We start from the raw sequence: 54869 nt of genomic DNA, 5'->3' as shown, positions 1-54869 counted from the left end.
GGGTTCTCGATCGTGGAGACACCCTCATCCCAGCCCTCTCCCGCAAGCGGCGAGGGAGAACTAAGCAAGCAAAAAGCGCGACAGCCTTTCGGCCATCGCGCTTTCTGCACACATCGGGCTGGGCGAAAAGCTTACGCCGCGTCGGCGTCGGTCTCGGCGGCCACGGGCTCCGGCTTGCGGTGGCGCTCCAACGGGAAGGCTTCGCTCTCGTAGAGTGAGCGGATGCCGTTCTGGTCGAAACGCGCTTCCTCGACCTGGAGATAGGCGCCGTTCAGCGAATCCGTCGGCAATTGCTCCATCGCGAACTGCACGGCTTCGGCCGCGGTGCCGAAGCGGCGATAGGTGAACCCTGCGCGCTTCTTCTTGCGGATCGCAGCTGGGAAGAGTTCGGCGGAAGTGTTGAAGTTGAACGGACGCAGTGGACGCATGGTCAAAGACCTCGTGATCTTCTCTGGGGCTTTAAGCGCGTGGGGTCTGGGAGGGCAGGGGCCGCAACCGAGCGAGCCCGCCGCACATGCCATTTTCGTCCCCTAATATAGGCCGATTTGACAAAAATGCGACCCCCGCGATGGGAGATGATGAATCCGCGCATGGCAGCCCCGCGGATGAAATTAGTCTATTATTTCCAATGACTTGTATGGCTTAAAACTTGCCAAGAAGCAGCAGGACGACCAGCACCACCAGGACGACGCCGCCGATCCCCATGCCGGAATGGCCCAGGCCATAACCGTAACCGCCCACGCGGCCGGACAGGCCGCCGAGCAGATAGATGATCACCAGGATGATCAGGACGGTCCCGAGTGACATGGCATCCTCCCTGGCGGCCGCCAGATGCGATGATCGGACGCACCGCCAGACAAGAAAAGCACATCGCGCGGCCGGGTTCCATGTTGGAACCCGGCCGCGCGCAGCGTTATTTCGGCTCCAGCTTCAGCGCTGCCGAGTTGATGCAGTAGCGCAGCCCGGTCGGCCCGGGGCCGTCGGGGAAGACGTGGCCGAGATGGCCGCTGCATTTGGAGCAGAGCACCTCCGTGCGGATCATGCCGTGGCTGACGTCGCGCTCCTCGTCGACATGGCTCTCGACCGCGGGCTGGGTGAAGCTCGGCCAGCCGCAGCCGGAATCGAACTTGGCGTCGGATTCGAACAGCATATTGCCGCAGCCGGCGCAGACATAGGTGCCGGCGCGGTGGTCGTGCTCGTACTCGCCCGAGAAGGGACGCTCCGTCGCCTTCTCGCGCAGCACCGCGTACTGCATCGGCGACAATTCGCGCCGCCACTGCTCTTCGCTCTTGATGACCTTGTCGTCCGTGGTTTTCATTTTGGTGTCGGGCATGGGTCTCCCGTTTGTTTCGGTGATCTCGCGATCAGTTGGTGGCCTTGCTGGCACTCACCAGCGTCGGCTTTTCAATGTAGTTATCGGCGAACAGCTTTTTCAGGTTCTCGACCTTGGGCAGGTCGTTATAGGCGATGTAGGGCTGGTTCGGGTGCAGCGTCAGATAGTCCTGGTGGTAGGCCTCCGCCGGGTAGAACGCCTCCAACGCGCCGACCTTGGTCACGATCGGCTTGCTGAAGACCTTGGCGCCGTTGAGCTGGGCGATATAGGCCTCCGCCACCTTCTTCTGCTCGTCCGAGGTGGTGAAGACGGCCGAGCGATATTGCGTGCCGGTGTCGGGGCCCTGGCGGTTGAGCTGGGTCGGGTCGTGCGCCACCGAGAAGTAGATCTGGAGGATCTTGCCGTAGGAGATCTTCTTCGGATCGTACTTGATCTCGACCGCCTCGGCATGGCCGGTCCGGCCGGTCGAGACCGTCTGGTAGTCGGCGGTCGCCTTGGTGCCCCCGGCATAGCCGGAGACCGCGTTGACGACGCCCGCGGTGTGCTGGAACACGCCCTGCACGCCCCAGAAGCAGCCGCCGGCGATCACGGCGGTCTGGATCCCGCTCGCAGGTGCCGCATCCATGGCAGGGGCGGGGATCACGACCGCATCCTCCGCAGCCCGGGACGGCGTGGCAAAGGCAAGCGCAAAGGTGAGCGAAAGGGTGGTGGTTGCGGCGAGCAGGGAGGCGAGGGCAGGTCGGCGCATGGCGGATCCTCTTTCGGAAGGTCTGACAGTCTAGGGCGGTCGGGGCCGGACGAACAGTTGCCCGGCGGCGTTTTCGCACTATCCGAGGTACGGACGCGGCCGCCGATTGTTACGGCCGGACGGACACGAGTCCGTGAAATGAGCCGTGCGGGATAGCGCCGACGGCTTGGCGAGACCGGGAACTCCAAGCTAGATGAACCGCGCGCCGACTACCGCGCTGCCGCCTATTCGCTGACGAAGTTGAAGCTGGTCGACAAGGGCTTCTCCAACATCGAGCCCGGCGCCGGCTTCGTGGTGGTCTACACCGCCAAGCATGGCGAGACCGCGATGGACGGCGACGGCAGCGCCAACAGCCCGTTCGCCACCGCGCTCGCCCGCGAAATCAGGCAGCCCCGCGTCGAGATCCGGAAACTGTTCGACATCATCCGCGACGACGTCTGGGCCGCGACGAAGCACGGGCAGCAGCCGTTCACGTATGGCTCGCCGCCGGGCCGCGAGGATTTTTATTTCGTCGCGGGGAAGTGCCGCGCGTCGGTTCACACCATCGAATTGAACCAGTCGAGCACGGTGGACTGTCCGTTCAACACGGCGCTGTTGCCATAGAGGCTCGCCAGGAACGTGACGCGATGGCTTGCGCCGTCAACCGGAACAGCGTCCGCGAAATGTCCGCCGGCGGCGATCGCCGGCTTGACCAGGCGCGGATGCAGCGCCTCGTCGGCCAATCCGTAATAGAACCGGATCGGGGAATCATAATCCCAGAAGGTCGCGCTGTTGTTGCCGAGCTGGCGCAGCAGTCTGCTGTTGGTGTTCTTGGTGAAGCGATCGAAGAACCCGTCCGTCAACAAATCGCCAGCCGGCGGAACGCTCTTGGCGGTCTCGCCCTCCAGGCTGTAGTCGACCCAATATTTTTCCGCGAACGCCTGATATTGCGGTTTGATGGCCGTGGTGAACAGATCGCTCAATCCATAATACCGGCGGTAGCTTCCCAACAGGACGATCAGGCAGGGCGTGATCCAGGCCGGAGGCATTGGATAGGACGGCTCCGTAGAGGGAATATAGGATGCCGGGTTGACCCAGTAATGGAAGCTCTCGGTGAGATTGTTGAACGGGCTCTGGGCCGCGGTTGCGGTCACCTTCATGCCACGGCGTTGCATCTCCTGCTTGAGCCATTGCGTGTTCAGCGCGCCTTGCGACCAGCCGTTCAGGAACAGCGCCGATTGCCGCAGGCCGAGCGCTTTCAGTTCGAGCAGACCGGCATCGAGAACGTCGAGGCAGCACTGCACCGTGGCGCCTTTCACCGCGTAGGCTTCGCCGCGACCGTTGCGATACGGACCCTTGCCGATATAGTCGGCGGCGATGACGGCATAGCCGTTGCCGGCGAAGCGCTGGATGTTGAACAGCGTTTCCAGCGAGTCGACATTGTCGCGGAGCTGGTAGCCTTCGTCGCCGAGCCGCAGCAGGTTCGAAGGAACCTGATCGAACGACAGGATCGTGCCGTGTTGCCAGGACAAGACCGGCAGCGCGCCGCTTCTGCCGACAGGGATTGCGACGAGCGCGCTGACCTTCACGCGCTCTCCTGTCTCAGGCACATGCGTAGAGGTCACGATGCGCCGCAGCTCGACGTCGTAGCGCGCGGCATGCTTCTCGGAAAAGTCCTTGGGCAGGATGTCGCGTTCGTTGAACACGGCATAGGATTTCGCCGCCAGCTCGTTGAGGCGTTCCTTCGAAACCCGCACCGGCTTGCCCGGCTGCGATTGCGCCGCACGACGCGGAGCGGATAGCACTATCCCTGGCGCTGCGACGGATGCCGCGAGCGTGCCGGCCGCGATGCTTGCCGATTTCAGAAACGAGCGACGGCTCGCGCTGGAGATATCATCGGGCGCGTCGCGGGTATCGGTTCTTCGTTCAGCCATGCGCGTCCCCCTGCCGACTGCGCAGTGATACATCGCAAAGCCTAGCGCTTGGTGAATTGTCTGCCCGGTCCGGGCTAGGGCATCACACCACGATACTCAGCCGCTTCGCCGCCCGCGTAATCCCGGTATACAGCCACCGTGCTCTGGATTCCTGAAACGCAAAGCTCTCGTCGAACAGCACGACGTCGTCCCATTGCGAGCCCTGCGATTTGTGCACGGTGAGCACGTAGCCGTAGTCGAACTCGTCATAGGGCTTGCGCTGCTCCCAGCCGATCTGCTCGACGCCACCTTCGAAGCAATCGGCGCGCACCGAGACCTTGGTCACCTTGTGGCCGAAATCCTCGTCCGGCGACAGCCGCATTGACAGGATGCGTGATTTCGAGCGCGAGGTGTTGCGCGACTTCACGCGCCACAGGCCGCCGTTGAACAGGCCTTTCTTGCGATTGTTGCGCAGGCACACCAGCTTGTCGCCGGCGACCGGGAAGACGTCCTCGATGTTCTGGCGCTGGCGCACCCGCATGTTGTAGGCGCGCCTGGTGTTGTTGCGGCCGACCAGGACCTGGTCGGCGCCCATGACGCGATCGGGATCGAGTTCCTTGCGCGAGACCACCTCGCTCTCGCCGTAGCGGCCGATGTCGAGCTCGCGTCCCTCGCGCACGTCCATCGACATCCGCACGATCGGATCGTCCTGGGCCTGGCGGTGCACCTCGGTCAGCATCGCATCCGGCTCGGTGTTGGTGAAGAAGCCGCCGCCCTGGATCGGCGGCAGCTGCGCGGGATCGCCCAGCACCAGCAGCGGACAGTCGAACGACATCAGGTCGCGCCCCAATTCGGCGTCGACCATCGAGCATTCGTCGATCACGATCAGCTTGGCCTTGGAGGCCGGCGCGTCGTCCCACAGCTCGAAGCTCGGCTGCTCCTCGCCGGATTCGCGGGCGCGGTAGATCAGCGAGTGGATGGTGGAGGCGTCGTCGCAGCCCTTGTTGCGCATGACGAGGGCGGCCTTGCCGGTGAAGGCGGCGAACTTCACCTCGCCGTCGACGCCGTCGGCGATGTGCCGGGCCAGCGTCGTCTTGCCGGTCCCGGCGAAGCCGAACAGGCGGAACACCGGCGGCGTGCCGTTACGGCCCGGCTTGGCCTTGAGCCAGTCGCCAACGGCCTTGAGCGCGGCATCTTGATGCGGGGTGAAGGTGGCCATGTCTGTCTTGAGAAGGGATCCGGCGATTCGCCGCTTCTCGGAAACTAACCATTGCGGCCGGCCGTTCAAGCGGCGGACAGGCCGTCCTGCCGGTCCTCGGCTATTTGTCGATCCGGTCGTGCAGCTGCCAGAATCGCAGTGTGCGCTCGGCCGTCGCGGGGGACAGCTTGGCGAAATCCGTGCCCGCGAGCTTCAGGGTGGCCTCGTCGATGCGGTACTTGGCCGGACGATTGCAGAGGATTTTTTCGACCGTGGGCCAGCCGAGGCCTGCCGATTTGCAGGGAATCAGCACGAGATCGGCACGCGGCCCTTCCAGAACCTTCGCCATCAGCTCAGTCGGTGCGCTGTTGTTGAGAAGCCCGAGCGCGGCGGCAACCTCGTCGAATCTCTTGGTTTCCGCGAACCGGGCGATGGCGGCATCATTGAGTTCGTTGAGGCCCTTCATCCGCTTGACGGCCGCTTCAGCCAGGCTGAAATCCCGCTTCGGCTCCGGCGGCGCCGCCTTGCAGGTGATCGCGGCGAGGATGCGCTTGATCTCGGCCTGGAGCTCCGGCGGAGCGATGGTCGCAAGGCGCGCGCGCACGGCCTCGGTCGCGCGCTGCAGCAGGTCGCGAAGATACTTGAGGGGAAGATCGATGCGCAGGCCGAGCGATTCGGCGAGCGCTTCGTCGGCTTCCGCGTGCGCGATCATGCCGCCATAGCCTTCCTCGGAAAAGCGGGCCGTCGTGTTGTCGGCAAGGCGGCGGATGACCTTGCGCTCGCCGCGCTCGACCAGGACGTCCGTGACGACCTCCGGCAGGTCGGCGCGGCCGGAAATGGCGAACAGGTGATCCTGCCCCTTGGCTTTCGCGATCTCGACCAGCGTCGGGGTGCTCAGGCGATTGGACTCGGTCAGCACCTTGCCCGCGACGGCGATCTCGTCGTCCCAGGCGAGGCGTTCGAGCACGCCGGCGGGTGCATAATCCAGCGGTGCCAGACGATCGCCAAGCTCGGCCCTGACGCGACTTTCCACCCGCGTCGCCAGATGCGAGAGCACATGATCGAAGACCTCGACCTGATCGTCGCTGAGGCGCTGCCCCTGGTCGAGAAACAGGTCCGTGACCCGTCGCAAGGTCTCGATCCGCTTGGCCGAGGAGCCGTTACGGACGGCATCTTCGAGCTCGTCGATGATGGAATTCGTCTGCTGCTGCATCATGCTCTTCTGGCCACCGCAGTAGGACTTGGGACAGCTTGCGTCGCGAGCATGATCGGCCCTGTGGTTTAAGCAGGGGATAACGCAGTGGTATAATGAAACTGCCGAATGGAACTTTCGCTATTAGAATTCGGCGTGTCTGACGTCGTCCGCTCGCCGCGCCCGGCGAGCGGTGTGCCAGGAGCGGAGCTTACTGCCAGCCCGGAACGCCGCGCATGTCGGGCAGCTGATGGGCGATGCCCTTGTGGCAGTCGATGCAGGTCTTTTCCTTGGTGAACAGGAAGCGCTGGTGGGCGACCGAGGCGCGCGGCGACTGCTTGGTGATGTCCATGGAATCGGCGCTGTGGCAATTGCGGCATTCCAGGGAATCGTTGGACTTGAAGCGCGCCCACTCATGCGCGGCGAGTTCGAGGCGGTGGTCCTGGAATTTCTCCCGCGTGTTGATCGTGCCGAAAATCTTGCCCCAGACTTCCTTGGAAGCCTGCATCTTGCGGGCGATCTTGTCGGTCCAGTTGTGCGGCACGTGGCAGTCCGGGCAGGTCGCGCGCACGCCGGAGCGGTTGCTGAAATGGATCGTCGACTTCAGCTCGGCGAAGACGTTGTCCTTCATCTCGTGGCAGCCGGTGCAGAACTTCTCGGTGTTGGTGATTTCCAGCGCGGTGTTGAAACCGCCCCAGAAGATCACGCCGGCAACGAAACCAGCGAGGACCAGGGTGCCGAGCGCGAACACCGAGCTCGGCCGGGTCAGCACCCGCCAGAGCTCCAGCGCAAAGACCCAGCTTCGCGCGATGACGCCGCGCTTGGTTTTCAACTCCGGATTGGGCCCGTCAGCGGTCGTCGTCATCGCCGTCCACCGGGGCTCGAGCGCGACAGCAGCGTGTCGATGTCGGTGAAGTCGTTGCTCACGGGCGGCGTGGTGACGTTCTGCGGCACATGGCATTCCGTGCAGAAGAACCGCCGCGGCGAGACCGAGGCCAGGAACTGGCCGTCACGGTCCATGAAATGCGTGATCGAGACCATCGGCGCCTTTGATTCCGCGATGCGTGCCCGCGCGTGGCAGGACAGGCACTTGTTGCCGTTGAGGTCGACCTGGTAGCCGTCGATCGAATGCGGGATCACCGGAGGCTGCTCCGGATAGTTGCGCACCTCCCGTTCCGACGTGTTGCGCATCGGCGTCATCGGCGGCGCCGGGCCTTCGTCGTTGAGCGGGGTCGGGCCGCGCAGGCCGGAGGTCAACGTCTGCGCGGTCAGCGAGCTGACGCCCGCGGCGATCACGACCGCGAGCAGGGCGATTGCTGTTCGTTTCATCATGACAGGTTCACCCGCTCGATACGGACGGCGCACTTCTTGTAGTCGGTTTGCAGCGAGATCGGATCGGTGGCGTCCAGCGTCACCTTGTTGATCAGCTTGGATTCGTCGAACCACGGCACGAACACCAGCCCACGCGGCGGCCGGTCGCGGCCGCGGGTCTCGACACGGGCGCGGATGAAGCCGCGGCGGGACACCACCTTCACCTCGTCGCCACGCCGGATCTTCGCGTCCTGCGCGTCATCCGGATGCATGAAGCAGACGGCCTCGGGGAACGCCTTGTAGAGCTCGGGTACGCGGCGCGTCATGGTGCCGGAGTGCCAGTGCTCCAGCACGCGGCCGGTCGAGAGCCAGAACGGATATTCGCCGTCGGGCGATTCCGCCGGCGGCTCGTAGGGCAGCGCGAAGATGCGCGCCTTGCCGTCGGGATGACCGTAGAATTGCACGCCGGTGCCGGACTTGACGTAGGGGTCGCTGCCCTCGCGGAAGCGCCACCTGGTTTCCTGGCCGTTGACGACGGGCCAGCGCAGGCCGCGCTCCCGGTGATAGGTGTCGAACGGCGCGAGGTCGTGGCCGTGGCCGCGGCCGAACGCGGCGTATTCCTCGAACAGTCCCTTGTGGACGTAGAAGCCGAACGCCTTGGACTCGTCGTTGAGATAGCCCGCCTCGATGTCGGAGACCGGGAACTTGTCGACCTGGCCGTTCTTGTAGAGCACGTCGAACAGCGTCTTGCCGCGAACGTCCGGCTTCTTGGCGATCAGCTCCTCGGGCCAGACCTCCTCGATCTTGAAGCGCTTGGAGAACTCCATGAGCTGCCAGAGATCGGATTTCGACTCGCCGGGGGCCGCCACGAGCTGATGCCAGAACTGCGTGCGCCGCTCGGCATTGCCGTAGGCGCCTTCCTTCTCCACCCACATCGCGGTCGGCAGGATCAGGTCGGCGGCAAGCGCGGTGACCGACGGATAGGCGTCCGAGACCACGATGAAATTGTCGGGATTGCGGAAGCCCGGATAAGTCTCCTCGTTGGCGTTGGGACCGGCCTGGAGGTTGTTGTTGACCTGCACCCAATAGGCGTTGATCAGGCCGTCCTTCAGCATCCGGCTCTGCAACACGGCGTGCGCGCCGGGCTTGTCGGGAATGGTACCCTCGGGGAGCAGCCAGAGGTGCTCGGCCTTGGTGCGGTGCTCCTTGTTGGTCACGACCATGTCGGCCGGCAGCCGGTGCGAGAAGGTGCCGACCTCGCGCGCGGTGCCGCAGGCCGAGGGCTGGCCGGTCAGCGAGAACGGGCTGTTGCCGGGCGAGGAGATCTTTCCGGTCAGGAGGTGGATGTTGTAGATGAGGTTGTTGCACCAGACGCCGCGGGTGTGCTGGTTGAAGCCCATGGTCCAGAACGAGACCACCTTGGTCTTGGGGTCGGCATAGAGCTCGGCGATCGCCTCCAGCCGGTTCATCGGCACGCCGGACATCTCGGCCGCCTTCTCCAGCGTGTACTCCGAGACGAACTTGACGTATTCGTCGTAGGTCATGTCGGTGGAGTCGTTGGCCTTGGCCGCGCCGGTCGCCTTCTTCTGCAGCGGATGCTCCGGCCGCAGGCCATAGCCGATGTCGGTCTGGCCGCGCTTGAACACGGTGTGCGCGGCAACGAAGTCCTTGTTGACCCGGCCGGTCTTGATGATGTGGTTGGCGATGGCGTTGAGGAGGTAGAGGTCGGTCTGCGGCTTGAAGATCATGCCGATGTCGGCGAGGTCGAACGAGCGGTGCTCGAAGGTCGAGAGTACGGCGACGCGGACATGAGGCGCGGAGAGCCGGCGGTCGGCCACGCGCGTCCACAGGATCGGGTGCATCTCCGCCATGTTGGAGCCCCACAGCACGAAGGCATCGGTGGCCTCGATGTCGTCATAGCAACCGGGCGGCTCGTCGATGCCGAAGGTGCGCATCATGCCGGCGACCGCGGAGGCCATGCAGTGCCGCGCATTGGGATCGATGTTGTTGGTGCGGAAGCCGGCCTTGAACAGTTTCGAGGCGGCATAGCCTTCCCAGATCGTCCACTGGCCGGAGCCGAACATGGCGACGCCGTTCGGGCCGCGCTTCTTGATCGCCTCCTTCCACTTCACCTCCATGATGTCGAAGGCTTCGGTCCAGGACACGGGCGTGAACTCGCCGTTCTTGTCGTACTTGCCGTTCGTCTTGCGCAGCATAGGCTGCGTCAGGCGGTCGTGGCCGTACATGATCTTGGAGAGGAAGTAACCCTTGACGCAGTTGAGGCCGCGATTGACCTCGGCCTTGGTGTCGCCGTGGGTGGCGACGACGCGGTTATCCTTGGTCGCGACCATGACCGAGCAGCCGGTACCGCAGAAGCGGCAGGCGGCCTTGTCCCATTTCAGTTCGGCGACGTCGCGCTCGGCGACGAGGTTGGCGGCGAGCGCCGGCACCGGCATGCCCGCGGCGGCGGCCGCGATCGCGGCGGCCTCGAGCTTCAGCATCTGGCGGCGGTCGAGCTTTGGCGATGTCATGATGGCTCTTCCTTGCTCAGGCGGTTTCGATGGCGTGGAAAACCAGCGCCGCGGAATAGACGTCGGGCAGCGACTGGATGGTGTTGAGCAGGGTGCCGAGGCTGCCGGAATCCGGCGCCTCGGTCACGACGATGAGCTTACCGCGCGGATCGCGGCCGTGGATCTCGCAGCCGGCAAGGGCCGTGATCGCGGCTTCGAGCTCGGCGAGGCGCTCGGGGCGCGCCTGCACGATGATGCTGGCGATCTCGCAGCCCGGCGGAGCGACGACCGGGTCGGCACTGAGCACCCGGCCGGTGATCAAGGCGCGGCGATTGAGCGTGGCGTTGGCCATGATGCCTGTCCTTCGTTGTCGGGGATCAATGCGGGGAGGGCGGCGGGCCGGGAGGTCCGGCAAACATCTGGTAGATCCAGACGCCGAGGCCGTAGCTGCCCACGGTTCCGACCGCGAGGACGGGCATCACGACCGCGGTCAGGAACAGGAAGGCGAAAATCTCCATGCGCTTACGGCGCACGCGCGACATCGCGTCGTCAGGGGCCGACATATTCGGTCTCTCAAAATGTGATGGGAATCGGGACGGCATCCGGGCCGTTACCTTGCTGCATTTTAGATGCAGCCGCGCCGCTGACGCGTTGATCTGGATCAAGCCGCGGGCCAGCACTGATGTCGCAGCGCTGCGCAAGGCAAGGCAAGGCAGGTGTCCGCCGCCATTCGCGGCAAGGGAATCAATCTCCCGCGCGGCGGAATTGTCGCTCCGTAGACAGCGGCGCCTCGCGCATTAAGATGAGCCCAACCATAAAAAAACGGGGAGAGCGACGCCATGAAGTTTGGCATCTTCTACGAGCTGCAACTGCCGCGGCCCTGGGTGGCCGGCGACGAGCTCGCCCTCTACCAGAACGCGCTGACGCAGATGGAGCTCGCCGACAAGCTCGGCTACGACCACGCCTGGGTGGTCGAGCATCACTTCCTCGAGGAATATTCGCACTCGCCCTCGCCGGAATCCTTCCTCGCCGCCGCCAGCCAGCGCACGAAGAACATCCGGCTCGGCCACGGCATCCTGCAGCTCACCACCAACCATCCGGCGCGCGTCGCCGAGCGGGTCGCGGTGCTCGATCTGCTCTCGAACGGCCGCTGCGAATTCGGCATGGGCGAGAGCGCCTCCATCACCGAGCTGACGCCGTTCGGCCGCGACATGGAGACCAAGAAGGAAGTGTTCGAGGAGGCCGTCGCCGCGATCTTCCCGATGTTCAGGGATGCCGGCTCCGAGCATCACGGCAAGTATTTCGACATCCCCTTGCGCAACGTCGTCCCGAAACCCGTGCAGAAGCCGCATCCGCCGCTGTGGATGGCGTGCTCGCAGCTGCCGACCATCGAGCGCGCCGGCCGCCACGGCTTTGGTGCGCTCGGTTTCCAGTTCGTCAGCGCCGACGCCGCGCATGCCTGGGTGCACGCCTATTACAACGCCATGACCAAGCGGCTTCATAAGCTCGCCGACTACCAGATCAATCCGAACATGGCGCTGGTGTCGTTCTTCATGTGCGCCAAGACCGACGAGGAGGCGCGCGCGCGCGCCGACGGCGCCACCTTCTTCCAGTTCGCGCTGCGCTTCTACGGCGCCGCGCAGAACCGCCAGCGGCCCGCGCCCTACACCGTCAACATGTGGGACGAGTACAACAAGTGGAAGCGCGACAATCCGGAAGCGCAGGAGGCGGCCTTGCGCGGCGGCCTGATCGGCTCGCCCGAAACCATCCGCAAGAAGCTGAGGCGCTTCCAGTCCTCGCATATCGACCAGGTCATCCTGCTCAACCAGGCCGGAAAAAACAGCCACGAGCACATCTGCGAATCGCTGGAGCTGTTCGGCCGCGAGGTGATGCCGGAATTCCAGAACGATCCGGCGCAGGAGGCCTGGAAAAAGAGCGTGATGAGCGGCGCGATCCAACTGGAGGAGATCGACACGCAGGCCTTCACGGATCGCTACGGCAAGCTCGCGATCAACGTTCCGCCGGCCAAGGCTGCGGCGGGGTAAGACAAACTCCGCAAGTCTTCCCAGCCAGGTCTCTGGCCGACATGAGACCTGCGGCGGGACGTCACTTGGATTCACGTCCCGTCTGGAAGTTCTGAGCGGCTCCGTTCACCGGATTCCATTGCACCCGACCATCGGAAGCGGACAGGTTCAGACCTCCGCCGGTCCCGTAGAGAACCATGTGACCCGAGCTGGCGGTGTCGACGGCCAGCGTGGCACGGGGAAGTTTTCCGGCATTGAACATCGTCAAGGACGCATCCTGATGATCGTTCAGAGACAGCACGGCCCGGGAGCCCTGCTCCGTATCCAGGAGCGACACCGAAGGTGCACCATCCTGGCGCAGCCCGATGCTAAGACGCACCTTCTCGCGGCCATCGAACAACGAGATATGCGGCGTTCCCTCGGACGTGGATGAGATCAAGGCGACGATTTTGCCGGTGTCATTGCGTAAGGCGATGGTTTCCACGGACAAGGTCTTGGTTTTGACCGCGCCGGCACTGACGGACGAGTGCCATAGGGATGTAAGGATCGCCGCAGACGCCATGATCGTAGCGCCAAGAACACTCCACCGCAGAGCCTTCAGCAATTGGTCCTGACGCTGGATATGCGATGCCAGATTTTCAAGCGTGGGTTCTGCCTTCAGCATAACTTCTCCCTTGCGTTCGAGTATGCCTGAGAACCCAGGCGAGGGCCGATGCCGGGTGCGGATTCTGCGCACCCGGCAGAAGATGCCGGCGACAAACCGTCGAGACAGTCAAATCAGCGGCCGCCCGGAAGGTAGTTCCGCTTGCAAGTTTCGATGTTCTTGTTCCGGTTCGGGTAGTCGGCACCGAAGGCCCCTACGTATTTCAGGCAGTCCATGTATGACTTGTTTCCCATCCACCCGTATTGAGAGCCCCAGCCTGCTGCAGCCGGTGACAGGTGGGTGGATCCGAGGAGGGAGCCGAGCCCGATGAGGGCGGCGAAGAGAGCAAGGCGGGCGGTTTTCATGTGAGGACCTTCTGTCTGGGCGGCGGGTTTGCGGCCACGATCCACAGTGCCGCAATCGCCTTGAACCTTCAGTGACCCACATCACCTGATGGACGTTGGCGGGCTTTCCGGCCGCATGCACCATCAGGGCTCAGAACCTTTTACAGGCCAACGCCGTTGACGGCAGTTCACCAGCGCCAGCGTGGTGAACAACGTCGTGCAATGCATCCGACGGCCGGCGCCTTCCGCTGCGCGCTTCTTGCTGATAAATTTCGTCCAAAGACGACAGGGAGAGAAGGATGCGCCCTCACGGGACGCCCGTAAATCCGGCGGCTGGCGATGTCACCTCCGCGGTGCTTGCCATCGGCCGCCCCGATTTCCCAAATGTGCTGATCGACACGCTGCGCCGGCACGCCGATGTCGGCCATTGCATGGTGTTCGCGCTGAGCCGTGCCGGTGCCGCGACCTGCCTGCTCGATGCCGGCAATATTCCGACCGGCGGCGATCTCGGCGCCGCCTATGCCGGCCAGTTCCACGAATCCGATCCCAACCGCGATGCGCTGTTCGAAGGCGAGGGCGCTGCGCCAATCATGCTGCCGGCCTTCGCGCCGCGGATGTACGGCGCGCGCTACCGCAAGATCTTCTTCCACGATTCCGGTATCGTCGACAAATGCGCCACCGCGATCTGGATCGGCGACACCTGCTTCTACGTCAATTTCTACCGCATCACGACGCAGGGTCGCTTCAGCGCCGCCCAGCGCGAGCGGTTGCAGATGATCGCACCGGCGATCGGCGCCAGCGTGGCGCGCCATTTCCAGTCGAGCACAACGCCCTCGCCGTCGCTCGCGGAATTGCTCGCGACGCGCGCGCCACTCTCGAACCTGACGCCGCGCGAGCAGGAGGTCTGTTGCCGCATCCTGCTAGGTCTCAGCTCCGAGGCGATCTCGCAAGGCCTCGGCATCAGCCTGCATTCGACCCTGACCTACCGCAAGCGCGCCTATCAGCGGCTCGGCATCTCCTCGCAGAACGAATTGTTTGCGATCGTGCTGGGTTTGCTGGCAGGACCACACGGCCTGAATTGAGGCGGAGATGCCCGCTTCCGGAAGCAAGGTGGACGCCGGCCCGGATCGCCGCGGTTTCGTGCCGAACAGTCGAAGCCTGCCGCCTAGCGTTTCGTGGCGGGTACGGGCGGCACCGGCAGAATAATTTCGGAGGCGATCTTCCAGTCCGCTCCGATGCGAAGCCAATTGATGATCATGAGAAACGGTCGGGCTGTTCCATCCTGTCCCGCATAAGAGACCGTGATGTTCATCGGCACGTAGGACTCGGCGACATCGCGCGTCAGCCCGACAACCCTGAGCTTCGAATAGTCTGGTTCGAGCACGACCGGGCCGGAACTGCCGATATCATGCAGTTTCCGATCAATCGCCTCGTTGCCCCAGAAACCGGCCCAGTTTCCTTCGGACGGGATCGCGCTCTTCGCCACCAGCAGAGCGGAGGGCGATTGCCAGAACATGTCATGCAGAGCCTGGAAATCGTGCCTGTTGGCCAATTCCATGAGCGTGCCGAATTTTGATTTGATCGTACTCAGCTCGGCAGAATCCAGCGGCTCCCCGGGCGATGCGGCTGCAGCGCCGGAGGAAACAGCCGACACCATGAGAATGGCAAGAAGCAACCTGTTCACCAGAACTCCCCTTCGATTGTTCGAGTATTCGTGTGGCGGCACATCTCAGCGCCTGCGGCATTGTGCGAACGAGATGAGATCACATTCGGTCGACAGAAACGGCATCGGAGATCGTCAGCCCGCGCATTCGCGCAGCAAGCTCGTCACCTTCGCATCCAGATCCCGGGCGACGGCAAGGGCTTCCGCGTTGGCATAATGCAACAGGTAACTCTCCATCTGGTCGTAAGACAGGTGCACGCCGTCGGAGCGTTCATCGACCAGGATGGTGATTGGGGCGTAAGATCCGGCATCGGGCACGTGCTTGACCATCTCCTTCATGATGAGTGGATTGCCGATGACAAACCGCATGATCCTGGGTGTCGCGGCCCCGGTTTCACGACGCAGAATGTCGCCCAGGTCGAACTCCGCGAAGCGCATGAGACCTGTACGGCCAAGGCCGCTCTTCACGACACGCTCCAGATCCCGGAATTCATTCGTCGCCCGCGTGGCCCTGAAAAATTCGTTCATGTCGGGCTGCCCCACCGCCGATCTGAGCATGGCCACCACCGCGTCGAACGGCTTTGAGCTCGTGACGCTGAATCGCGATACCTGAATTTGCACGATTGTCATTCCATCCTCTTCAATGCTCTCAAGGCCCGCGTCGGAGTCACGCTGCCGTAGACCGTGTGTCGAGAAACCTCCGGACGTGGTCGACGAAGATTTCGTGGTGCTGAAACAGGGCGCCATGACCTGAATCGGGATAAAGCACCAGCTGCGCATTGCGGAGTTGCTTGAACATTGCGTAGGCGTTGTCCGCGGGCAGCATCGTGTCATGGCTGCCGCTGACCACCAGGGCGGGCTGATGAATGGCGCGCAGAATCTCATGATCAGGATCAGGTGTGGCGCACCAGGTGATCAGGGCCTTGGCCTGCGGATCCGTCACCGCTTTGCCGTTATCGGTATCGCGATCGTCCGAGCGCACTCTCGTTCGCTTGAGAAACGCCAATCCTGAAGCGCGGCTATTGGAGGATTTGGTGAAGAACAACGGCAAGCGCGGGTCGGGCGCGTCCGCCTGGGAAAACGCGTCTTGCAGAACTGCCAACAAATGTTCCTCTCCCCCTCGCGGCGCAGTCGCTACAAGGATGAGCTTGCGGACCGGCCCTCCGTGCTCGGCGGCGATCTGCTGAGCGACGCAGCCACCAAGAGAAAAGCCCAACAGGTCGACCTCCGCGAGGCCAAGCGAGTTGATGAACTCGACCGCGTCTCGTGCCATCGCCGCGACGTTGTCGGGCGTTTGACCGCTCGAGCGGCCGACCCCGGCGTTGTCGAAGGCGATCACGGGGCGATCGGCGGCAAGGGAATTGACGACGGCGGGATCCCAGGCATCGATGTTGCCCGAAAAATGCTGCAGGAGAACGAGCGGGGTTCCGGTCGCCGGGCCCAGGCGACGATAGGCGAAGCGGATGGTGCGGCTTTCGACATAGCGGGTCGGCGCCGTTTCAAGCGTGGCTCCATCGTGGCTGGGGATATCGAGTTCAGTCATTTCATCCTCGATGAACAAGTTGCCGTGGGGTGAGCGGGTGGCGCAGCCTTGCGCGAGGGCGGCGATGCGGAGACCGCAGCCGGGGCAGGATTTGCTATTTTAAGTTGATCGCTCCCGGCACGTGTGCGCCGGGAGCGGCGTCGTCACTTTGCGAGCGAGGCCTTTTCGATCACCGCGGCGACTTCTTTCGCATGAACGACGAGCGAAGCATGGCTGCCGGCGACTTCCGTCGTCTGGGCCTTCATGGCGGCTGCAAAATGCCTCTGGACCTCGGGCGCGATCACCTTGTCCTTCGTGGTGACCACATAGAAAGTCGGCTTATCGCGCCACGCGGCAACATCGACCGGGGCCTCGAACGCGACGTGGTTCAGCGGAAGCTGATGGTTGGCCAAGGCTTCCGCGATCTTCGGCGGAAGGTCAGCCGCGACCGCAGATGGGAACACCTTGGGATCGATGTAGAGGTTGCCCTTGTCGTCAGGATGGATCGCCGCGGTGCCCTCGGTGGCCGGACCGCTCTTGGCGAGGGTCGCCAGAGATTGGCCGACGTCAGGCGCGAAAGCGGAAACGTAAACGAGCGCCGATACCTTGGGATCGTTGCCGGCCTGCGTGATCACCACGCCGCCCCATGAGTGGCCGACGAGGACGGTCTTGCCGCTCTGCTTCGCCAGCGCCTGCTTGGTGGCATCGACGTCGGCGGCAAGCGACGTGAGCGGATTCTCGACCAGCGTGACGTTGTAGCCCTTCTTCGTGAGAATTTCGGCGACGGGCTGCCAGCTCGTCTGGTCCACGAAAGCGCCGTGGACGAGCACGATGTTGGGGGCCGCTCCCTTGGGCAGTTCGGCGGAATGAGCCGAGCCGACCAATGTCGTTCCGGCCAGAAGTACGGTGGCGGCAGAGAGGAGAATATTTCGCATGAATCGTTCCTGTTGGCATGTCGGACGAGCACGGTCCGAAGGAATGGACAGGCGTTTCCGGTAAGGTCGCGGTTTTTTCCATCCGCCCCTGGGCGAAGGGTTGCCGCTCCTGACGTCGGCCCGCGCCGGCATGACCTATTGCGCGGATCTTCCGGACGATAGAGATCGATCGTCCGGATGTTGTGTCCAATCGTCCACCGGACTAATCTCGGCGACATGGACATACTCGCCCAAGTGCTCGATCGGGTTCGTCTCGGCGGGACGCTGCTGTTTCACTTCGAGCTCGGCCATCCCTGGCACCTCGAGTTGCCGGCGCGACCGTACGCTCTGTTTCATTATCTCAGCCAAGGCTCGGCTACTCTCGCCCTCGAACAGGGAGAGCAGATCCAGATGTCCGAGGGCGATTTCGTCGTCATCACGCGGGGAGAGCCCCACGTGTTCTATTCGGATCGCCGCGCCAAGCCTTTGCGGATCATGGATATCGACCGAACGTCGGCGCGCCTTGGCGTCGTTCGTCACGGCACAGGTGCAAAGCCGCTCTCGACGATGATTTGCGGCAATTTCACCGTGTCACGGCCTCTGTTTGGCAGTGTGCTGGAGCTGCTTCCACCCGTGCTGCTGCTGAAGCGGACCACCGATGGTGGTTGGCTTGAAGCGATCCTCCGCCGTATGGTCAGCGAGTCCGCGCTCGAGCGTCCAGGCCAACGCGTCGCGCTTTCACGATTGACCGAAGTGCTCTTCGTCGAGGTGCTCCGAAGCTGGATTGCATCTCTCAGTCCCGGACAGGGCGGCTGGCTTGGTGCAATATCCGACCCTCATATCGGACCGGCGCTCAAGCTGATTCACGAAAACCCCGAGCGGCCCTGGACACTGAGCGATCTTGGCCACCGTGTAGGGCTCGGCCGCTCGGTATTTTCGGCGCGCTTTACCAAGCTCGTCGGCCAGTCCATGCACCGTTATGTGATCGAGCGCCGGATGGCGGAGGCTGCGTTCCTGTTGGAAACCAGCGATGAGCCTATCGCCCGGATTGCGAGCCGGGTCGGTTACGAGACACCTGCGGCATTTTCCAAGCTGTTCAATCGATATCACAGCCTATCGCCCGGTCGGTACCGGGCAGCCAGACAATCCAACGGCGACGAAAGACAAACGAGCATTCCGGAACAAGCTGCCGATTGACGATCGGCTCTCGCGGAGCCTGAACTGAAGCGGCAAGCGGCCTCAGCCTGGGAAGGGTAATGAGCTGAGGCCGCTGACGCTTCGGCACGGAGGCGAATCCAACCGAGGCCGGACGAGGTTAGGCTTTCTTCCTCGTCGCACGATGTTCACATCTGAACGTTCGCGCGACGTTGTTCTGTTCGATGCTTTACATCTCGTGAATGCCCTTGCGGCATCCCGGCGGTCTCATGCGTACCGAAGCGAGCCGAATGCAATCAATTTTCGATCGTCCGAAGCGGCCGATCGGCCGGGTCGCGCGACGGATCAGCCAGGTGCTCGGGCCATTCGATTGGCCTGCAGACGAGCCCGCGACGCTCGATCTCCTTGAACAGACGATCAGCGCGGTGTCTGGCGGGTAGCCCGATCAACCTGGTGCCGGCCAAGGCATCGGCCTGCACCTCGTTGCGAATGAACTCGTGCATTCGCATGATGAAATGATCGGAAAGCCCTGCAAATTCGCTCATGGTAAGCCGCGCTCTACCTAGAAAAAAAGCCACTCGATCAGGCGCCAGCCGACCCATGCGATTGCGGCGATCCATGCGATCATGGGGATGCCGACGGCGCCGAGGAATGCCAGCCCGACGGCGTAGTCGTGGGCTTCGCGGCGCTTGGCCTTCGACAGCGTGTGCTGGTCGGTCCTCTTGAGCATGTCATCCCTGCCTGGTTGCCAGGCTAGCGAGGGCGGCTTCGATGGACAAACGCCGGCTCGAATTAACCTCACCGGTCAACCTTACCTGCGCGGCATGGCGGCGGAGTGAGTGCGTGTCCTTATGGCCAAGCTCGCCGTTCGGATGCGGCGTTACTGGCGCGTCAAGGTGCGTATGGATTCCAGGAGCCGCTCGAGTCGGTAGGGCTTGTGGAGCATGATGCTCCCGGAAACCGGGCGCGGATCTGATTGAGTGTATCCAGTGGCGTAGATGACGGGAATGGCGGGATGACTCTGCCTGCATCTTATTGCGACGTCCCACCCGGAAATCTGCCCCGGCAGCCTTACGTCCGTGAAGATGAGGTCCGGAGTGACTTCGGCGCAAAGCTGCAGCGCGTGCTCTCCGCTCCCGGCTTGAAGAACTTCGTGCCCGTGACCCTCCAATATGTCCACGACCACATCGCGGATCAGGTCTTCGTCTTCAACGACCAGAATTTGCAAATCATTCTCCCGGCAGGCGCGCCCTGTTATTCCGGGCTTGCCTCGCTGTAGAGCGCGCATTGTGAAGCATCAGGATAAAAAGCGTTAACCATCGCCAGCGGTTCCATTCCGGGCGGGATTGCTTCGATGTTTCTTAAATCTTGCTGGGTACCTCTCTTGGGCAGGGTGACTTGGGCAGGGTGACTTGGGGAAAGCGATGAAGAAGCGGGCCAAACGCGGAAAGGCGGAGACTTTCGCTCTCCCGATGGCCGCGCGCGTTGCGATCGGCGTCGTGGCCGTCGCCGTCGTGGGCTACGGTTTGCTGTCCAAACCGGCGAGCGTGCAGCCAGTCCGGAAGCCCGCGCAGGAGGCCAAGGCATCGTCGACGCCGGTTTACGTGGCGCCTCCGGTTCATGCCGCAGCGGTGGCTCCAGTCCCGGCTGCAGCTCCGATTCCGACACCGGCTCCGGCGCCTCTGGCCGAGCCGCCAAAAGCCGACGCCGAGGGTCCCGGGGCATTGGTCCGGCAGGTGGTTGACTACGCAAGCCGCCAGACGCCCGGCACCGTGATCATCGATACCGGAAACACATTCCTTTATCTCGTCCTGAACGACAGGCAGGCGTTGCGCTACGGCATCGGTGTCGGCCGCGAAGGTTTCACCTGGTCCGGCGAGCAGACCGTGGCCCGCAAGGCAGAATGGCCGGATTGGCATCCGCCGACTGAAATGATCGGGCGTCAACCTTATCTGCCGCGGTTCATGGCGGGCGGCCCCGGCAACCCGCTCGGCGCGCGCGCGATGTATCTCGGCGAAACCGAATATCGCATTCACGGCACCAACAACCCCAATACGATCGGCAAGCGAGTGTCGTCCGGCTGTATCCGGCTGACCAATGACGACGTCACGGACCTCTATGAGCGGGTGAAGGTCGGCGCGAAGGTGATCGTGCTTCCGGCAAGCGCCGCCCGCAGACCATCCCAGGGCACGCCGGCCGACGCCGCCTTCCGATTGCCGGACCCGGCATCGCCGTCGAAGCGGCCGTTGGCGGCTAACGCGCAGATGCTGTCATCCGGACCGAGAATCGCCGAGGCGCGGTAGCTCCAAGGTCTGGCTCCAAGGATCTGGCAGAGCCGCGCAGCGTCGTCCGGCACGCGCAGCTGGACGGGCGGTGTCAGTCGCCGCCTTCCGCCAGTTGTCCGGCTCCAATGACGTGCCTTCCCGGTTCGCCGGCAACAGCGGCCTCGATGAGCTGGCGGGCCACGTTGGTCACCGAACTGACGCGCGCAACTGGCGGCAACAGGGGAGATATGAAGCCCAGGACGTTCCGCACGGCTCGCTGTACCGGCCTGCTTTCGGCACGCTCGCCATCCAGGAATCCTGGCCGCAGGATCGTCAGGGACGGGAAAGCGAGCGCCTCGACCGCTTCCTCCACCTCGCCCTTCGTCCGTGTGTAGAGAAACAGGGATCGCGGGTCGGCGCCCAGGGACGATACCAGCGCGAGCCGACCGACTCCGGCGTCGCGCAGCCGCCGCGCGACCAGCAGCACCAGTTCGTAATCGACCGCGCGAAATGCTGCTGCCGACCCTGCCGCCGCCCGCGTCGTTCCGAGCGCGCAGATTGCGCCGTCGGCTCGCCATTCCTCACCGCCGGCACCGGCAATCAGATCATCGAGCCGGGGATTGCTGACCCGTTCCTCGGGCGGCAGCGCACGCCGCGTCGGCGCGATGATGCGCGTGACGCGAGAGTCCGCAAGAGCGAGCGTCATCGCGCGGCCGCCAACCAGCCCCGTCGCGCCTGCGATGAACAATGTGGTCATGACCATCCCGTCCCGGCTTTGCAGGCCAAACTTTGCAGGCCAAGCCTCGCAGGCCAAGAGTACAGGAACCGGTTGCCACGGCAAATTCGGGGATGTCCTTGCCGTTTTGTCCCGTCAGCCCGACTTGCACCTATGACTTGCACCTAAATGCGCTCCTGCCGTTCGTCCCCATCACTAGGGACAGACGCCGGCGCTGTGGTTCGCTAGTCTGGCCTGAAGGATATGACAACCTCGGGAGGCCGCCTTGAGCACCGCGCCGCGCATCGATATCGACCCTGTCGCGTTCTGGGCCGATCCCTATCCGATGCTCGCCAAAATGCGGAAAGAAGCGCCGATCGCCTTCGTGCCGCAGCTCGGCTCGACGCTGCTGACCAGCCGCGACGACATCTCGATCTCCGAGAAGCAGATCGACGTGTTCTCCTCGCACCAGCCCGCGGGCCTGATGAACCGGCTGATGGGCCACAACATGATGCGCAAGGACGGCGAGGCGCACCAGGTCGAGCGCCGCGCGATGTTCCCGACGGTGTCGCCGAAGACGGTGAAGGCGCATTGGACCGCGCTGTTCCAGGCCCATGCGGACCGCATCCTCGACGCGATCGAGCCGGGGCGGATCGACTTCATGCGCGACTTCGCGCTGCCGTTCTCCGGCGAATGCCTGAAGTCGATCACCGGGCTCACCAACATCGGCTATCAGGACATGGACGCGTGGTCGCAAGGCATGATCGAGGGCATCGCCAATTACGCCGGCGACCCTGAGGTCGAGGCGCGCTGCCATGCCGCGACATCGGGCATCGATGCTGCGATCGACGACATCCTGCCGGTGGTGCGCGAGCATCCCGACCAGAGCATTCTCGGCGTGCTGCTTGCCTCCGGCATGCCGATGGAGAGCGTGCGCGCAAACGTCAAGCTCGCGATCTCGGGCGGCCAGAACGAGCCGCGCAAGGCGATCGCCGGCACGGTGTGGGCGCTGCTGACCCATCCCGAGCAGCTCGATCTTGTCAGGCGCGGTGAAGTCACCTGGCTCCAGGCGTTCGAGGAATATGCCCGCTGGATCTCGCCGATCGGCATGTCGCCGCGGCGCATCGCCAGGCCGTGGAGCATCCGCGACGTCGCCTTCGAGGCGGACGAGCGCGTGTTCCTGATGTTCGGCTCGGCCAATCGCGACGAGACCCATTTCGAGCGTGCCGACGAGTTCGACGTGCGCCGTGATACGACCAAGAGCGTCGCGTTCGGCGCCGGCCCGCATTTCTGCGCCGGCGCCTTCGCCTCCCGCGCCATGATCGCCGACGTCGCGCTGCCGACCGTGTTCGCGCGGGCGAAGCAGTTGGAGATCGTCGACGACGAGAAGGTGCGGATCGGTGGCTGGGCGTTTCGCGGACTGCAGAATCTGCCGGTGCGATGGACCCGTCGGGCTGCCGTGTAAGTCATTGATCTCGCTACTGCCGGCTACTGTGCATGGGGTTGTTTTCGCGATTTTGAGGTCGGAGCCTCGCGTCGCCGAGACAGAGCCGTGCGGCGCTCGCATTCGCGTGCGGGAAGAATTACCCTGCATTTGCCCCGTCGATTGGAAGATTGATCGCGCCTGCGGCCGCGCGACAGTTTGCGTATCGTTCTTGGTCATGACATCTCGACACCTCCGGCAGGCCGCTCCATAGTTTGGCGGTGTCGGAGGCTCTCGACGCCCCGGTCCTCGAGCCATCTGTTGTCGGCGGACGATCGTACCTAGATAAAGAGCAACCCCGCGTCGGGGACCATGCCATGAATGTAGTGCCTCGCGATCTCATGACTGAAACTGCCATCTCGTCCGCCGATTTCCGCGGCGCCATGCGCCATCTCACCGGCGGCGTCAGCGTCATCACCGCCGGGCGGGGCAAGGACATCACCGGCATGACGGTGACCTCGGTGACCTCGCTGTCGGTCGAGCCGCCGACGCTGCTGGTCAGCATCAACCGCGATGCCTCGTCCTTCCCCTTGATCCGCCGCCACGGCGCCTTCGGCGTGAACATCCTCAACGCCGACCAGCTCGATGTCGCCGAGCGCTTTGCCGGCAAGGGCGGGCTGAAGGGCGCCGATCGTTTCAAAGGTGCCGAGTGGGTGACGGCGGTCTCGGGCGTTCCGCTGCTGGTCGGCGCGCTGTCGGCGTTCGATTGCGAGGTCGAGGAGATCGTGGAGCGCCATTCGCACGGCATCGTCATCGGCCGTGTCAGGGGCATCAACAGCTCGACGCGCACCGCGGCGCTGGCCTATTGGCACGGCCAGTATGTGGCGGTCGACCAGGACGAGGACGCCGCCACGCTTGCGGATGTCAGCGTTCCCGCGCGCAGCCGGCGCGGCGTTTGACCGCCGCAGGCTGTCGGCGCAGAGGCTGGTCTTTTCTCCGTCATCGCTCTAGAAGCGCCCTGAACCTTCCCGCCGGGACGGCAACGGAGCGGAACGATGAAGCGTATCGCGACCTGGGCGTTCTATGCCATCGGCGCGCTGGCGATCGCCTATCTCGCGCTCTACGCCTACGCGATGTTCTCGGGCCAGCCCGTGATCATTCCCGGCGATCCCATCCACATCTTCCGCAAGCCGGACGCGCCGAGTTATTCGTAGAAACTTGGGAGGTCTCGTAGGGTGGGCAAAGGCGCACTTGCGCCGTGCCTACGAGCTTTACATGGTGACAGAGACGGTGGGCACGCTTCGCTTTGCCCACCCTACGGCAGCTGCCTTCACCCCCGCAAGATCGCCAACGCTAGCGCCTGCGCGCGCGGCACGATGCTGTCGATCTCGAGATATTCCTCCGGTGTGTGCGCGAGCCCGCCGACCGGGCCGAGGCCGCAGATGGTCGGGGTGCCGACCGCGGCGGTGAAGCCGGAATCGGCGCAGCCGCCGGAGAATTCACCCTGCAGCGTGGTGAGGCCGGCTTGTCTGGCTGCGGCCTGATAGCTTTCGAACAGCGCCTTTGAATCCGCGCTTTGCACCACCGGCACGAACTCGCCCTTGATCGTCAGCGTCGCATGCGTGCCCGGCACGAAAGATGTCGCGACGATGGTCTGGATCGCGTCCATCACCCGCGCGCGATCGGCCGGATCGACATAGCGCAGGTCGATCTGCCCTTCCGCGTAAGGCGCGGTGGTGTTGACGGACTGCCCGCCCGAGACCAGGCCGACATTGAGCGTGATGCCCTTGTCGAGATCGGTGAGCGCGTGGATCTGCACGATCTTGTGCGCGAGCTCGCCGATCGCGCTGACGCCGGCGGCGAAATTGGCGCCGGAATGCGCGGCTTTGCCGGTGATGGCGAGATGCATGAAGATGCCGCCCTTGCGCCCCGTCACGATGTTGCCGGTGGGGCGGCCCGGCTCGGAATTGAACACGGCGCGGGCCGAGCGGCCTTCGCGCTCGATCACCGGCCGGGAGGAGGGCGAGCCGATCTCCTCGTCCGAGGTGATCAGCAGCTTGATCGGATGCGGGTTGCCGCCGAATTTGTGGAAGGCGGTGGCGACGAAGATGTTCATCACGACTCCGGACTTCATGTCGGCGACGCCAGGCCCATAGGCGCGGCCGTCCTTGATCGTGAACGGGCGCCGCACCGCTTCGCCCTTGCCGAACACGGTGTCGCGATGTCCCATCAACAGCACCGGCTTCTCGTTGCTCCCGGGCTTTGCGACGTCGGCATGGATGGCGTCGCCGAAGGTGGCGTCGGCTTCGCGCCGGCACGGAATGCCGTGCTCGGCAAAATGCCGCTCGAACCGCGCACCGACCGCATCGACGCCTTCCTTGTCATAGGAGCCGGAGTCGATGTTCACGACGTCGCGCAGCAGATCGATCATCGCCTGCTTCTGCGACGCCAGCCAGTCCGTGATTTGAGCTTGAGACATGTGGTTCCTCGCGTGGTTTTCATGCGGGGTTATAGGGCGTGGTGTCGCCGCGACCTAGTCGCCGGATGCGGTGCCGCCATGTGTTCGCTCCCGTAGCCCGGATGAGCGAAGCGATATCCGGGATGCCACAAGGAGGGGTGTCCCGCATGTCGCTGCGCTCATCCGGGCTACAAGACCATCGCTGAGGGTGCACAAATAAATGCCCGGGACCGGCCCGGGCATTCGCAATCTCAAGCAGCGTGGGCGCTGCCCTCAGGCCCCCATCATCGGCATGCGCGGATACTCGCCCGGCGTTCCCGCCGGGGTGATCGGGATGCCGCCGTCGGAATATTCGTTGAGCTTGTTGCGCAGCGTGCGGATCGAGATGCCAAGGATGTTGGCGGCGTGGGTGCGGTTGCCGAGGCAGTGCTTCAGCGTTTCCAGGATCAGGTCGCGCTCGACATCGGCGACCGTGCGGCCGACCAGCGCCCGAGTCACCTGCTCGGCGGCCATCGTGGCATGCGCCACGGCCGGCACGGTCTTGGCGAGGTCGAGGCGGTCGCCGTCCGGCGTCAGGATGGCGTCGGGGCCGATCTCGTCGCCCTGCGCCATCAGCACCGCGCGATGCATCGTGTTCTCGAGCTCGCGGACGTTGCCCTGCCAGCGGTTGGCCGAGAGCACGCGGCGCGCTTCCGCCGAGATCGGGCGCGCCGGCACGCCGTTGGCCTCGGCGTATTTCTTCACGAAGTGCTGGGCCAGCTCGAGGATGTCGAGGGGCCGCTCGCGCAGCGGTGGGATCTTCAAGTTCACGACGTTGAGGCGGAACAGCAAATCCTCGCGGAACGTGCCTTCGCGCACGGCGTCCACCAGATTGCGGTTCGAGGTCGCGATGATGCGAATGTCGACGGGGACGGGCTTGGTGCCGCCGACGCGATCGATCACGCGCTCCTGGATGGCGCGGAGCAGCTTGGATTGCAGGCGGACGTCCATCTCCGAGATTTCGTCGAGCAGCAGCGTGCCGCCGGTCGCTTCCTCGAACTTGCCGATGCGGCGGGCGATCGCGCCGGTGAAGGCACCCTTCTCGTGGCCGAACAGCTCGGATTCGAGCAGATGCTCGGGGATCGCGGCGCAATTGATCGAGATGAAGGGACGCTTGGCGCGGGCGGAGCGGGTGTGGACGTAGCGGGCCAGCACTTCCTTGCCCGTTCCGGACTCGCCGGTGACCATCACCGAGGCGTCGGAGCCGGCGATCTGCTGCGCCAGCTTGATCACCTTGGCCATCGCCTCGTCGCGATAGACCAGCTCGCGGGAATCGTTGGCGACCGCGGCCAGCACCGCGGCGATCAGCTCGGGGTCCGGCGGCAGCGGGATGTATTCCTTGGCGCCGGCGTGGATCGCGGCGACAGCGGCGCGGGCGTCGTTGGTGATGCCGCAGGCGACGATCGGGGCGTGGATGTGCTCGGCCTCGAGCCGCATCACGAGGTCGCGGATGTCGAGGGCGACGTCGACCAGCAGGAGGTCGGCGCCCTTGCCGCCGCGCAGCACGCGCATCGCCTGATCGTGATCCTCGGCATGGGTCACGGTGGCGCCGTTGTCCATCGCGATCTTGGTGGCGGTGGTGAGCTGGCCCTTCAATGTGCCAACGATGAGAAGCCGCATGTCAGTCTCCTGTCCGTCTGGTCGCGCGCGCTATCAGCCGCGTTCGGTCTTGATGATTTCGGTCATGGTCACGCCGAGCTTGTCCTCCACCAGGACGACTTCGCCGCGGGCGACCAGCTTGTTGTTGACGTAGATGTCGATGGCCTCGCCGACGCGGCGGTCGAGCTCGAGAACGGTGCCGGGTCCGAGCTTCAACAGCTCGCTGACGTCCATCTTCGAGCGGCCGAGCACGGCCGAGACCTGCACGGGAACGTCGAACACCGCCTCGAGGTCGGCGGCGGCACGCGCCGCATATTCGTCCTCGCTGTAGCCGACGTCCGTGCCGGTCGGCGGCATCGGGCCGTTGAGATCGGGCAGCGGGACCTGTCCGTCGGTGTCGCTCATGGCTTAGCTCCCCCTGCGGGACGCGACATAGCGTCCAACCATTTCGTCGATCTTGGCCGCGATGGCGCCGCGCTCCAGCACGACACCGCCATCGGCCCATTCGATCCGGCAGTCGCCGGTCGCAATCTCCGGCTCGGCCAGGATCACCAGCCGTCCTTCGAAGCCGCTCTGCTTGGCGAGCCGCTCGATCTTCTCGCGTGCGCTGTCGTAGAGCGCGTCGTTGATGCGGACCACCAGATGCGGCGTCGCGACCAGATGCGAGAAGCAGTCCTTGACCAGTGCGACGATCTCGCCAAGCGGCTCGGCGGCGACCAGGTCGGCGCACAGCTTGCGCGCGACCGCCACTGCGACGTCGACCGCCTCGGTCTCCATCTTGGATTCGATGTTGCCGATCCCGGACGCGATGCCGCGGATGCCGATGTTGATCTCTTCCATGGCCAGCGCGACGCGACGGTCGCTCTCGGCCTTGGCCTCCTGCTGGCCGGCGGCAAAGCCGTCCTGATAGGCGCGCGCCTCGGCTTCCGCGATCCGCTGGGCGATCTCCGCGGCGGTCGCGGCCTTCTCCCGCGTCGTCCTCTCGGGCGCCGCGAAGTCGGTATCGAACAGGAATTTTGCCGGAGCGGCCATCAATACACCAGTTCGTCGTCGGCGCGGTTCTTGGTCAGCATGATCTCGCCCTTGGCGGCGAGATCCTTGGCGAGATTGACCAGCAGCGCCTGCGCCTCGTCGACGTCGCGCAGGCGGACCGGGCCCATCGCGGCCATGTCGTCCTGGAGCATCTTGGCGGCGCGCGAGGACATGTTGCCGAAGAAGAAGTTGCGGACGTCCTCGTTGGCACTCTTGAGCGCGACGCCGAGCTTGTCCTTGTCGACGTTGCGCATCAACGTCTGGGCCGAGCCGGAATCCAGCTTCACGAGGTCGTCGAAGGTGAACATCAGCGCCTTGATGCGCTCCGCCGATTCCCGGTTGTCCTCTTCCAGCGAGGTGATGAAGCGGGTTTCGGTCTGGCGGTCGAAATTGTTGAAGATTTCGGCCATCACCTCGTGGGCGTCGCGGCGGCGGGTCTGCGACAGGTTGGACATGAATTCGGTGCGCAGCGTTTTCTCCACGCTCTCGATCACCTCCTTCTGCACCGCTTCCATCTTCAGCATGCGGTTGACGACGTCGAGCGCGAGCTCCTCGGGGAAGATGCCGAGCACGCGCGCGGCGTGTTCCGGCTTCAGCTTCGAGAGCACCACCGCGATGGTCTGCGGATATTCGTTCTTGAGATAGTTGGCGAGCACCTCTTCCTGCACGTTGGAGAGCTTCTCCCACATGTTGCGTCCCGCGGGGCCGCGGATCTCGTCCATGATGCCGTTGACGCGCTCCGGCGGCAGGTACTGCTGGAGCAGCCGTTCGGTGGCGTCGAAATTGCCCATCAGCGCGCCCGAGGCCGACATGCGCGAGACGAACTCGAGCAGCATGTCCTCGACCGTGTCGACCTCGACGGTGCCCAGCGTCGACATCTCGAGCGAGAGCTGGCGCACCTCGTCGTCGTCGAGCATCGACCAGATCTTGCCGCCATACTGCTCGCCCAGCGCCAGCATCAGGATCGCGGCGCGCTTGGGTCCTGCCACCGCCTCGGTCTGCCCCGCGCGACTGCCGGCACGCTGGCCGAGCGTGGAGATCACGTTGGTGATGTCGTTGGAGTTGGCGTTTTGCAGATTTCCGGCCATGTCAGATCACTTCTTGATTCACTGCTAGGTTTCTTGGCTAGGATTACTTGGTTCGGATCACTTGGTTGGTTCGGTCAGCCACTGGCGGATGATGGCGACGGTTTCGTTGGGGTTGCGCTCGGCGAGCTCGCCGACGCGATGAACGGACTGGGCGTGAACCTGGCCCTGGACGGTGGCGACGTCGATCGCGCTGGCGGCGCCGCTCGGCAGCAGTGCCTGGCCGGCTGGCGCGGTCTCTTCCGAGGCGGCCGGGCCGGAGAGCACGCCGGAGATGGCAGCGGCGACTTCGTCGGAGGCCAGGATGCGCTTGACCAGCGGGCGGATCACCAGGAACAGCACGATCAGGCCGAGCAGCATCATCACGCCGAGTTCGACGAAGTACATGACGTCGTCCTTGGTGAACTGGAGCATGCCGAGGAAGCCGGAGGGCTCGCTGATCGGGGTGGTGGAGGGCGCATCTGCAAAGCGCAGGTTGACGACCTCGACCTGGTCGCCGCGCTTCTGGTCGAAGCCGATCGCCGAGCGCACCAGGGTGGCGATGCGGTCGAGCTGCTCCTTGGTGCGGTCGGTGTAGACCAGCTCGCCCTTGTCGTTCTTGGTGTAGATGCCGTCGACCAGCACCGCGACCGAGATGCGGTTGACCCTGCCGGCCTCGGTCACTTCGGTCTTGGTGGTGCGGGATATCTCGTAGTTGTTGGTCTCTTCGGACTTCTTGCTCTGGTCCTTGGCCGTGGCGCCGCTGTTCTGCTGGTTGCCGGGCAGCTCGTTGTTGACGGTGACCTGGCCGTTGTTGTCGGCGGTCATGCTCTGCTCTTCGCGGGTCTGGCTCGAGCGCAGCACCCGGCCCTCGGGGTCGAACTTGTCCGAGGTCTGGGTGATCTTGTTGAAGTCGAAATCGGCGGAGAGCTGGACGCGGGCGCGGCCGGAGCCGACCACCGAGGAGACGATGTCCTCGACCTGCTTGCGGATCCGCTTCTCGAAGTTGATGCGGCGCTCGTCGCCGACCGCCTGCTCCGGGTCGGTGGCGGCGCCGTCGGCGAGCAGCTGGCCGGCCTCGTCGACGATCGAGACCCGCTGCGGCTTCAGGCCGTTGACGGCGGAGGCGACGAGGTGACGGATGGCGCGGATCTGCTGGGCTTCCAGCGCGCCGCGGACCCGGACCACGATCGAGGCCGACGGCTCCGGCGCCTCGCGGGCGAACAGCGGGCGCTCGGGCAGCACCAGATGGACGCGGGCGGCCTGGATGCGGTCGATGGCGCGGATGGTGCGGGCGAGCTCGCCTTCCAGCGCGCGGAGGTGATTGATGTTCTGGACGAAGGAGGTGGTGCCGAGGGCGTCCGACTTGTCGAACACCTCGTAGCCGACGCCGCCGCCCTTGGGCAGGCCGCCCTCGGCGAGCTTCATCCGCAGGCGCGTGACCTTGTCCTTGGGCACCATGATGATGCTGCCCTCGTTGCGGATCTCGAACTGGATGCCCTGGCGTTCCAGGTCCTTGATAATGCCGGAGGAATCCTCGACGCTGAGGTCGGTGAACAGCGTCGTCATCTGCGGCGTCGTGACGCGCATGATGACGAACGCGAAAAAGCCGATGAGCGCGGCGGTGACCGCGATCATCGCCCCGAACCGGGCGGCGCCGATACTCTTCAGAAAGTCCGCAAGACCTTGCAAGCAACCGCCCCAACAGATTCGGCCGCTTTCACCGGAAAGGCCGACTGGGCAATTATTGCCTAGGTGATGGTTTCGATATGGTTAACGAAGGTTAAGAGGTCGGACAAAAGTCGCGCAAAAGGCGGACATGAAAAAAATCGGCCTCGCGGGGCGGGGCCGATTTTCGTCAAAAGCCGCAGATTTCCGGATCGCCTACTGGCGATATTGCTGGATGCGGGTGGTGCGAAGACCCGCCAGACCATGCTGGTCGATGGAAAACTGCCAGGAAAGGAATTCGTCGACCGTCAGGGTATAACGGCTGCAGGCCTCCTCAAGCGAGAGAAGTCCGCCACGGACGGCGGCGACGACTTCGGCCTTGCGGCGGATGACCCAGCGTTTGGTGCCGGGTGCAGGCAGGTCCGCGATCGTCAACGGACTGCCGTCCGGCCCGATGACGTATTTTACCCTCGGGCGATGGGGTTCTGTCATGGCGTACTCACAAACTCTCAACCACTGAACTCACTTCACAACCCTACGCATCGCGGCTTAAAAATCCGCTAAGCCTAAGGCTTCAATACAATTCTCGTTGAAACTTGCTGGAACGCGACCGGCCCGAGGCGCTGAAAACGCAATTTCAGCGGGTCGGGCGGGGTCTTCGTAAATACTTTACTAACGAACGGGGCCTGCGCGGTGGTGCTGCAAGGCCTTTGTAGTCGTCCCGGCGAAGGCCGGAACCGATACCGCGTGATCTATCGATGTGACGCGGGTAGCACTACCGAGAATGTCTTAGCCAAATTGCCTTTGGTGGTTATGGATCCCGGCTTTCGCCGGGATGACATCTTGGGTGTGGCTTTTGCGCGGGCCTCAATTGCTGCCGGTGGCGATGATGCTCTTCACCTGGCTTAGCGTGTAGCTGGCGCCGTCGATGGTGAGCAGCGGCGGCGATTGGGTCAAGTCGACCGAGGACACCACGCCCTGCACCTGGGCTGCGATGCCGACATTGTTGTTGGCGATGTCCTTGCCGGTAGCCGTGATGGTGTACTTGCCGTCGGGCCATTGCGTGCCGTCATTGCCCATGCCGCCCCAGGTGAAGGGGACGTCGGTGCCGGCGCCGGCGGTGTATTTGCCGGTGAACACGGTCTGGCCGGTGGAATTGGCGACGGTGATGTCGACGGTGGAGTCGGTCGGCACGTTGAGATGCCAGGTCGCGGACGAGTTCGTCATGGTCGCGGTGGTGCCGTCGACCAGAGCGGTCTTGCCGACGAAGCCCAGCGCCTGGGTCGCCTGCGTGGTCTGCTGCAGGGTGACGAGCTGGGACAGCGAATCGTTGGTCTTGAGCTGCTGCTCGACGCCGGCGAACTGCACCAACTGCTGGGTGAACTGGTTGGTGTCGAGCGGATCCAGCGGGTTCTGGTTCTGCAGCTGCGTGGTCAGCAGCGTCAGGAAGGTCTGGAAGTTGCCGGCGAGCGTCGATCCCGTGGTCGAGCCCAGCGAGTCCGACGAGGAGGATTTCGGGAGGTCGGTGGTCCCGGAGACGACGGTAGGAGCGGTAGCGCCAGTCGTGGTGGTCATGTCGAATACTCCCTCACACTCTGATGTCGACGCCACCGCTCGGCCCGAACATGCGGCCATAGCCGCGCCCGACGGGTGCGGCAGCAGTGGTGTCGTCCTCGCTGATGATCAGCCGGCGTGCATTGCCGCCATTGTCGTTGTTCTGGCCGGAGTTCTGGCCCGATGAATTCTGGTCGCGCAGGCTGAAGGACAGCCCGTTGCTGCCGGACTTGAGGCCGGCATCGTCGAGCGCGCGCTGCAATTGCGGCGCGTCCTGGCGCAGTAGTTGCAGCGTCTCCGGCTTCTCCACCGTGAGATGCGAGGTGACGTTGCCGTTGCGGTCGACATTGATGCGGACGTCGATACGGCCGAGCTCGGCCGGGTCGAGGCTGATGTCGAAGCGGGACTTGCCGGAGCGGATCGCCGCCGCGATCTCCACCGGCACGCCGTTGATCGGCACCGTCGTCGCACCGGCCGCGGTTGCGGTCAGCGTCGCGGTCGAAGCGGACGCAGTCGAGGTCGTATTGGTGAATGGCGCCTGCACGGCGGAGGCGGCCTGCGCGCTGGTGTCGGTCGAGGCGACCGCGCCTTGCGCGCCCGCATGAGGAAGCGTGGTCGGCGCGCCCTGGGTTGCATCGGCGGTGCGGTCCGAGGCCTTGGCCTCGGTCCCTGCGCCATCCGCCTGCGGCTTCGCGGCTTGCGGATGCGCGGCGGTGTTGGCGGTCGCAGCGCCCGGCGCTTGTGTCGGGGCCGCGTTTGCCTGGCCGGCGTCCTGGCCGATATCGGAAACGTCGGACTGTCCTTGCGCGGTGGCGACGGCGGCCTGGAACGAGGTCTTCGGCGTGCCCTGGTTGACGGGGATCAGGCCGCCATTCGGCTTGGCGTCGGTCGCGGCTGCGTCGGTTGTCGCGGTCGCGGCATCGGCCAGCGTCGCGGAGGTGTCGGCATCGACCTTGGCGCCGGCGGTCTTGGCGCTCTTGTCGGCCGGCGTGGCGGTGTCGGTCTTGGTGCCCGCGATCTGCGCCGCGGTCGAGGCGCTGGCGGCGATGCCGGCGGCGGCGATCGTCAGCGGCGAGGTGGTGGCGGCCTGGTCGGCAGCCGCGTTCGGATCGGCAGGGACGACCGGCGCGGCAATCGCGATGGCATTCGGATCAGGCACGGCGGCCTGCGTCGCGTCGGCCGGCGCGGTTGCTGCGGCATCGATGGCGGCGGTGAGCGTGTCGGTGCCCTCGGTCTTGTCGTCCTTGGTTTTACCGGAGGTATCAGCCGATTTGGCGTCTGATGCCTCGGCCTTATTCTTGTCCTTGTCCTTTTCCTTGGCCTTGCCGGCGTCCTTGGCCGGATCGGTGGTCGTGTCGTTCGTCCTGTCGTCCCTGGCGGACGCCGATGTGTCGTCGCTCGCCCTGCTCTGCGAGGATTGATCGGTGGGCGAGGTGTCGCGCAGGCCCTTGTCAGCGGAGGACGGATCGCTCCGCCGCGGCGCGCTATCCTGGGCCTGCGAGGCCGCATTGCTGTCGATCGCCTGGGTGTTGCTGTCGACCAGCGAGCCGAAGGAGTCGTTCGCGGACGCCTCTCTGGCGCTCTGCGACCGCGCAGGCTTTTGCTGCGCGCTCGGAACTGGCACGCTGGCCACGACATCTGACGTACGACTGACCACAGGCGACCCCTTGGAAACAACTTCGCATCCAAGGGAGCAAGGAGCGGGCCAGCGCCGCGACATGTCTATTTATATAATAAGATCAATATGTTGATCATTTGACCCTGTCGCCGCGGGGGCAGCCGCGACCCCGTCATTTCTGCCTCCCCGGCAAGAATTGCCCTAAGCTGGCGGCGTGCGTGATTGCTTCACCGGAGTGCCGCCTATATTAAAGAGGTTACTCTCAGCCGCTTTCGACCGGGCAGTCGTGCCTTGCGGGAACCAAAGTTCCCGGGGATCGACGACGTCCCGCGAGAGGCATGAAATCGCGGATCGCCGCACGCCGCCGTCACAACCCTCAAAGGCCCATGCTCAACAGTCTGGATCTCGAAGGCCGTCCTGAGGACACCAGGGTCGTCGTCGCCATGTCGGGCGGGGTCGATTCCTCGACGACGGCTGCGCTTCTCAAGGCGGAAGGCTACGACGTCGTCGGCATCACGCTGCAGCTCTACGACCATGGCGCGGCGACCCACCGCAAGGGTGCCTGCTGCGCCGGCCAGGACATCCACGACGCCCGCGACGTCGCGGCAAAACTCGGCATTCCCCATTACGTGCTCGACTACGAGGATCGCTTCCGCGAATCCGTCATCGACAATTTCGCCGACAGCTACGCGCTCGGCGAGACGCCGGTGCCGTGCATCGAGTGCAACCGCAGCGTCAAGTTCCGCGACCTCCTGAAGACCGCGCGCGAGCTCGGCGCGCAGGCGCTCGCCACCGGCCATTACGTCGCCTCGCGCCGCCGCGACGACGGCTCGCGCGCGCTGGTCTGCGCGGCCGATGCCGACCGCGACCAGAGCTATTTCCTGTTTGCGACCACGCAGTCACAGCTCGACTTCCTGCGCTTCCCGCTCGGCGACATGACCAAGCCCGAGACGCGCGAGCTGGCGCGCCGCTTCGGCCTGTCGGTTGCCGACAAGCACGACAGCCAGGACATCTGCTTCGTGCCGACGGGGCGCTACACCGACATCATCACGCGCCTGCGTCCCAATGCGATGGACCCCGGCGACATCGTCGATCTCGACGGGCGCGTGCTCGGCCGCCACAACGGCATCGCCAATTTCACCGTCGGCCAGCGCCGCGGCCTCGGCATCGCGGCTCACGCGCCGCTGTTCGTGGTGCGGCTGGAGGCAGCCAACCGCCGCGTCGTCGTCGGCCCGCGCGATGCCCTGAAGATGCACCGCATCGCGCTTCGCGACGTCAACTGGATCGGCGGCGGCGACATCGACCGCGCCGTCGGCGCCGGCCTCGAATTGTTCGTGCGCGTGCGCTCGACGCGCGCGCCGCAGCCCGCCTGGCTGCGCGGCGCAGGCGGCCATTACGAGGTCGAGCTCGTCGGCGGCGAGGAGGGCGTCTCGCCGGGACAAGCCTGCGTGTTCTACGACGCGCCCAGCGGGCAGGCGCGCGTGCTCGGCGGCGGCTTTATTCAAAGCGCCGCGGCGAAGATCGCGAGCAATAGCGCGAGGCCGCTGGTGGAAGCGGTCCGCGGCTAAAAAAATTCAGGGCAGGGGGCATGGCAGCAGATATCTCGCGGGCCGGGGTCGCGAAGGCCTATGGCCGCTGGGCGCCGGTCTATGATCTCGTGTTCGGCAAGGTGTTCGACGCCGGACGGCAGTCGACCATCGCGGAAGCCGACCGCATCGGCGGCCGCATCCTCGACGTCGGCGTCGGCACCGGGCTTTCGCTGTCCGACTATTCGCGCACCACGAAGATCTGCGGTGTCGACATCTCCGAGCCGATGCTGCGCAAGGCGCAGGCGCGCGTGCGTGCGCTGCGGCTCTCCAATGTCGAAGTGCTCTCGGTGATGGACGCAAAGAATCTCGCCTTCCCCGAGAACTTCTTCGACGCGGTGGTGGCGCAATATGTCATCACCGCGGTGCCCGATCCCGAAGGCACGCTCGACGAGTTCGTGCGCGTGCTCAAGCCCGGCGGCGAGCTGATCCTGGTCAACCACATCGGCGCCGAGAGCGGTCCGCGCAAGCTGTTCGAGCTCGCCTTCGCCCCCATCGCCCGCCGCCTCGGCTGGCGCCCGGAATTCCCGTGGGCCCGCTTGGTGAATTGGGCGGCCAGGCACGGCGGCATCACGCTGGCCGAGCGGAGGCCGATGCCGCCGATGGGGCACTTTTCGCTGATCCGCTACCACAAATCGTGATCGTGTCGCGGGAACACGCGCCGTGATCGGCGCGTTTCCCTCCCATGCGCACCACATCGAACATCATTCTGGTCAGCCTCCTCATCGCCGCCTCAGGCAGCGCGATCGCGCAGGCTCCACCCGCCCCCGCGACGCCGCCGCAAGCGACCGCGCCGCCGTCCCGCAACATGCAACCAATTGCGCCCCGCAGGACCGCCCGAACCGCGGCCCCGACGGCACCACCACCGGCCAGTCCCGGGAACCGCTCGGCGACAGGCTGGCAAAATCCGACGGCGTGCTCTGCCCGCCCGCCGGCGTCGATCCCGAGATGCACGCCCCGGCACCCGAGTCTGGCGGCACCACCCCGGTGATCCCGCCTCCCGGTAGCCCCGGCGGCGACCCCAATGTGAGGCCGAAATAGGCACGATTCTCTCTGCCTCTCCCGGCACGCGGGGAGAGGCCGGAATCCGCGCCGAACGGGCTGTTTATCCACCCCCAAAGCGGCTTGTCGCGCCGAAGCTCGCGCGAAGGCGGATTGACTTCCCGCCGCCCCCTTCTTTATATGCCGCGCGTTCGCGAGATCGGCGTTTAGCCGCCGTTCGCGATCCCTGTGGCGGGGTAGCTCAGCTGGTTAGAGCACGGGAATCATAATCCTGGGGTCGGGGGTTCGAGTCCCTCTCCCGCTACCAACAATTTCCAACCACTCCCGATATCTGTCGCGCAAAGCTCGGACTAAGGCTTGGCCCCGAGCCGCGTTGGCGCGCCGCGTCTCTGCGCGCGCGCATTGGAACTCCCGCGCCCGATCGAAGCTTGACTCGGCGGGCCAGCATCGCCGCCGATCGCTGGCCTGCACGGCCCCGCCTCCAAAGCCCCCATGCCCCCCAGGGTGGGGCCGTGCTTCATCAGAGGAGACGAAAAATTGTCCGAGCCGACCGAGCAAGACATCAGAGAACGCGCGCACCGCTTGTGGGAGCAGGCCGGCAGGCCCGAAGGCCGTGACGATGAGTTTTGGAATGCCGCCGAGCAGGAGCTGCGCAACGAGGACAAGTCGAACACGCTGCGGACGCCGGATACGTTGTGACCGACGAGAATTGCCCCTTCTGCCAGGGTCTGGGATGGGTCTGCGAAAGCCATCCGCTCCGGGCCTGAGGCGAACAACTCGGCGCTGCCGCTGCGGTGAGGGCATGCCCTGGACCTGCAACACGACCGAAGATCCGGAAACGCGCGCGGTGATCGTCGAAGCCGACACGACGTGGCGCTGAGCTGCGTTGTCCCGCCTGAACCCGACCGCCTTCGCCTCACTCTCCCCGTCGCAATTGCCGAGGGAACGGACCCTCCCCGAAGGAATTCGATCTCAGAACAGCAAAGGCGCTGAAAACAATCCTTTCCCACGGCAGGGTCGGCGGTGGACGAGCAGAAGAAGATTGAGCACCAGATCGAACTCGCCACGCGAGCGGCCGCGCTCGTCAGGGACGAAACCACCGGCCAGCGCTTCCGAAGTTTTGCCGAGGAGATGAAGCGAAAGCTCGGTCGCCTGATGCGGCGTGGCCAGGTGCGCACGCGTGCCTACGAACTCTGGGAGCGTGCGGGCCGGCCAAGCCATCGCGAGCTTGAGTTCTGGCTCGAAGCGGAACGGCAGGTCGAGGCCGAGCGCGAGGAGCGGAAGGGCACGAGTGGCTCATAGTTGCGGCGCGCCCCGGTCGCAGCGCCCTCGTCGATGCGAAGCATCGGTCGGTGCGCGGCGCTGCTTGCGGCGTTGAAGTTCCAAACTGTGCTCTGGAATGAGGGAACCCCCTCCTCGCCTTCGTGTGCGCTTCCATCCAGACGAAATCGGTGACCGTGACTGACGCAGGCGCAGCGGCTTTCTGACGCACGTCCTGATGCGTGGTGCCGGCTCCGCCGTTCAAGCCGAGCACGGCAAATGCACCGCATGCTTGCGTGCGTCGAACACCGCACGCAACCTTCGCAGCGACGCAACGACATTTGCACAGTGTTCAGCGTGAGATGTCATGCACCCCGCGCAGTCGTTCCGTCGTTGCAGTCGATAACGCATCAAATGCAAGCGATTACCGCGCCTGCAATTCGCAATCTGCCTATGGGCTATCTCACACATCGAAAATTAGCGGCCTCACAATTTGCTGACGCGATGCCAATCGACTTCCGTTGCTTTGTCTAATTCAGGTTGTATGGTGGCCGCGAACATTTCGACCCGGTCGATGACGTGTGGGCGGTGGGTGCTGTCCGCATCGTTGGCGATCATGGTCAGAATAAGAATGTTCGCGCGTGCATGAAGTGAGGGACAGAGGACAATGACCGAAGGACAAGGACAATGTCGCTGCTCCAAATCAATCTCTTCGGCGGTGTCGAGGTAGTTTCTGCTTCCGGTGAGTCGGTACTGATCCCCAGCCGCAAGGCTGCAACTCTGCTGGGCTATGTCGCGCTCAGTTCCCCACGGGCCATTTCACGTGGCAAGCTCGCGACGCTGCTATGGGACGGCCACTTCAGCGATCGCGCACGCGCCAGCCTTCGACAAGCTCTGCTCACATTGCGGCGCGTGCTGCCGCAATATCCCGACGTGATCTCGGCCGATCGCGACGACATCCGGATCTGCCCGGCCGCCATCAGTACCGATGTCGGGGAATTCGAGCGCCTGCTCCGGGAAGGCGATCCCGAAAGGCTGGCCCGTGCGGCGATGCTTTATCGAGGCGACCTTCTCGACGGCCTCGGCTCGACCTCTTGCCAATTCGAGGCCTGGCTCTCTGCCGAGCGCCAGCGACTGAGAACACTGGCGATGCAGGCACTCGCAGGCCTGCTGGACGCCGACAAGCGCGAACACATGGATGTCGCGATCGCGCTCGCGCTGCGTATTCTCGCCATCGACCCGCTTCAGGAGAATGTCCATCGCATCTTGATGCGCTGTTATGCGCAGCAAGGCCGCCGTGCCGACGCGTTGCGTCAGTATGATCTTTGCCGCTCCGTGCTGTGGCGGGACGTTCGCGCAGTGCCGGAGCAGGAGACCGAACGACTGCAGAGCGAGCTTCGCCGCATGTTCTGCGCGTCGCCGAGATCTGTCTCGCTCAAATTGCCCCGCGCCAAAAACTTTGACGCAACTTTCACGCTCGACGTGACGCCTGCATCACGATCCCTGTCGTAGCTTCAGCCGCTCGCACCAGTGATCCCGACTCCTTCGGGAAGCAATTGTCGCTCGCGGGTCAGGCACTTCATCAGGAGATTTTGATCATGACTGGAACACAGCAGCAGTACGAGGATTACGGCCAACTGGACCCGCAGGGGATTTTCGGCTCCATCCTCGGCGGTGCGGCCGGACGCGTTATCGGTAATCTGCTCGGCGGCAAGAGGGGAAAGAACATCGGCGGTATCGTCGGAAACATCGGCGGAGGTTTCCTGCCGTTTTCCGCCGGTCCGGACATGGCGCAAGGTTCGGCGCAAGGCTCCGTGCAGGTCTCCGACATGGAGCTGCAGAGCTTCTGGAGCGTGCTGAAGAAGATCGGCCAGGGCGTGCAGACCGGCGTGAACATCGGTCACCAGCTCGGTGTGTTCAGCGCCGGCCAGCCGGGCCTGCAGCCGGCCGCAGCCGCGCCGCCGACCGACATGGAGCTGCAGAGCTTCTGGAGCGTGCTGAAGAAGATCGGGCAGGGCGTGCAGACCGGCGTGAACATCGGTCACCAGCTCGGCGTGTTCAGCGCCGGCCAGCCGGGCCTGCAGCCGGCCGCGGCCGCGCCGCCGACCGACATGGAGCTGCAGAGCTTCTGGAGCGTGCTGAAGAAGATCGGCCAGGGCGTGCAGACCGGCGTGAACATCGGTCACCAGCTCGGCGTGTTCAGCGCCGACCAGCCGGGCCTGCAGCCGGCCGCGGCCGCGCCGCCGACCGACATGGAGCTGCAGAGCTTCTGGAGCGTGCTGAAGAAGATCGGCCAGGGCGTGCAGACCGGCGTGAACATCGGTCATCAGCTCGGCGTGTTCAGCGCCGACCAGCCGGGCCTGCAGCCGGCCGCGGCCGCGCCGCCGACCGACATGGAGCTGCAGAGCTTCTGGAGCGTGCTGAAGAAGATCGGTCGGGGCGCCCAGACCGGCCTCGATATCGGCCACCAGCTCGGCGTGTTCAGCGCCGGCCAGCCCGGCCTGCAGCCGGCCGCGGCCGCACCGCCGACCGACATGGAGCTGCAGAGCTTCTGGAGCGTGCTGAAGAAGATCGGCCAGGGCGCCCAGACCGGCCTCGATATCGGCCGCCAGCTCGGCGTGTTCAGCGCAGGCCAGCCGGGCCTGCAGCCGGCCGCGGCCGCGCCGCCGACCGACATGGAGCTGCAGAGCTTCTGGAGCGTGCTGAAGAAGCTCGGCCAGGGCGCCCAGACCGGCCTCGATATCGGCCGCCAGCTCGGCGTCTTCAACGCCGGCCAGCCCGGTGGCACGATGCACTAGACCCGACACGCAGCGGGCGGGCGCAAGCCCGCCCCTGCACACAGAATGAAGGGAAACCCGATGGCGGATTCGAACACATCGCAGCAATTCATCGTGCAGGGAGACCCGGTCCGGTCCGGTCAGCTCAACGAACACCTGCGGCGTGAACCCGGCGTGACGCGAATAGCGCAGGTCGCTCCCGACGTCGTCGTCCTTTCGATGACGAAGACACAGGCCGATCGCCTGAAATCGACGTTTGCCACGCTCGTGGTCGAACCGGATTCAGCGCTGAAGCCATTCGATGCCGACTGATTTCGGTCGGCAAACATTGGACACGCAAAACATCAAGGAGGCTGGAATGGCCACGAGAGGCAAACCAGGAACGTCCGGGCCGGCTGAGAGCAATGCGACCGAACCGGCGGCAAACGGCAACGGCGCGCATCCCGCACTCGAGGCCGGCCAGTCGCCGGCACCAGGGCAGGGGCCCGTCACGATCGCATCGCGCCGATCGCAATTCATGATCGCGCCGCAGCAGCAGCCCGGGCTTGCGACCTTCAGCGTCGACTTCCTGACCCAGCAGCTCACCAACAGCCCCGACATCGAAGTGGTGAAGACGGTCTCTCCGCCGCGCCTGTTCGGATTTCAGAGCGCGGAACTCGGACAGGTGCCGCTCAGTCCGCTGGTTCTCGCCAAGATGACTCCCGACAAGGCCAAGCTGCTGCAGACCCAGGCCCAGGGGCGTTGCGCGGTGGAGCGTGACGAGCGGCTGGCCTACATGCTCGACCCCTCCACGCCGCAGCTTCCCAATCCGGGCGTGCTGACGCCGCTGGCCGACGGCTTCACCACGACGATCGAAGTGCTGGGCCAGGACGGCCCGCTGCCCGAAGCCGAGGTCTATGTGTTCGGCAGCATGTGGCCGGCTCAGGGCATCACCGACGCCAGCGGCCGTGCCACGGTGACCCTGCAGGGCGAAACGCCGGAGACGATCCGCTCGATCCTCGTCAAACCCAAGATCGACTACTGGACCTTCTGGCTCGATCGTCCGCAGCTCGTTCCCAACAGCGTCAACCGGATCGCCGTGAGGGCGCTCGGCGCGGTCTTGCGCAACTTCCCCGGCCAGCAATTGACGGGTTGGGGCGAGCGCGCGATGGGGCTCGATCGCCTGCCGCCGTCCTTCAATGGCGCCGGCATCAAGATCGCGATCATCGATTCCGGCCTGGCGCCGACCCATCGCAATTTGCACGGCATCACGGTGGGCACCAGCATCGTCGGCAACGACAAGGCGGCGTGGACCGTCGACACGATCGGCCATGGCTCGCATTGCGCCGGGATCATCGCCGGCGGTCCGGTCGGCCCCGGTGGCGGAATCCGCGGCTTCGCGCCGTCGGCGGAAATCCATGTCTGTCGCATCTTCCCCGGCGGCAGGTTCAGCGATCTCGTCTCTGCGCTCGATTACTGCATGGAGCACGGCATCGACGTCGCCAATATGAGCCTGGGTGGCGGCGACCCCTCGCAGATCATCGAGGAACGCATCATCCGCGCCAAGCAGATGGGCATGGCCTGCATCATCGCGGCCGGCAATTCCTCGGGGCCGGTGCAGTTTCCCGCGTCGACGCCGCATTGCCTCGCGGTCGCTGCGCTCGGCAAATGGGGCGAGTTCCCCGACGACAGCTATCATTCGCAGCAGGCGCTCGACGGCTTCCAGAGCCGCGACGGGTATTTCCCGGCGAAGTTCTCCTGCTTCGGACCGGAGGTCGACGTCTGCGCACCCGGTGTCGGCATCGTCTCGTCGCTTCCAGCCGACGGTTTCGGTGCATGGGACGGCACCTCGATGGCGACGCCGCATGTCACGGGCCTCGCCGCGCTCGTGCTGGCGCATCATCCGGACTTCACCAAGGGCAACTTCCAGAATCGCGATGCACGCCGTGTCGAGCGGCTGTTCCAGATCCTGAAGGAAACCGCAACGCCGCTGCAATTCGGTGACCCCAACCGGACCGGGGCGGGACTGCCGAACGCGATGCGGGCGCTCGGCCTCGAAACCGGCGTCGCCCCGGTTGCGTCCGCGACCGATCCTGCGCTGGCGACGTTGCGTCGTCTGCTCGGATTGCCGCCGGCCGAAGCACCGAGCATGGTTCCGGCGAGCGCCCCGGCACCGCAGTCGGCCGCTTCAATGCACGCCGGTGCCGGGTCAGTGGCGCGCGGTCCGGCACAAACGGCAGGCGCGATGACGCTGCAGTCCGTCGATCCCACGCAAAGCGGTTCGAGCTACGTCGCCCGCGGTCCCGCACAAACGGCGAGCGCGGCATTCGTTCCCACCATGATGGATCCTGATCCGGCTCAGATCCGGCAGATCATGCACAAGGTCGGATTGCTGTAACGCGCGCCTTGGCGACTTGCGAAAAGGGGCACAGCGGCAGTCGTCGCTGTGCCCCGATCGTTTGACGCGCCGTGGCAATCACTGCGGCAGTCGTAGGATGGGTTGAGCCCTCGCGAAACCCATCATGCCTCCGCTCGCAGAGGTCGTCATGCCCGGGCTTGTCCCGGGCATCCACGTTCTCCGTGCGCTATGGCAAGACGTGGATGGCCGGGACAAGCCCGGCCATGACGATGTGGGTGCTGTGTGCCCCCTACCGATACCTTATATGCGATAGCCCCGCCCCACTCGCTCGTCATCGGCTGCGGCCTGATGGCCCTGATGTTCTACAGCAGCCGGCGCGGCCACGACGAATCCGCCGATCCGTTCCGGAAGAAGGAGCGAGATAGTTCGTAGATGGGTAGAGCACTTGCGAAACCCCATCGTGTGCCGGCGTCAAACACGCCTTGATGGGTTTCGCTTCGCTCTGCCCGTCCTATGGGCTGAGCAATTCAGGCGGCTCCGCAGCGGGCCAGACCTCGACCAATTCATCCAGCGTGCAGGGCACCGCCGGCACCAATGCCAGCGGCACCATCCATACCAATCAGGGCAACAGCTACGGCAACAACGCCGCCGGTGGAGCGAGCCCGGGCCACGATCGGATGGGGCAGCCCGCGACGAACGATACGACGTCGGGGAAGGCGGGGCAGGGGAGCAAGTAGAAGGCAGTGTGTAGGATGGGTAGAGCGAAGCGAAACCCATCATGCCTCGGTGTCGAAAATGTCAGGGTGGATTTCGCTTCGCTCTACCCATTCTACGAGCTCAGTGGCAATCGAGAAAAAAGCCGCCGGGTTCTTCACCCTGGCGGCCTCGAAAAGTCCCTAAGCTGTTGATCGCTTCCGCAGCCTCGTGCGTACCGCCGTTACCTTGTTTGCGGCCATGCACGGTATGTGTAGGCGGAGGCACGTGATTCTGCTGTGACCTGGAGCACACAGTGGAAAAGATGATGGCGGAGGCTTGGGAAGGTGCCGCGCGAGCGCTCGGTGCAGCAGGATGGGCAGAGCACTTTTGAAAAACCATCATGCCTCGGTGTCGCAACATCTTGATGGGTTCGCTTTCGCTCTACCCATCCTCCGAGCTTCGAGGTCGCGCGCGACGCAGATATTCCGGCACGCTGCTCGGCCACGGTCATCTTGCCATGAGAGGTGGGCGCGGAGGGCGTGTAGCGAGCTCTCGTAGGGTGGGCAAAGCGAAGCGTGCCCACGATCTGCGTGTGACTGGCAAGAATTCGTGGGCACGTCGCGCAAGAGCGCGCCTTTGCCCTACGGTACCTACGGCATCTTGCTGTGTCGCCCTCTGTCAATCCACGCGCGCGAAAATATTCCACTTTACCGAAATTCGGTTTCGGCGTATGTGTCGTTCATCCCGGCTCACCCAAGAGGGGCGACGTGAAGTCGTCATGTTCGCGAGCCGGGGTTGCGGTGGACGCGGCAGCGTCGGCATGAGAGGTGCGGGCAGGGCGGGTAGTCCCTGTGAGTCCGTAACCGCGTGCGGACGACGGCGCTGCTAGGCTTCGTCTCGTCTGTAAGTTTCCGGCTCTGTCGACGGAGTCCGGGAATACTGCGGCGACATGGCGGGCCGTGCGTACGGCAAAACCGTGTGGTCCTGGCCGTCGTTGCCACGGTCAAGCTCTTGCGAAGGTGCGAGCGAGCCCAACCGGGCAGACTGCATCATTTAAATTCGCGGGGCGAGGGAGGCCAAAAGGAATGGTCGGCTCCCGGGAGATCACGGCATAAGCCGTCCGACCACTGCGCAGGGAAGGCCGAGTGATCGGCGACACCTGTATGCTGCTGTGCGGTCTTTTTTGCGCGTGCCTTTCGCGCAGCGGACCGCGGGTGCCAGCCGGCACCCGGCCTTCCCTGTGCCCTCTTGGATTTAGAGGGTGAAGATGAAGCAAAGCTCGGGCGCAACGCGCCGCGAGAACGAGAAGCCGTGTCTGCAAGCCGAGCTGCGTGCCACAAGCTCGATCTCGTAGGGTGGGCAAAAGCGAAAGCGTGCCCACGTCTTTGTTGCTTATGGAAGGAGATCGTGGGCACGGCGCTGTGCGCCTTTGCCCACCCTACGGCACCGCGTCGCATATCGGCAGATTCTGCCGGGACGGATTTGCCGGCGTGACGGAGCTGCGATCTGCAATTCGCGATAAGTCCTTGATGAACATGAATCCGCGAGCTGGCATGCGCGTTGCACGCAGTAGCTGCGTTCGCAAATGAGCAGTGGAGTTCGCATATGAGTGTCGGCAGCTTGAACAGCATCGGCGGTGGCAGCGCGGCGGGTTCGCCATTCTCCGCCGGTCCATCCGAATCGGCCGGCGGCTCGCAGAACGACGTTTCGGCCTTCTCCTCCATGCTGCAGAACGACAAGCCCTACGATGTGATCAAGATCGACCTGCCGAACGGCATGTCAGTCGGCGTCTTCCACGTCGGCGGTGGCGGCTTCGATAGCCAGACCCTGAAATCCATCGAGGATTTCGTGCGCGGGCTTGCGGACAAGGAGACGTCGGGCCAGCAGGCGCCGAGGGTCGATCAGGCCGGCCATGACGGCACGCCCGCCGCGGTTGGACTCGACAAGATCCATGTCGATCTTCCCAACGGGATCTCGTTCGAGATCCTGCATTCCCCAGGCAAGACGTCGACCGACAGCGCCGCGATCATGAAGCAGCTCACCGATGCCGCCGAAGAGCTCGCCGAAACGCTCGGGCATTATTCGCCGGCATCGAGCGCGGCGTCTGCCTACGCCGCGCAGCAGGCCGCCGCGTCCGGCCGGAAGGGTCTGCTCGACGCCCGCGGCTGATGCGCGCAAACGGCCTGACGATGTCATGCCGGCGCTCGCCGCGCTCCCTCGGCCCCCCTCAGCTCCGATACCACGCCGCCAGATTCCACGTGATGGTGTCCCAGCCCGACATGTCGACCACGAGGTTGTTGACGCCGGCGTTGACGATGGGGCGCGAGAGCAGCGGCAGGAACACGTGGGCCTCGCAGAAGATCTCGTCGACCTTCATCAGCAGCGCGGCGCGCTTGACCGGGTCGAGCTCGTTCTGCGCGGCCTTGTAGGCCTTGTCGGCTTCGGGGTCCGAATAGCGCGAGTTGTTGCGGCCGAGCCATTTGTTGTCCTTGGTCGCGATCTCCCAGGACACGCACTGGTTCAGCAAGCGCTCCGGATCGGGCTGCGGCTGCGTCGTGTTGTACATCTCCATGTCGGCATAGAATTTCGAGTAGGTGTCGGGATTGCCGACGTCGGAGGAGAAGAACACCGAGGCGGTGACCGCCTTGATCTCGATCTCGATGCCGGCCTTCTGGCAGGCCTGCTTGATGATGGCCTGCGTCTTCTGGCGCGGGGCGTTGGTCGAGGTCTGGAACACGTATTTGAGCTTCTTGCCGTCCTTCTCGCGGATGCCGTCCGCGCCCCTGGTCCAGCCGGCCTCGTCGAGGATCTTGTTGGCCTTGTCGATGTCGAATTCGTATTTGAGCTTGGGCGACTTGAACTGCTTCGGCGCGTTGACGAAGCTCGCGGTGGCAATGCCGCCGCGGCCGTAGATGAATTTCTGAATCGAATCGCGGTCGATCAGGAGGTTGATCGCCCGGCGCACGGCGGGATCGGACAGCGTCGGATGCCTGGACTTGACGCTGGAGCGCTCGCCGTCGATCTCGGTCCACGGGTCCGTCGTGTTGAGGATGATGAACTCGACGTTGCCCGACGGCGTGATGTCGAGCTTGCCTTTGCCGCTCGCCTCCATGCGCTTGAGGACCTCCTCCTCCACCTGCATGTTCCAGGCAAAGTCGTATTCGCCGGTCTGCAGCACGGCGCGCGCCGCGGACACCGCATCGCCGCCGCCCTTGACCTCGAGCGTGTCGAAATGCGGCTGGTTCTTGACGTGGTAATCGGGGTTGCGTTCGGCCCGGATCATGTCGCCCGGCTTGAACTCGACGAACTTGTACGGGCCGGTGCCGACCGGCTTCAGATTGCCCGGGGCTTCGCGCGACTTGGCGCCGACATAGTCGCCGAAATGATGTTTCGGCAGGATCTGGCCGACTTGCCCGCCAACGAACGGGTCGGCCCAGAACGGCGTCGGCGCCTTGAAGATCACCTTGACCGTATGGTCGTCGATCTTGTCGACCTTGATGTCCTTGTAGGAGCCGGTGGTGAAGGCCGCAGTTGCGAGATCCGCGGCGTACTGCCAGGTGAAGACGACGTCGTCGGCGGTGAAGGGCTTGCCGTCGTGCCAGTTCACGCCACGCTTCAGCTTCCAGACCACGCTCATGCCGTCCGGCGCAAGCCCGCCGTTCTGCTTGGTCGGCACCTCGGCGGCGAGACAGGGGATCAGATTGCCCTCCTTGTCCCAGCTGGCGAGCGGCTCGAAGAAGATGCGCGAGGCGATCTGGTCCTTGGTGCCGAGCGCGAAATGCGGATTGAGCAGGGTCGGGGCCTGCCACAGCAGGATCTTCAGCGGGCCGCCGCCGCCGGCCTTGGTGGGCTTGTAGTCGAGCGTGGCATCGGCCATTGCCACATCGTGCCAGACCAGGATCTGGCTCGCGAGGGGCGCCGCGATTCCGAACGCGGCCACCTTCCGGATGAACGAGCGCCGCGACAGCGTGCCTTGCTTGACCTCCGCGACCAGGCCCCGGATCTCGTTCTCGTCCATCAGCTAACCCTCCACCTCGAAGACATCGGTCGCCGGCATCATGTGGCATCATGCGGGAGGCGGCAATGCCGGCGTGACCGCAAGGCCATGCGACGAAATGACGATGGGGAGAGCTGTTGCAGGCCAGGAGCCGGATCGCCGCCCGAGAGACCCGGGCGGCGACCCAGTGCGAACTTGGGTGAACTTGGGGAAGTTCAAAGGTCGCGCCGGAACGCTAACCCGGTCGCTGCGGGCGCATCAAGTTTCGTGATGTTGCGGCGCCCGGAGATTCATTGCAGCCGCCACGACATCGCCACACATGAACCCTCGGAGAGCCGGCATCACCCGTGCGTGGCCGCCGTCGTGAATTCGTTTCGCGTATGCTGCCGGAAGGAGAAAGCGCACCCGCCACCGGCACTCAATATGGATTTCCATTTCATTGATTTCGGCCCGCGGAGAAGCGAATACGGTTCCAATCATTGCCGCAGACTCACGGAGACCAAGATGTCGTTTCGCCTTCCCCTGATCCTCGCAACCGTGCTCGCCGCCTGGTCGGCAGCAGCCTTCGCCGAGACCATCAAGATTGGCGTGACGCCGGGACCGCATGCGCAGATCCTCGAGGCGGTGAAGCCGATCGCCGCGATCCTGCGCGACGACCCCAAGAGCCCCTATGTCAACCTGATCGCCGTGCGCGCCGCCTACCACTCGCCGGAGGTCAAGGAGTTCGTCCTCGCCAAGTTAAAGGGCGCGGTGCTGCCGAGCTGGTAGGCAATCTGCCCAGCAGCAGCGCAGCAACGCTCCCGGCGGACGACGTTGCGTACGAGCCTTGCGCATTGTCCGCTTGTCTGGGGCAGCAGTAACCGACATCATCGGCAGTCTGGTCATCCCGGTCCGACAGGGGTCGCATGAAACGCTTTGCAAATCTGAAACGCCTGGGATTTTTCACGCGGCTTTTGGACGAGGCCCCGCCCGCCGAGCGCTATCGCTTCGCGGCCGAGCAGATCGTGCACGCCGAAAAGGCCGGGCTCGATTCCGCGTGGATCGCCCAGCATCATTTCCACGAGCGCGAAGGCGGCCTGCCGTCGCCCTTCACCTTTCTCGGCTATGTCGCAGCCCAAACCTCGCGCATCCGCCTCGGCACCGGCATCGTCACGCTGCCGCTGGAGAACGCGGTGCGGGTGGCGGAGGACGCAGCCGTGCTCGATCTCCTCTGCAACGGGCGCTTCGAGCTCGGCGTCGGCACCGGCGGCAATCCCTCGGCCTTTGCCGCCTTCGGCCTGGACAGCGCCCAGCGCAACGATATCTTTGCGCGCAATCTGGAGGTCGTCCGCACCGCCCTGGTCGGCAAGCCGCTCGAAGGCGGCGATACGATCTATCCGCAACGGCCGCAATTGGACAAGCGGATCTGGCAGGCGACGTTCTCGGTCGCGGGCGGCGCGCGTGCGGGCAAGGCCGGCGATGGCCTGCTGTTGTCGCGCACCCAGCCGCGGACCAAGGAAGCGCCGAAGGCGACGCTGGCCGAGATCCAGAATCCGGTGATCGATGCCTATCTGGAAGCGCTGCCCAAGGGGGCCGAACCCCGCATCATGGCTTCGCGCAGTGTCTTCGTCGCCGACGATCATCGCGAGGCGTTGCGACTTGCCGATATCGGTCTGCGCCGCGCGCTGCCGCAGTTCATGAAGGGCGGTCACCTTCCGCCGGGCGAGACGCTCGAGGAGATGATCCAGGCGTTCGACACCCATGTCGGCGATGCCGACCACGTCATCACCTCGCTGCGGGCCGATGCGACGCTGGAGCGGGTGACGGATCTCGTCTTCCAGGTGCATTCGGTCGATGCCCCGCATCCCCATGTCCTGCGTTCGATCGATCTGGTCGCGGAGAAGGTCGCGCCGGCGCTGGGCTGGATCCGCACCGCGCCCGATGTGGCGCTGGCGGGCTGATCGGACATGAAGAGCATCGCGTTGCACGAGGCTGAATGATGAGTACGCAGGATATCATCGACACACTCGCCGGGATTGAGCCGGGCTCGGCTCTGGACGCCGTCCGCGCCCGCCGCCTGCAGGCGCGTGAGAACGCGCAGAAGAGCTATCTCTCCCTGTTCGAGCCGATCGACGCCGGCGATGTCTCGCTGCTCGAACGCGCCGCGGTGGCCGCCTTCGTGACCGGACTGCATGGCGAGTCCCCGGTTGCCACCTTCTATCGCGAGAAGCTCGCGGCGAGCGCGGGCGGCGCGGCTCTGCTTGGAGCGATCGACGCCGAGATCGCGCGCGGCAAGACCTCGGGTCCCTATGGCTCGTATCCCGCGGGCCCGTTATCGGTCGAGAACACTGCCGGCCTGATCTATCGCGTGAGCGCCGCGAGCAAGCCGGCGCTTGGTGCGAGGCTCGCAGCTGCGCTCGAACATGCGCATCTGCTGGTGTTCCGTCCTCGCGATGCGGCCGCCGCCGACATGAAGGCCCTGCTCGACGCCGGCTGGTCGGCTACCGGCATCGTCACGTTCTCGCAGCTCGTCGCGTTCCTGTCGTTCCAGGTGCGTGTCGTCAGCGGCTTGCGCACGCTCGCCGCCGTGAACGCATAAAAGGAGGCTGCATCATGAGCGCCACCGTCAATCCACCCGTCGCTTTTACCCAGGACGAGCTCGGCTGGGTCTCCTGGATCGATCCGCTCCCCGAGGCGGAACTGACCGAGCGGCATTACGCGGGCCTGGTCGATCGCTCCCGCGCCAAGTCGGAATATTTCCGCCTGCTTGTGCGCGATCCCGAAGTGCTGGAAGCCCGTACCAAGACCGACAAGGACATCTTCTATAACGTCGTCGACGGCCTGCCGCGCGCCGAGCGCGAACTCGCGGCGGCCGCGACCTCGCGCTACAACGGCTGCATCTATTGCGCCTCGGTGCATGCGCGCTTCGCCAGCACCTATTCCAAGCGCCGCGACGACGTGCAACGCCTGCTCGATGAAGGGGTCAAGGCCGATCTCGGCGAGCGCTGGAATGCCGTGGTCAAGGCCTCGGTCGCATTGGCCTCGACCCCGATCGCGTTCGGCCCTGCCAATATTGCGGAACTGCGCCGCGCCGGTCTCGACGACGCCGAGATCGTCGACGTCATCAACGGCGCCTCGTTCTTCAATTGGGCGAACCGGCTGATGCTGTCGCTCGGCGAGCCCTCGAAATAGGCAATCTCACCGGCACGAGAATTGCTGTCTTATTGAACTGGCGTTTCAACACCTGAGTGGATGGAGCCGTGCATGAGCAACATCGATCGTCGTACCCTGATGAAGGGCTCGCTTGCCGCCATGATGGCGGGAGCGGCCTTCTCACGCGGCGCCTTCGCTGATACCTCCGAGCCGATCCTGCTCGGCGTCAGCGGTCCCCTCACGGGACCCAACGCGCAATATGGCACGCAGTGGAAGCAGGGCTTCGATCTCGCGCTCGACGAGATCATGGCGGCCGGCGGCATCAACGGCCGCAAGCTCGCCTATCAGTTCGAGGACAGCCAGAGCGATCCGCGCCAGTCGGTGGCGATCGCCCAGAAGTTTGTCTCCGATCCCCGAATCGTCATGGAGCTCGGCGACTTCTCCAGCCCCGCTTCGATGGCGGCCTCCCCGATCTATCAGCGCGGCGGCCTCGTGCAGTTCGGCTTCACCAATTCGCACCCCGACTTCACCAAGGGCGGCGACTTCATGTGGAGCACCTCGGTCAGCCAGGCCGACGAGCAGCCGCTGCTGGCCGCCTATGCCGTCAAGCGCCTCGGCCTCAAGAAGCTCGCGGTCCTGCACCTCAACACCGATTGGGGCCGCACCAGCCGCGATTATTTCACCAACGCGGCCAAGGAATACGGCGCCGAGATCGTGGTGACCGAGGGCTACATCGCGGAGGAGCGCGATTTCCGCTCGACGCTGGTGCGCGTGCGCGACGCCAATCCAGACGGGCTGATCCTGATCTCCTATTATTCCGACGGCGCACTGATCGCCCGTCAGGCGCGGCAAGTCGGCCTGAAGCAGGTCATCTGCGCTGCGAGCTCGGTCTACTCGCCGAAATTCATCGAGCTCGGCGGCGAGGCGGTCGAGGACGTTCACGTCGGCACGCGCTACTTCCCCGAGGATACGCGGCCCGAGGTGCAGAAGTTCATCGCGGGCTTCAAGAAGAAATATAACGGGCAGGAGCCTGATGCCTTCAACGCTTATTCCTATGACGCGATGAACATGGCCGCCGCCGTCGTCAAGATCGGCGGCACCGACCGCAAGGCGATCCGCGATGCCTTCACGAAAGTGAAGGACGTCTCCAGCGTCATCTTCGGCTCGGCGACGTTCGACGTCGCGAGCCGCCGCGTCAAGGGCGCCATGAACGCCGAACTCGTCGTGCGCAAGGGCCAGTTCGCGCTCTGGGACGGCAAGCCGACCTGACCTGATGGGCGGTGCATTTCGCCCCGGCCCGTTCTCCCTTCAGTAGGAACGCTGCGTGTCTTCCTGGCTCGATTACACGATCAACGGCCTGATCGTCGGCAATGTCTACGCCCTCGTTGCAGTCGGGCTCGCGCTGATCTTCGGCGTCAGCCGGCTGATCAACTTCGCGCAGGGGTCGATCTATCTGGTCGGCGCCTATATCGGCTGGGTCGCGGTGGTGCAGCTGCATACGCCACTGCCGCTCACCATCATCGTGGTGGCGGTGGCGGCCGCCATCGTCGGGCTGATCATCGAGCGGTTCGGCCTGCGTCCGCTGCAGAACTCGGTCCGCATCGCGCCGCTGCTCGCCACGATTGGCATTAGCTTCGTGCTCGATCAGCTGGTGATGCTGACCTTCTCGCCCAATCCGCGCGCGCTGCCGAGCCAGTTGCCGGATGTCCGCTTCCAGGTCGGCGGCGGCACCATCGGGCCTCTTGACTTGCTCATAGCTGGCGTCGGTCTCACCAGCGCGATTCTGCTGTTCGTGTTCCTGCGCTACTCCAAGCTCGGCTGGGCGGTGCGCGCCACCGCGCAGGACCGCGACGCCGCGATGCAGATGGGCGTCGACGTCAATCGCGTCAATCAGGCCGTGTTCGGCATCGCCGCCGCGCTCGGCGGCGTCTCCGGCTTGCTGGTCGGCATGTACTACAACCAGATCGACACCGCGATGAGCCTGCAGGCGACGCTCAAGGGCGTCGTTGCGGAAGTGGTCGGCGGTGCCGGCAACGTGCCGGGTGCCGTGATCGGCAGCCTGCTGCTGGGATTGGTGGAGAGCTACGGCGTCGCCGTGTTCGGCACCAGCTATCGCAATCTGTTCGCCTTCCTGCTGCTCGTCGTCGTGCTCGTGCTGCGGCCGAACGGCCTGTTCGCGAGCGCGCGGCAGGCGCCGCCGGAGCCACTCACCGGCACCTTCATCGCGCCGAGCCGTCCGGTCCGCATTCCGCGATGGGTGCTACTGGCTGCGGCCGCTATCTTTGCGATCCTGCCGTTCTTCCCGGTGTCGTTCTACGTGCTGCAGACCCTGATCAATGCCTGGCTGCTCGGCATGCTCGCGCTCAGCCTGACGCTGGTGGCGGGCACGATCGGCCAGGTCTCGCTCGGTCACGCCGCACTGCTCGCCATCGGCGCCTATACCTCCGCGCTGCTATCGTTGACTCTCAACGTTCCGGTCGGCCTCGCCATCATCTGCGGCGGCCTGATGAGCGCTGCGCTCGGCACGTTGCTGATCTCGCCGTCGTTCCGGCTGCGCGGGCATTACGTGTCGATCGCAACGCTTGCCATCGGCGAGATCGTGTCGCTGGTGATCCTGAACTGGGAGAGCGTCACGCGCGGCCCGATCGGCATTTCCGGCATCCCGCCGCTGTCGCTGTTCGGCTACGAGCTGATCAGCCCGACCTCGATCTACTGGTTCAGCTTCACGGTGATGGTCGTGCTGGCGCTGCTGCAGGGCCGGTTGCTCGGCTCGCATCTCGGCCGCAGCTTCCGCGCCATCCGCGACGACGACATCGCCGCGCGTGCCTATGGCCTCAGCCTGAACCGCTACAAGTCGCTCGCCTTCATCTTCGGCGGGTTTGCCGCCGGCGTCAGCGGCGGCATAGCCGCGCATCTCTATTCCTACATCAACCACGAGACCTTCAACACGCAGCAATCGATCCTGGCGCTGACCGTCGTCATCCTCGGCGGGCTCGGCAACGTCGTCGGCGCGATGTTGGGCGCGGTGGCGCTGGTCGGCCTGCCCGAAGTGTTCCGGATCGCGGCGGAGTACCGCATCCTGATCTACGGCATCGTGCTCCTGCTGCTGGTGCGGTTCAGACCGCAGGGCCTGTTGGGGACCATGTGATGGCGCAGCTCAATTCCATGCTGTCCCTGCGCGGGCTGACGCGGCGCTTCGGCGGCCTCACCGCGGTCGACGCCATCGACCTCGATCTCGCCAAGGGCGAGCTCGTCAGCATCATCGGCCCCAATGGCGCCGGCAAGACGACGCTGTTCAATCTCGTCACCGGGCTGGACCGGCCCGACGCTGGCGAGGTTCGCTTCGAAGGCCAGGACATCACGGGTCTGTCGCCGGAACGGCTCGCGGCCGGAGGCATCGCGCGCACGTTCCAGCTCGGGCGCGTCTTCGGCAATCTCAGCGTCATGGACAACGTCCTCATCGGCGCGCATACGCGGCTGCGCGCAGTGAAGCCGGCGGTGCCGGTGATCGGCCCGCTGCTTGAACTGGGATTGGCGCTGCTGCGTCCCGCTAGTGTCAAGGCCGAGGAGGAGCGGCTGCGCGAGGAGGTGAAGGTCATCCTCGCCCGCTTCGGCGAACGGCTGCTGCCGCGGATCGACCAGCCGGCCTACAGCCTGTCCTACGCCAACCGTCGCCGCGTCGAGATCGCGCGCGCACTGGCGTTGAAGCCGCGCCTGCTGCTGCTGGACGAGCCGACCGCCGGCATGAACCCGACGGAGACGACGGAGATGCAGGGCCTCGTTGCCGAATTGAAGGCGGAAGGCCTCACCATCCTCCTGATCGAGCACAAGCTGGAGATGGTGATGCGCCTGTCCGATCGCGTCATCGTCATGGACGAAGGCAAGAAGATCGCGGAAGGGCCGGGCGAAGCGGTGCGAGGCGATCCCAAGGTGATCGAGGCCTATCTCGGCCATGGGCTGTCAGGGGCGTCGGAGCAGGAGAGCGCGGCATGACGGCGAGCACACCAGAACCGCTGCTGGCGCTGTCGGAGGTCAACACCTTCTACGGCCAGGCCCAGGTGCATTTCGACCTGTCGATCACGGTCGCGCGCGGTCACATCGTCTGCCTGCTCGGCGGCAATGCCAGCGGCAAGTCGACGACGATGAAGATCATTCTGGGTCTGGTGAAACCGCGATCGGGCGATGTCACGTTCGACGG

55 protein-coding genes, 1 tRNA gene and 3 pseudogenes (1 of these 59 only partly in view) are annotated in these 54869 nt (G+C 64.8%); 28 read left to right on the top strand and 31 right to left on the bottom strand.

The genetic code is table 11. From position 1 onward, the window contains the following. Window positions 1-131: 131 nt before the first annotated feature. The 4 genes from CIT39_RS28390 to msrA form a co-directional block, all read right to left on the bottom strand. Window positions 132-428, bottom strand: coding sequence for a hypothetical protein (locus tag CIT39_RS28390; protein WP_014439893.1), 297 nt, complete (start codon window positions 426-428; stop codon window positions 132-134). A gap of 214 nt (window positions 429-642) precedes the next feature. After that, window positions 643-807, bottom strand: coding sequence for a DUF3309 family protein (locus CIT39_RS28385; protein ID WP_094976953.1), 165 nt, complete (start codon window positions 805-807; stop codon window positions 643-645). A 106-nt stretch (window positions 808-913) separates the two neighbouring features. Continuing rightward, on the bottom strand, window positions 914-1333 hold the full coding sequence (gene msrB, locus CIT39_RS28380; RefSeq protein ID WP_094893474.1) for a peptide-methionine (R)-S-oxide reductase MsrB: 420 nt from the start codon (window positions 1331-1333) through the stop codon (window positions 914-916). A gap of 31 nt (window positions 1334-1364) precedes the next feature. Next, window positions 1365-2081, bottom strand: coding sequence for a peptide-methionine (S)-S-oxide reductase MsrA (gene msrA, locus CIT39_RS28375; protein ID WP_094976954.1), 717 nt, complete (start codon window positions 2079-2081; stop codon window positions 1365-1367). Window positions 2082-2321: 240 nt separating this feature from the next. Between msrA and CIT39_RS28370 the strand changes: the two are divergent. Continuing rightward, window positions 2322-2603, top strand: a pseudogene (locus CIT39_RS28370) (caspase family protein); the annotation flags it as partial. 14 nt (window positions 2604-2617) lie between these two features. Here CIT39_RS28370 and CIT39_RS28365 read toward each other — a convergent pair. The 8 genes from CIT39_RS28365 to napE form a co-directional block, all read right to left on the bottom strand. Continuing rightward, window positions 2618-3994 carry an alpha/beta hydrolase gene (locus CIT39_RS28365; protein ID WP_244607468.1) on the bottom strand — a complete coding sequence of 459 codons (1377 nt, stop codon included), beginning with the start codon at window positions 3992-3994 and terminating at the stop codon, window positions 2618-2620. 82 nt (window positions 3995-4076) lie between these two features. Next, window positions 4077-5192 carry an ATP-dependent DNA helicase gene (locus tag CIT39_RS28360; RefSeq protein ID WP_094976956.1) on the bottom strand — a complete coding sequence of 372 codons (1116 nt, stop codon included), beginning with the start codon at window positions 5190-5192 and terminating at the stop codon, window positions 4077-4079. A 100-nt stretch (window positions 5193-5292) separates the two neighbouring features. After that, a complete protein-coding gene (locus tag CIT39_RS28355) occupies window positions 5293-6384 on the bottom strand; it encodes a DUF2336 domain-containing protein (RefSeq protein ID WP_244607467.1) in 1092 nt (363 codons plus the stop codon). Window positions 6385-6574: 190 nt separating this feature from the next. Next, window positions 6575-7228, bottom strand: coding sequence for a NapC/NirT family cytochrome c (locus tag CIT39_RS28350; protein WP_094976958.1), 654 nt, complete (start codon window positions 7226-7228; stop codon window positions 6575-6577). After that, a complete protein-coding gene (locus CIT39_RS28345; protein WP_162308730.1) occupies window positions 7225-7695 on the bottom strand; it encodes a nitrate reductase cytochrome c-type subunit in 471 nt (156 codons plus the stop codon). The genes CIT39_RS28350 and CIT39_RS28345 overlap by 4 nt, the downstream gene beginning before the upstream one ends. Then, a complete protein-coding gene (napA, locus tag CIT39_RS28340) occupies window positions 7692-10205 on the bottom strand; it encodes a nitrate reductase catalytic subunit NapA (protein WP_094976960.1) in 2514 nt (837 codons plus the stop codon). Before napA ends, CIT39_RS28345 begins: the two co-directional genes overlap by 4 nt. 16 nt (window positions 10206-10221) lie before the next feature. Continuing rightward, on the bottom strand, window positions 10222-10536 hold the full coding sequence (locus tag CIT39_RS28335) for a chaperone NapD (RefSeq protein WP_094893481.1): 315 nt from the start codon (window positions 10534-10536) through the stop codon (window positions 10222-10224). A gap of 25 nt (window positions 10537-10561) precedes the next feature. After that, window positions 10562-10747: a periplasmic nitrate reductase, NapE protein gene (napE, locus tag CIT39_RS28330; protein ID WP_094893482.1), complete on the bottom strand. Its 186-nt coding sequence runs from the start codon at window positions 10745-10747 to the stop codon at window positions 10562-10564. Between the two features lie 276 nt (window positions 10748-11023). Here napE and CIT39_RS28325 point away from each other — a divergent pair, with 276 nt between their 5' ends. Then, the gene (locus tag CIT39_RS28325; protein ID WP_094976961.1) at window positions 11024-12229 is read left to right on the top strand and encodes an LLM class flavin-dependent oxidoreductase; all 1206 of its coding nucleotides are present in this window, start codon (window positions 11024-11026) and stop codon (window positions 12227-12229) included. Window positions 12230-12290: 61 nt separating this feature from the next. Here CIT39_RS28325 and CIT39_RS28320 read toward each other — a convergent pair whose 3' ends face one another. Continuing rightward, window positions 12291-12872, bottom strand: coding sequence for a hypothetical protein (locus CIT39_RS28320; protein ID WP_094976962.1), 582 nt, complete (start codon window positions 12870-12872; stop codon window positions 12291-12293). Between the two features lie 622 nt (window positions 12873-13494). Here CIT39_RS28320 and CIT39_RS28315 point away from each other — a divergent pair. Beyond that, the gene (locus CIT39_RS28315; protein ID WP_094976963.1) at window positions 13495-14277 is read left to right on the top strand and encodes a helix-turn-helix transcriptional regulator; all 783 of its coding nucleotides are present in this window, start codon (window positions 13495-13497) and stop codon (window positions 14275-14277) included. Window positions 14278-14360: 83 nt separating this feature from the next. Here the strand turns inward: CIT39_RS28315 and CIT39_RS28310 are convergent, their stop codons facing one another. The 4 genes from CIT39_RS28310 to CIT39_RS28295 all read right to left on the bottom strand — a co-directional run bounded on the left by CIT39_RS28310 (window position 14361) and on the right by CIT39_RS28295 (window position 17315). After that, complete coding sequence (locus CIT39_RS28310; RefSeq protein WP_414645257.1) at window positions 14361-14852, bottom strand: hypothetical protein; 492 nt, start codon at window positions 14850-14852, stop codon at window positions 14361-14363. 141 nt (window positions 14853-14993) lie between these two features. After that, on the bottom strand, window positions 14994-15488 hold the full coding sequence (locus CIT39_RS28305) for a DUF302 domain-containing protein (protein WP_094976965.1): 495 nt from the start codon (window positions 15486-15488) through the stop codon (window positions 14994-14996). Between the two features lie 37 nt (window positions 15489-15525). Further along, on the bottom strand, window positions 15526-16401 hold the full coding sequence (locus CIT39_RS28300) for an alpha/beta fold hydrolase (RefSeq protein ID WP_094977093.1): 876 nt from the start codon (window positions 16399-16401) through the stop codon (window positions 15526-15528). A gap of 143 nt (window positions 16402-16544) precedes the next feature. After that, window positions 16545-17315, bottom strand: coding sequence for an alpha/beta hydrolase (locus CIT39_RS28295; protein ID WP_094976966.1), 771 nt, complete (start codon window positions 17313-17315; stop codon window positions 16545-16547). 216 nt (window positions 17316-17531) lie between these two features. Between CIT39_RS28295 and CIT39_RS28290 the strand changes: the two genes are divergently transcribed. Continuing rightward, window positions 17532-18491, top strand: coding sequence for an AraC family transcriptional regulator (locus CIT39_RS28290; RefSeq protein WP_162308729.1), 960 nt, complete (start codon window positions 17532-17534; stop codon window positions 18489-18491). A gap of 254 nt (window positions 18492-18745) precedes the next feature. Here the strand turns inward: CIT39_RS28290 and CIT39_RS28285 are convergent, their stop codons facing one another. From CIT39_RS28285 to CIT39_RS33250, 3 genes are all read right to left on the bottom strand, one after another. Further along, a complete protein-coding gene (locus tag CIT39_RS28285; RefSeq protein ID WP_094976968.1) occupies window positions 18746-18994 on the bottom strand; it encodes a hypothetical protein in 249 nt (82 codons plus the stop codon). Between the two features lie 17 nt (window positions 18995-19011). Further along, window positions 19012-19179 (bottom strand): RNA-binding protein, encoded by a 168-nt coding sequence (locus CIT39_RS28280; protein ID WP_094976969.1) that lies wholly within the window; start codon window positions 19177-19179, stop codon window positions 19012-19014. Window positions 19180-19329: 150 nt separating this feature from the next. Further along, entirely contained in the window at window positions 19330-19737 is a 408-nt protein-coding gene (locus tag CIT39_RS33250) for a response regulator (RefSeq protein WP_094976970.1), read from the bottom strand. A gap of 136 nt (window positions 19738-19873) precedes the next feature. Between CIT39_RS33250 and CIT39_RS28270 the strand changes: the two genes are divergently transcribed. Beyond that, window positions 19874-20752 (top strand): L,D-transpeptidase, encoded by an 879-nt coding sequence (locus CIT39_RS28270; RefSeq protein WP_094976971.1) that lies wholly within the window; start codon window positions 19874-19876, stop codon window positions 20750-20752. Window positions 20753-20825: 73 nt separating this feature from the next. On the opposite strand, the gene CIT39_RS28265 is transcribed toward CIT39_RS28270, so the two are convergent. Continuing rightward, complete coding sequence (locus CIT39_RS28265; protein WP_244607465.1) at window positions 20826-21470, bottom strand: Rossmann-fold NAD(P)-binding domain-containing protein; 645 nt, start codon at window positions 21468-21470, stop codon at window positions 20826-20828. A 244-nt stretch (window positions 21471-21714) separates the two neighbouring features. Here CIT39_RS28265 and CIT39_RS28260 point away from each other — a divergent pair, with 244 nt between their 5' ends. From CIT39_RS28260 to CIT39_RS28250, 3 genes are all read left to right on the top strand, one after another. Next, entirely contained in the window at window positions 21715-22893 is a 1179-nt protein-coding gene (locus CIT39_RS28260) for a cytochrome P450 (protein WP_094976973.1), read from the top strand. A 335-nt stretch (window positions 22894-23228) separates the two neighbouring features. Next, window positions 23229-23810: a flavin reductase family protein gene (locus CIT39_RS28255; protein ID WP_094976974.1), complete on the top strand. Its 582-nt coding sequence runs from the start codon at window positions 23229-23231 to the stop codon at window positions 23808-23810. A gap of 96 nt (window positions 23811-23906) precedes the next feature. Further along, the gene (locus CIT39_RS28250) at window positions 23907-24065 is read left to right on the top strand and encodes a hypothetical protein (protein WP_162848676.1); all 159 of its coding nucleotides are present in this window, start codon (window positions 23907-23909) and stop codon (window positions 24063-24065) included. A gap of 116 nt (window positions 24066-24181) precedes the next feature. Here CIT39_RS28250 and CIT39_RS28245 read toward each other — a convergent pair whose 3' ends face one another. From CIT39_RS28245 to CIT39_RS28205, 9 genes are all read right to left on the bottom strand, one after another. Continuing rightward, entirely contained in the window at window positions 24182-25330 is a 1149-nt protein-coding gene (locus CIT39_RS28245; RefSeq protein ID WP_094976975.1) for a M20 family metallopeptidase, read from the bottom strand. A 252-nt stretch (window positions 25331-25582) separates the two neighbouring features. Next, window positions 25583-26968: a sigma-54-dependent transcriptional regulator FlbD gene (flbD, locus tag CIT39_RS28240; protein ID WP_094976976.1), complete on the bottom strand. Its 1386-nt coding sequence runs from the start codon at window positions 26966-26968 to the stop codon at window positions 25583-25585. A 33-nt stretch (window positions 26969-27001) separates the two neighbouring features. Next, on the bottom strand, window positions 27002-27352 hold the full coding sequence (gene fliN / locus CIT39_RS28235; RefSeq protein WP_094976977.1) for a flagellar motor switch protein FliN: 351 nt from the start codon (window positions 27350-27352) through the stop codon (window positions 27002-27004). Between the two features lie 3 nt (window positions 27353-27355). After that, complete coding sequence (locus tag CIT39_RS28230; protein ID WP_094976978.1) at window positions 27356-27979, bottom strand: FliH/SctL family protein; 624 nt, start codon at window positions 27977-27979, stop codon at window positions 27356-27358. After that, window positions 27979-29067 (bottom strand): flagellar motor switch protein FliG, encoded by a 1089-nt coding sequence (gene fliG, locus CIT39_RS28225; protein WP_094976979.1) that lies wholly within the window; start codon window positions 29065-29067, stop codon window positions 27979-27981. The genes CIT39_RS28230 and fliG overlap by 1 nt, the downstream gene beginning before the upstream one ends. Before the next feature lie 57 nt (window positions 29068-29124). After that, window positions 29125-30735, bottom strand: a complete 1611-nt coding sequence (gene fliF / locus CIT39_RS28220; protein WP_094976980.1) for a flagellar basal-body MS-ring/collar protein FliF — start codon at window positions 30733-30735, stop codon at window positions 29125-29127. Between the two features lie 192 nt (window positions 30736-30927). Beyond that, the gene (sciP, locus tag CIT39_RS28215; RefSeq protein WP_002714638.1) at window positions 30928-31203 is read right to left on the bottom strand and encodes a CtrA inhibitor SciP; all 276 of its coding nucleotides are present in this window, start codon (window positions 31201-31203) and stop codon (window positions 30928-30930) included. 375 nt (window positions 31204-31578) lie between these two features. Beyond that, the gene (locus CIT39_RS28210) at window positions 31579-32286 is read right to left on the bottom strand and encodes a flagellar hook assembly protein FlgD (protein ID WP_094976981.1); all 708 of its coding nucleotides are present in this window, start codon (window positions 32284-32286) and stop codon (window positions 31579-31581) included. A 13-nt stretch (window positions 32287-32299) separates the two neighbouring features. Then, window positions 32300-33922, bottom strand: coding sequence for a flagellar hook-length control protein FliK (locus tag CIT39_RS28205; RefSeq protein WP_094976982.1), 1623 nt, complete (start codon window positions 33920-33922; stop codon window positions 32300-32302). A 347-nt stretch (window positions 33923-34269) separates the two neighbouring features. On the opposite strand from CIT39_RS28205, the gene mnmA reads away from it, so the two are divergent. From mnmA to CIT39_RS28145, 12 genes and pseudogenes are all read left to right on the top strand, one after another. Continuing rightward, a complete protein-coding gene (gene mnmA, locus CIT39_RS28200) occupies window positions 34270-35451 on the top strand; it encodes a tRNA 2-thiouridine(34) synthase MnmA (RefSeq protein ID WP_094976983.1) in 1182 nt (393 codons plus the stop codon). A gap of 20 nt (window positions 35452-35471) precedes the next feature. Further along, on the top strand, window positions 35472-36110 hold the full coding sequence (locus CIT39_RS28195; protein ID WP_094976984.1) for a class I SAM-dependent methyltransferase: 639 nt from the start codon (window positions 35472-35474) through the stop codon (window positions 36108-36110). A gap of 44 nt (window positions 36111-36154) precedes the next feature. Continuing rightward, window positions 36155-36510: pseudogene (locus CIT39_RS28190) on the top strand (hypothetical protein). Window positions 36511-36701: 191 nt separating this feature from the next. Beyond that, window positions 36702-36778, top strand: a tRNA-Met gene (locus CIT39_RS28185). Window positions 36779-37008: 230 nt separating this feature from the next. After that, window positions 37009-37170, top strand: coding sequence for a DUF2934 domain-containing protein (locus CIT39_RS28180; protein ID WP_094977094.1), 162 nt, complete (start codon window positions 37009-37011; stop codon window positions 37168-37170). A gap of 324 nt (window positions 37171-37494) precedes the next feature. Then, entirely contained in the window at window positions 37495-37773 is a 279-nt protein-coding gene (locus CIT39_RS28175) for a DUF2934 domain-containing protein (protein ID WP_094976986.1), read from the top strand. Between the two features lie 645 nt (window positions 37774-38418). After that, window positions 38419-39243 (top strand): AfsR/SARP family transcriptional regulator, encoded by an 825-nt coding sequence (locus CIT39_RS28170; RefSeq protein ID WP_094976987.1) that lies wholly within the window; start codon window positions 38419-38421, stop codon window positions 39241-39243. Window positions 39244-39329: 86 nt separating this feature from the next. After that, window positions 39330-40529 carry a hypothetical protein gene (locus CIT39_RS28165; protein ID WP_109853919.1) on the top strand — a complete coding sequence of 400 codons (1200 nt, stop codon included), beginning with the start codon at window positions 39330-39332 and terminating at the stop codon, window positions 40527-40529. A 60-nt stretch (window positions 40530-40589) separates the two neighbouring features. Next, window positions 40590-40820: a hypothetical protein gene (locus CIT39_RS28160; RefSeq protein ID WP_094976989.1), complete on the top strand. Its 231-nt coding sequence runs from the start codon at window positions 40590-40592 to the stop codon at window positions 40818-40820. Window positions 40821-40866: 46 nt separating this feature from the next. Further along, window positions 40867-42885, top strand: a complete 2019-nt coding sequence (locus CIT39_RS28155; RefSeq protein ID WP_162308727.1) for a S8 family serine peptidase — start codon at window positions 40867-40869, stop codon at window positions 42883-42885. A gap of 446 nt (window positions 42886-43331) precedes the next feature. Continuing rightward, window positions 43332-43583, top strand: coding sequence for a hypothetical protein (locus CIT39_RS28150; protein WP_094976991.1), 252 nt, complete (start codon window positions 43332-43334; stop codon window positions 43581-43583). Between the two features lie 1564 nt (window positions 43584-45147). Then, entirely contained in the window at window positions 45148-45711 is a 564-nt protein-coding gene (locus CIT39_RS28145; protein WP_094977095.1) for a hypothetical protein, read from the top strand. A gap of 58 nt (window positions 45712-45769) precedes the next feature. Here the strand turns inward: CIT39_RS28145 and CIT39_RS28140 are convergent, their stop codons facing one another. Next, window positions 45770-47560: a peptide ABC transporter substrate-binding protein gene (locus tag CIT39_RS28140; RefSeq protein ID WP_094977096.1), complete on the bottom strand. Its 1791-nt coding sequence runs from the start codon at window positions 47558-47560 to the stop codon at window positions 45770-45772. 402 nt (window positions 47561-47962) lie between these two features. On the opposite strand from CIT39_RS28140, the pseudogene CIT39_RS33245 reads away from it, so the two are divergent. The 8 genes and pseudogenes from CIT39_RS33245 to CIT39_RS28100 all read left to right on the top strand — a co-directional run. Next, window positions 47963-48181, top strand: a pseudogene (locus CIT39_RS33245) (MetQ/NlpA family ABC transporter substrate-binding protein); the annotation flags it as partial. Between the two features lie 263 nt (window positions 48182-48444). Further along, complete coding sequence (locus tag CIT39_RS28130; RefSeq protein WP_094977097.1) at window positions 48445-49479, top strand: putative FMN-dependent luciferase-like monooxygenase; 1035 nt, start codon at window positions 48445-48447, stop codon at window positions 49477-49479. 35 nt (window positions 49480-49514) lie between these two features. Then, a complete protein-coding gene (locus CIT39_RS28125) occupies window positions 49515-50117 on the top strand; it encodes a CMD domain protein (RefSeq protein ID WP_094977098.1) in 603 nt (200 codons plus the stop codon). 14 nt (window positions 50118-50131) lie between these two features. Beyond that, window positions 50132-50710: an alkylhydroperoxidase domain protein gene (locus CIT39_RS28120; protein ID WP_094977099.1), complete on the top strand. Its 579-nt coding sequence runs from the start codon at window positions 50132-50134 to the stop codon at window positions 50708-50710. Window positions 50711-50782: 72 nt separating this feature from the next. Next, window positions 50783-51940, top strand: coding sequence for an ABC transporter substrate-binding protein (locus tag CIT39_RS28115; protein ID WP_094977826.1), 1158 nt, complete (start codon window positions 50783-50785; stop codon window positions 51938-51940). A 55-nt stretch (window positions 51941-51995) separates the two neighbouring features. Further along, complete coding sequence (locus tag CIT39_RS28110) at window positions 51996-53819, top strand: ABC transporter permease (protein ID WP_094977100.1); 1824 nt, start codon at window positions 51996-51998, stop codon at window positions 53817-53819. Further along, window positions 53819-54664: an ABC transporter ATP-binding protein gene (locus CIT39_RS28105; RefSeq protein ID WP_162308725.1), complete on the top strand. Its 846-nt coding sequence runs from the start codon at window positions 53819-53821 to the stop codon at window positions 54662-54664. Before CIT39_RS28110 ends, CIT39_RS28105 begins: the two co-directional genes overlap by 1 nt. Next, window positions 54661-54869, top strand: partial view of an ABC transporter ATP-binding protein gene (locus CIT39_RS28100; RefSeq protein WP_094977102.1) — the 5' portion only. The gene runs 532 nt beyond the window's last position; 209 of the gene's 741 nt are visible here — the first part of the coding sequence; the start codon lies at window positions 54661-54663; its stop codon lies beyond the right edge, outside the window. The genes CIT39_RS28105 and CIT39_RS28100 overlap by 4 nt, the downstream gene beginning before the upstream one ends.

It is taken from the genome of Bradyrhizobium symbiodeficiens (genome assembly GCF_002266465.3).
Classification (GTDB): Bacteria; Pseudomonadota; Alphaproteobacteria; order Rhizobiales; family Xanthobacteraceae; genus Bradyrhizobium; species Bradyrhizobium symbiodeficiens.
Note: the sequence above shows the minus strand (reverse complement) of the source record. Positions and strands in the feature narration are given on the sequence as shown.

Bases quoted from the DNA above. Each gene is read 5' to 3' on its own strand.
- CIT39_RS28390 (WP_014439893.1), bottom strand. From the start codon at position 428: ATGCGTCCACTGCGTCCGTTCAACTTCAACACTTCCGCCGAACTCTTC.
- CIT39_RS28385 (WP_094976953.1), bottom strand. From the start codon at position 807: ATGTCACTCGGGACCGTCCTGATCATCCTGGTGATCATCTATCTGCTC.
- msrB (WP_094893474.1), bottom strand. From the start codon at position 1,333: ATGCCCGACACCAAAATGAAAACCACGGACGACAAGGTCATCAAGAGC.
- msrA (WP_094976954.1), bottom strand. From the start codon at position 2,081: ATGCGCCGACCTGCCCTCGCCTCCCTGCTCGCCGCAACCACCACCCTT.
- CIT39_RS28365 (WP_244607468.1), bottom strand. From the start codon at position 3,994: ATGGCTGAACGAAGAACCGATACCCGCGACGCGCCCGATGATATCTCC.
- CIT39_RS28360 (WP_094976956.1), bottom strand. From the start codon at position 5,192: ATGGCCACCTTCACCCCGCATCAAGATGCCGCGCTCAAGGCCGTTGGC.
- CIT39_RS28355 (WP_244607467.1), bottom strand. From the start codon at position 6,384: ATGCAGCAGCAGACGAATTCCATCATCGACGAGCTCGAAGATGCCGTC.
- CIT39_RS28350 (WP_094976958.1), bottom strand. From the start codon at position 7,228: ATGACGACGACCGCTGACGGGCCCAATCCGGAGTTGAAAACCAAGCGC.
- CIT39_RS28345 (WP_162308730.1), bottom strand. From the start codon at position 7,695: ATGATGAAACGAACAGCAATCGCCCTGCTCGCGGTCGTGATCGCCGCG.
- napA (WP_094976960.1), bottom strand. From the start codon at position 10,205: ATGACATCGCCAAAGCTCGACCGCCGCCAGATGCTGAAGCTCGAGGCC.
- CIT39_RS28335 (WP_094893481.1), bottom strand. From the start codon at position 10,536: ATGGCCAACGCCACGCTCAATCGCCGCGCCTTGATCACCGGCCGGGTG.
- napE (WP_094893482.1), bottom strand. From the start codon at position 10,747: ATGTCGGCCCCTGACGACGCGATGTCGCGCGTGCGCCGTAAGCGCATG.
- CIT39_RS28325 (WP_094976961.1), top strand. From the start codon at position 11,024: ATGAAGTTTGGCATCTTCTACGAGCTGCAACTGCCGCGGCCCTGGGTG.
- CIT39_RS28320 (WP_094976962.1), bottom strand. From the start codon at position 12,872: ATGCTGAAGGCAGAACCCACGCTTGAAAATCTGGCATCGCATATCCAG.
- CIT39_RS28315 (WP_094976963.1), top strand. From the start codon at position 13,495: ATGCGCCCTCACGGGACGCCCGTAAATCCGGCGGCTGGCGATGTCACC.
- CIT39_RS28310 (WP_414645257.1), bottom strand. From the start codon at position 14,852: ATGGTGTCGGCTGTTTCCTCCGGCGCTGCAGCCGCATCGCCCGGGGAG.
- CIT39_RS28305 (WP_094976965.1), bottom strand. From the start codon at position 15,488: ATGACAATCGTGCAAATTCAGGTATCGCGATTCAGCGTCACGAGCTCA.
- CIT39_RS28300 (WP_094977093.1), bottom strand. From the start codon at position 16,401: ATGACTGAACTCGATATCCCCAGCCACGATGGAGCCACGCTTGAAACG.
- CIT39_RS28295 (WP_094976966.1), bottom strand. From the start codon at position 17,315: ATGCGAAATATTCTCCTCTCTGCCGCCACCGTACTTCTGGCCGGAACG.
- CIT39_RS28290 (WP_162308729.1), top strand. From the start codon at position 17,532: ATGGACATACTCGCCCAAGTGCTCGATCGGGTTCGTCTCGGCGGGACG.
- CIT39_RS28285 (WP_094976968.1), bottom strand. From the start codon at position 18,994: ATGAGCGAATTTGCAGGGCTTTCCGATCATTTCATCATGCGAATGCAC.
- CIT39_RS28280 (WP_094976969.1), bottom strand. From the start codon at position 19,179: ATGCTCAAGAGGACCGACCAGCACACGCTGTCGAAGGCCAAGCGCCGC.
- CIT39_RS33250 (WP_094976970.1), bottom strand. From the start codon at position 19,737: ATGCGCGCTCTACAGCGAGGCAAGCCCGGAATAACAGGGCGCGCCTGC.
- CIT39_RS28270 (WP_094976971.1), top strand. From the start codon at position 19,874: ATGAAGAAGCGGGCCAAACGCGGAAAGGCGGAGACTTTCGCTCTCCCG.
- CIT39_RS28265 (WP_244607465.1), bottom strand. From the start codon at position 21,470: ATGACCACATTGTTCATCGCAGGCGCGACGGGGCTGGTTGGCGGCCGC.
- CIT39_RS28255 (WP_094976974.1), top strand. From the start codon at position 23,229: ATGAATGTAGTGCCTCGCGATCTCATGACTGAAACTGCCATCTCGTCC.
- CIT39_RS28250 (WP_162848676.1), top strand. From the start codon at position 23,907: ATGAAGCGTATCGCGACCTGGGCGTTCTATGCCATCGGCGCGCTGGCG.
- CIT39_RS28245 (WP_094976975.1), bottom strand. From the start codon at position 25,330: ATGTCTCAAGCTCAAATCACGGACTGGCTGGCGTCGCAGAAGCAGGCG.
- flbD (WP_094976976.1), bottom strand. From the start codon at position 26,968: ATGCGGCTTCTCATCGTTGGCACATTGAAGGGCCAGCTCACCACCGCC.
- fliN (WP_094976977.1), bottom strand. From the start codon at position 27,352: ATGAGCGACACCGACGGACAGGTCCCGCTGCCCGATCTCAACGGCCCG.
- CIT39_RS28230 (WP_094976978.1), bottom strand. From the start codon at position 27,979: ATGGCCGCTCCGGCAAAATTCCTGTTCGATACCGACTTCGCGGCGCCC.
- fliG (WP_094976979.1), bottom strand. From the start codon at position 29,067: ATGGCCGGAAATCTGCAAAACGCCAACTCCAACGACATCACCAACGTG.
- sciP (WP_002714638.1), bottom strand. From the start codon at position 31,203: ATGACAGAACCCCATCGCCCGAGGGTAAAATACGTCATCGGGCCGGAC.
- CIT39_RS28210 (WP_094976981.1), bottom strand. From the start codon at position 32,286: ATGACCACCACGACTGGCGCTACCGCTCCTACCGTCGTCTCCGGGACC.
- mnmA (WP_094976983.1), top strand. From the start codon at position 34,270: ATGCTCAACAGTCTGGATCTCGAAGGCCGTCCTGAGGACACCAGGGTC.
- CIT39_RS28195 (WP_094976984.1), top strand. From the start codon at position 35,472: ATGGCAGCAGATATCTCGCGGGCCGGGGTCGCGAAGGCCTATGGCCGC.
- CIT39_RS28170 (WP_094976987.1), top strand. From the start codon at position 38,419: ATGTCGCTGCTCCAAATCAATCTCTTCGGCGGTGTCGAGGTAGTTTCT.
- CIT39_RS28165 (WP_109853919.1), top strand. From the start codon at position 39,330: ATGACTGGAACACAGCAGCAGTACGAGGATTACGGCCAACTGGACCCG.
- CIT39_RS28160 (WP_094976989.1), top strand. From the start codon at position 40,590: ATGGCGGATTCGAACACATCGCAGCAATTCATCGTGCAGGGAGACCCG.
- CIT39_RS28155 (WP_162308727.1), top strand. From the start codon at position 40,867: ATGGCCACGAGAGGCAAACCAGGAACGTCCGGGCCGGCTGAGAGCAAT.
- CIT39_RS28150 (WP_094976991.1), top strand. From the start codon at position 43,332: ATGGGTTTCGCTTCGCTCTGCCCGTCCTATGGGCTGAGCAATTCAGGC.
- CIT39_RS28145 (WP_094977095.1), top strand. From the start codon at position 45,148: ATGAGTGTCGGCAGCTTGAACAGCATCGGCGGTGGCAGCGCGGCGGGT.
- CIT39_RS28140 (WP_094977096.1), bottom strand. From the start codon at position 47,560: ATGGACGAGAACGAGATCCGGGGCCTGGTCGCGGAGGTCAAGCAAGGC.
- CIT39_RS28130 (WP_094977097.1), top strand. From the start codon at position 48,445: ATGAAACGCTTTGCAAATCTGAAACGCCTGGGATTTTTCACGCGGCTT.
- CIT39_RS28125 (WP_094977098.1), top strand. From the start codon at position 49,515: ATGATGAGTACGCAGGATATCATCGACACACTCGCCGGGATTGAGCCG.
- CIT39_RS28120 (WP_094977099.1), top strand. From the start codon at position 50,132: ATGAGCGCCACCGTCAATCCACCCGTCGCTTTTACCCAGGACGAGCTC.
- CIT39_RS28115 (WP_094977826.1), top strand. From the start codon at position 50,783: ATGAGCAACATCGATCGTCGTACCCTGATGAAGGGCTCGCTTGCCGCC.
- CIT39_RS28105 (WP_162308725.1), top strand. From the start codon at position 53,819: ATGGCGCAGCTCAATTCCATGCTGTCCCTGCGCGGGCTGACGCGGCGC.